The following is a 52,327-nucleotide window of genomic DNA, read 5'->3' as shown; positions in this document are numbered from 1 at the left end:
CGCAGCGCCGGCAGCGTTCGGGTCGGCAGCGGCGGTCGCGTCGGCAGCGGCCTGCGCGGTGGCGGCATCCTGCTGCGCGGTCGCGGCGGAGTCAGCAGCCTGGTCCTTGTTCGAGCAAGCCGTCAGAGCCAGGCCGAGGGCCAGGGCGAGCAGCGCCTTGTTGATGTTCATTGAATCGATTCCTCGTCGTGTGGTTTGGCAACGCGCAGTTGCGCGCCCTAAACATGATGACAAGCGGCTGCGGCATGTCAAGCGATGAATTGACGAGCGGCGCATCACGAATCTTTAACGTCAGATGATTTCGATTGCAACCGCCGTGGCTTCTCCGCCGCCGATGCACAGCGACGCGACCCCACGCTTGCCGCCGCGCGCCTGCAGCGCGTGGAGCAGCGTGACCACCAGGCGCGCGCCGCTGGCGCCGATCGGATGGCCCAGCGCGACCGCGCCGCCGTTGACGTTGAGCTTCTCGTGCGGGATGCCGAGGTCCTTCATGGGCGCCATGGCGACGCAGGCGAAGGCTTCGTTGATCTCGAACAGGTCGACGTCGTCGACCGACCAGCCCGCCTTCTCGAGCACGCGCCGCGTGGCCTCGATCGGGGCGGTGGTGAACCACTCCGGTTCCTGCGCATGCCCCGCCTGTGCGACGAGGCGTGCGATCGGCTTCGCGCCCAGGCGTTGCGCGGTCTCGGCCGACATCAGCACCGCGGCGGCGGCGCCGTCGGAGATCTTCGACGAGGTGGCCGCCGTCAGCAGGCCGTCCTTGCCGAACGCGGCGCGCAGCGACGGGATCTTCGCGGCGTCGATCTTGCCCGGCTCCTCGTCGGTGTCGACCACGACCTCGCCCTTGCGGCCCTTGACGGTCACCGGGACGATCTCGGCCTTGAAGGCGCCCGACTGCACCGCGCCCTGCGCGCGACGCACGCTCTCGGCCGCGAAGGCGTCGAGGGTCTCGCGCGTGTACGCGTAGCTCGCGCAGGTCGCGTCGCCGAACACGCCCATCGCCTTGCCGTCGTACGGATTGGTCAGGCCGTCGTGCGCCATGTGGTCGAGGAACTCGGCCGAGCCGTAGCGGATGCCCGTGCGCGAGCCGTTGAGCAGGTGCGGGGCATTGGTCATCGACTCCATGCCGCCGGCGACCACGACCTCCGCGCTGCCCGAACGGATCATGTCGGCGGCCAGCATCATCGCCTTCATGCCCGATCCGCAGACCTTGTTGATCGTGATGCAGGCGGCCGACGTCGGCACGCCCGCGGCGATGGCGGCCTGGCGTGCCGGTGCCTGGCCGAGGCCGGCGGGCAGCACGCAGCCCATCAGGACTTCCTGCACGGCGTCCGGCGCGATGCCGGCATGCTCGAGGGCGCCACGGATCGCGGACGCGCCGAGCTCGGGCGTCGGCACGCCGGTGTACTGGCCGAGGAAGGAACCGATGGCGGTGCGCTTGGCACCGACGATGACGACGTCGCTCATGGCGGACTCCGGGGAGGGGAGCCGGCGCGGGGCCGGAACCGCCCGATTATGCGGCGGTATGTTGCGCTGCCGCAAACGCCCGGATCCACGGCGTGAGCGACCCGTGAAAGGCGCGGCGAGGCCGTCGGCCGCCAACGAAAAAGGCCGCCCGGAGGCGGCCCATCGTCGCGGTCGGTGCGGCTCAGCTGTTGCCGGCGAACAGCTCGCGGCCGATCAGCATGCGGCGGATCTCGTTGGTGCCGGCGCCGATCGCGTAGAGCTTCGCGTCGCGCAGCAGGCGACCGGTCGGGTACTCGTTGATGTAGCCGTTGCCGCCGAGCGACTGGATCGCCTCGAGCGTCACCTGCACCGCGGCTTCCGACGCATGGAGCAGGCACGAGGCCGCGTCCACGCGCGACTTGTGCCCCGCGTCGTAATCCCGGGCGACCTGGTAGGCGAAGGCGCGGCTCGACTGCAGCGCGGTATACATGTCGGCGACCTTCGCCTGCATGATCCCGAACGTGCCGATCGCGGCGTCGAACTGCTTGCGCTCGCGGACGTAGGGCAGGGTGATGTCCATCGCCGCCTGCATCAGGCCGAGCGGGCCGCCGGTGAGCACGAGGCGCTCGGTGTTGAGGCCGCTCATCAGCACCTTGACGCCGTTGTGCACGTCGCCGAGCACGTTCTCCTGCGGAATCTCGCAGTCCTCGAAAACGAGCTCGCACGTATTCGAGCCCCGCATGCCGAGCTTGTCGAGCTTCTGGGCCGTGCTGAAGCCCTTCATGCCCTTCTCGACGAGGAAGGCGGTCATGCACTTGCTGCCCGCCTCCTTGCCGGCCGTGCGCATGTAGACGATGAGCACGTCCGCCTCGGGGCCGTTCGTGATCCACATCTTGTTGCCGTTGGCCACCCAGACGTCGCCGCGCAGCTCCGCGCGGCAGCTCATCGAGCCGACCACGTCGGAACCGGCGCCCGGCTCGCTCATCGCGAGCGCGCCCTTGAACTCGCCGGTGCACAGCTTCGGCAGGTACTTGGCCCGCTGCGCCTCGTTGGCGTTCGCGTAGAGGTTGCTGACGCACAGGTTCGAATGTGCGCCGTAGGACAGCCCCACCGAACCGGACGCGCGGGAGATCTCCTCCATCGCCACGAGGTGCGCGAGGTAGCCCATCTCGCTGCCGCCGTACTCGCCAGGCACGGTCAGGCCGAGCAGGCCCATCTCGCCGAGCTTCGGCCACAGGTCCTGCGGGAAGGCATTGTCGTGGTCGATCTGCGCGGCATGCGGCGCGATCTCCGACTCGGCGAAGCGGCGGACCGCATCGCGCAGCGCATCGATCTCTTCGCCCAGGGGGAACGGTCGCATCGTGGACAGCCTCGGTTCGGTCGTCGTGACGCTCGCCAGTACGGCCCGGGCGGACCGTCGGACGCAGCGCCGTTACGTGTCCCCCAGCCCCCCCCCTTGAGTCAAGGGGGGGCGCCCCGTCAGGGGCGGGGGTTGTGGATGGCACAGGCGGGGGCCCAAGTTTTTCGCGATGCGAAAAACTTGGGATTGATCGGTCGCGGACCGATCAATGCCCGCCGCGGATGCGCCCTTCGAAGCGCGCCTTCGAGCGGCCCAGCGGCAGCTTGAGCTTGCCGAGCATCGCGATGCGCTCCTCGGCCATGCGGTCGGCGGCCATGTAGGTCGGGATCTTGTCGCGGTCGGCGATCTCGTAGATGCGCGCGAGGTTGTGGTAGATCGTGCGCATCATGCGCATCGCCCGCTCGCGGTTGTAGCCGGTGATCTCGAGCGCGACGTTCATGACGCCGCCCGCGTTCACCGCGTAGTCCGGTGCGTAGACGATGCCGCGCTTCTCGACTTCGTCGCCGATCGCGTTGTTGGCGAGCTGGTTGTTCGCGGCGCCGCAGATGATCTTGGCCTTCAGGCGCGGCAGCGTCTTCTCGTTGACCGTGCCGCCCAGCGCGCACGGCGAGTAGACGTCGGCCGGCACGTCGTAGATCTCGTCGGTCGACACCGCCTCGGCACCGAAGTCGTCGACCGCACGCTCGACCAGCGACTTGTTGATGTCGGTGACGAAGACCTTCGCGCCGCGCTCGCGCAGCAGCTTCACGAATTCCATGCCGACGTGGCCGAGGCCCTGCACCGCGTAGCTGTACTGGCCGACTTCCTCGTTGCCGTACTTGCGGTTGAGCGTGGCCATCAGGCCCTGCAGCGTGCCGTAGGCGGTGAACGGCGACGGGTCGCCCGAGCCGCCGTGCACCTGGTGCACGCCGGTGACGTACTCGGTCTCGCGGTACACGTATTCCATGTCGTTGACGTCGATGCCGACGTCCTCGGCGGTGATGTAGCGCCCGCCCAGCGAGTCGACGAACTTGCCGAACGCGCGGAACAGCGCCTCGGACTTGTCCTTCGACGGGTCGCCGATGATCACCGCCTTGCCGCCGCCGATGTCCAGCCCCGCGACCGCGTTCTTGTACGTCATGCCGCGCGACAGGCGCAGCACGTCGTTGAGCGCTTCCTGTTCGCTAGCGTACGGCCACATGCGCGTGCCGCCGAGCGCCGGGCCGAGCACCGTGTTGTGGATCGCGATGATGGCCTTGAGGCCTGCGTCCTTGTTGTGGCAGAAGACGACCTGCTCGTGGCCGGTGGTGTCGAGGGTTTCGAAGATCATCAGCGGGCTCCGCGCCGGCACCGACGAACGCGCATCCACGCGATCCGGCCGACTGGGTTGGTTAAGTCGTTGATACGAAAGGATGGCGCGACGTGCCGTCGAAGGGACCGCCCGACACAGCAGCGGGATTTTAGTCCATTCCCGTTATGCGGGCCTCCACGCCGCAGCGCCGGCCCGGCGGGGACGTTCCGGGGCGCTGCCGGCCGGCTTGGATCCCGGTGGGCCACCGTCCGTCGCACGGTCCTGCACGCGCCGCGCCGCTGCGTAGAGTGGCCCCGACCCGCCCGCCGCGATGTCCGATCGCGGCCCCGGGGATTCCCATGGAGGGACCATGAAGAACCTGTTGGGCACAAGCCTGCTCTGCGCCGCACTCATCGTCGCGCTTCCTGCGCTCGCCGCACCCCCGGCCGCGCAACCGACCGCCGACACGGCGGCCGACCGCCCGTCCGCCACGCCGCGCGGCACCACGTTCGTCCTGCCCTCGGGCTGGACGCAGGCCGCCGCGTCGAACGGCGTCGTCCTGGCGCCGCCCGAAGCCGGCTCGCGCATCCTGCTGCTCGACGCGACTGGTGACGACCCGGACGCCGCCGTCGCGCAGGCGTGGAAGGTGCTCGGCACCGACCCGAAGTTCCTCGTCGCCACCGACAGCGCGCCGCGCGACGGCTGGGAACAGCGCCGCTTCTACAGCTACGACGTCGCCGAGAACGCGCACCGCGCCGTGCAGGCCGTGGCCCTGCGCCGCGGCACGGCATGGACGGTCGTCGCGATCGACCTCGACCAGTCGGTCGCGGAGAAGCGCGCCTCGCAGACCGGCAAGATCATGCAGCGCCTGCAGGCGGCGGGGTACACCCGCGAGACGTTCGCCGGCCGCACCGCGCATCCGCTCGACGCGGCGCGCCTCGCGAAGGTCGCCGAGTTCGTGGAGTCGATGCGCAAAGCCTACGACGTCCCGGGCGTTTCGATCGGCATCGTGCAGGACGGCAAGGTGGTGATGTCGCAGGGCTTCGGCGTGCGCGAACTCGGCAAGCCGGCGCCCGTCAACGGCGATACCCGCTTCATGATCGCGTCCAATACCAAGGCGCTGACCACGCTGATGCTGGCGAAGCTGGTCGACGCGAAGAAGCTCGACTGGAATGCGCCGGTGACCAGCGTCTACCCGGCGTTCAAGCTCGGCAGTGCCGACACCACGTCGAAGGTGCTGGTCAAGCACCTGATCTGCGCCTGCACCGGCGTGCCCCGGCAGGATTTCGAATGGCTGTTCGAGGGTGAGAAGCAGAGTCCCGCGACGGTGATGGCGACCCTGGGCACCATGCAGCCCACCAGCGGCTTCGGCGAGCTGTTCCAGTACTCCAATCCCATGGCGGCCGCGGCGGGCTTCATCGGCGGGCAGGTGGCGTATCCCGGCACCGAGCTCGGCGCCGGCTACGACCGTGCGATGCAGGCGCTGGTCTTCGACCCGCTCGGCATGAAGAATACGACGTTCGACTACGGGCGCGCGCAGACCGGCAACTTCTCGCGCCCGCACGGCTACGACGTCGACCACAACGTGCGGGTCATGGCGATGGGCCTCAACGACACGATCCGGTCGTCGCGCCCGGCGGGCGCCGCGTGGAGCTCCGTCAACGACCTGCTGAAGTACGTGCAGATGGAGATCGATCGCGGCGTGCTGCCCGACGGCCGCCGCTACATCGGCGAACCCGCGCTGATGCAGCGCCGCGAGCCGCAGATCGCGCTGGGCGTCGACCGGAACTACGCAATGGCACTGATGGTGGACCGCAGCGACGGCGTCACCGTGGTCGACCACGGCGGCGACATGGGCGGCTTCCACTCCAACATGATGTGGTGGCCGGACCAGAAGGTGGGCGCGGTGATCCTCACCAACTCCGATGCGGGCGTGATGCTGCGCGGGCCGTTCAAGCGCCGCCTGATGGAGCTGATGTTCGACGGCGAGCCGCAGGCCGAAGCGGCGGCCGCGGCCGGCGCGAAGGCGATGCACGCCGAGTACGAAGCGGGCCGCAAGCTGATCCAGTGGCCGGCCGATGCCGCCGCGCTCGCGGGCCTCGCGCCGCATTACCGCAACGCCGCGCTCGGCGACCTGATCGTCACCCGCAAGGGCAACGAGACCTGGTTCGACGTCGGCACGTTCTCCTCCGCGGTCGCGACGCTGCCGCAGCCCGACGGCAGCCTCGCCTTCCTGACCATCGATCCGCAGGCCGCAGGCTTCCCGTTCGTGCGGGCCGACGAGGACGGCGTGCGCCGCCTGATCGTGCGCGACGGGCAGCACGAGTACGTCTTCGATGAAGTGAAGTAACGACGGCCGGCATTCGCGGCCTCGGAAATGAAAGCGGGGCGCTCCGAGGGGGCGCCCCGTTTTCTTTGCGGCACTGCGACGGCGGCGCCACGGCCGCTTGCGGAGCGTCGCCTGCGTGGTCCCGAGGCGCTGGCGCGCGGTTTGCAACGGGGATGGGTCCTCGTCTGCACGCCAGCGCGCTGTCAACGTCCGAAGTCGACGAATCGCGGACACGAAGTGCTTCTGCTTGCGTTGCACGGCGACTGCGGCGAAGCGCGACACGCCGTCCCCTGGTCGGAGCGACGTCCGTGGTATCGCCCCCACGGGTCGATCGTCCGCCGGCATAGGACGGAGCACGGCGCGCAACGTGCCTGAGCAGGGCGCCCGGTCCGTTCCTGCGTCCGTCGTCGCGAACCGCGCGGTCATCGCAGCAGGACTGCATCCGGCCGTCGTCCGGCCGCGTAGAAGGCCTCCGAACACGCGCCCGAACCGGCGCCAGCAGGGGAACCCGCATGAGAGACATCCGATTCCGTCGCGCTCTGGCCGCCGCGGCGTTGCTTGCCCTGGCCTGCACATCCATCGCCGGCGCGGCGCCGGGAGAGACGCGGCGCGCGAAGGACTCCCGCGCGGTGACCGGCCGCATCACCCTCGAGGCCGCCCGTCGACAGCTCGTCGCGCCGGGCGAACTCGCCGAGACGGTCATCTACTTCCTGCCCGACGGGGGTGCGCCGCGGCCTACGCCGGTCCGTGCGACCGCGATGACCTACGCCAAGGGCTTCGACCCCACCGAGCTCGTCGTGCCGGTGGGCAGCACCGTGGCGTTTCCGAACCGCGACGGCATCATGCACAACGTGTTCTCCGCGACCCCGGGCCTGAGCTTCGACCTCGGCAACTTCGGGGCCGGCGAGACGCGCTCGCAGCGCTTCGATCGTCCGGGGCTGGCGGTGGTGGGCTGTCGCGTGCATCGCAACATGCGCACGAATGTCCTCGTGCTGGAAACCCCATACGTGACGCAGGCGCGGGCCGACGGTTCGTTCGAGCTCGAGGGGCTTCCGGCGCGTGCCGGCACGCTCGTGGTCTGGCATCCACGCGCGGCGGCACGCTCGTTCGCCTGGGACGGCCGTTCCACCGCGCCGATGCAGGTGAAGCTCGTCGCGCTGCGTCCGCGCATCGGTGATACCGCGGCGGTGCGGCCGTGACGCGCGCGCGATTCCGGCGCCTGCGCGTCCTGCTGACATTGACGCTCTGCGCGCTTCTGCTCGCGCTCGGCGCGTGGCACACCTTGGAGCGTCGCGCTTCCGACGAAGCCGTCGCGATCGACCGCGCACGCGCGGTGCAGCGCTTCATCGAATCGCGCCTGCGCGACGACCTGGCCAATCGCGCCGGCCTGGTGGCCGAGGATCCCGCCTTTGCCGGCTACGTCGAAGCCGCCGTGGGCGGCGCCCTGCCCGGGCAGCCCGTCGACACCGCGTCGGTGGTGGATCTCCTGCGCGAGCGCGAGTCGCGGCTCGGTTTCGAATCCAGCGCCGTCCTCGATGCGAACGGCCGCATCCTCGGCGGCACGTCGACGCTGCTCGCCCCCGGCCGGGTCGCAGCGGAGGACGTCGTGCGCGCCGCCCGCGATCGCGATGCGGCCACGACGGGCGTATGGGTCGAGCGCAATCAACTGCATCTGGTCGCGGTGCTGCCGCTCGCCGCGGTTGGCGTCAGCGACGGTTTCCTGCTGGTTTCGAGGTCGCTCGGCCCGGAGTACACGTCCGCGCTGGCCTCGGTCGGCGTCGACGGCGCACTCGTCCGCAATGGTGCGACAGACCTCGCCGTCACCACGCTGGCGCCGTCCGACGCCGCACCTCTCGCGGAGGCGCTGCGCGACGGTCGCCTGCCGGTTCGGCTCGGTGGTCGGGTGCTCGCGCGCGAGCGCGCGTTCGGCTCCTCCGCCGCGTCCGTCGTGCTCGTGCCGCGCATGGCGGCGCATCCGCTGCAGGACGCGTTGCCGTGGGGCATCGCAGTGCTCCTCGTCGGAGGTACCTGTGCCTGGGCGACCGGCTGGCTTGCACGGCGCGTGCTCCGTCCGGCCGAGGTGCTGGTCGACCGGGTCGCACGCGCGGGCACCGGCGATCTGCACGTCAAGGTCGCCGCGCGCGACGCGGGCGAACTCGTCGAACTCGCGGCCGCGTTCAATCGGCTCATGGCCCGCCTGCGAGGCGCGACGTCGCCGGGCTGAGCGCCTGCATCCCATGGCGGCACCGCTGCGTAAGCACTGCCGCGGACTTCCTCCATCCTCCCTCCTACGGACTCATCCCATGCGCAACCGTTCGACCTTGCGATGCGCGCCGCGCGCGCTCGTGCTGGCCCTGATGCTGCTCGCACCCGCTGTCCACGCGCAGGACCTCGCCGCGCTGGGCGTGCCCGACGAACCCGAGGACACCGCACGCGGCATCAGCGGCAAGCTGCTGCTCACGGCGGGCGTCAGCCAGATCGAAGGAGCGGCGGGCGGCGGGCTCACGCCGTGGGCCGTGATCGGCGGGCATGGCACCCGCGACCAGATCGGTGCGTCGGCGTTCTACACCCGCGTCGATACCGACGACTACGCGCTCGACAGCTACGGGGCCCTGGTCGGCCTGCGCGACCGTGTCGAGCTGAGCATCGCCCGAAATGCGTTCGATACGCGCGACGTCGGTGCGGCGCTCGGCCTCGGTCGCGGCTACGTCATCCGCCAGGACATCGTCGGGCTCAAAGTGCGCGTCGCCGGTGATGCCGTGCTCGAGCAGGATTCGTGGATGCCGCAGATCGCGGTGGGCCTGCAGTACAAGCGCAACGACCGGGGCAACCTCGTGCGCGCGATCGGCGCGAAGGACGACAGCGGCACCGACGTCTACGTCAGCGCGACCAAGCTGTTCCTCGACAAGAGCCTGCTGCTCAACGGAACGGTGCGCTTCACCGAGGCGAACCAGTTCGGCATCCTCGGCTTCGGCGGCGACCGCAAGTCCGGCTACAGCGCGCAGTTCGAGGCGTCCGCCGCGTACCTGGTGAGTCGCAACGTGGCCATCGGCGCCGAATACCGCACCAAGCCCGACAACCTCGGCATCGCGAAGGAGGAGGACGCGTTCGACGTCTTCGTCGCCTGGGCGCCGACCAAGAACGTCTCGCTGACTGTCGCCTACGTCGACCTCGGCAACATCGTCATCGCCGACCACCAGCGCGGCGCATATGCCTCGCTGCAGGTCGGCTTCTGAACCCCGGAGCGTCCATGAACCGCATTCTCTGCATCGCACTCCTTGCCGGCCTCGCGTTGGCTCCCGCCGCCCGGGCTGCCGACGCCGCCACCGCGGTGCCGAACCCCGCGCCGGTGCATCCCGAGCTGAAGGGCGTATTCGACGACTTCGGCGGGCAGGCGGGCCTCACCGCGCTCGTCGACGACTTCATGGCCGTGATGCTCGACGATCCGCGCATGCGTCCGTTCTTCGAGAACGCCGACCAGCCGCGCATCAAACGCGGCCTCGTCGAGCAGTTCTGCGCGATCCTCGGCGGCGGATGCACCTACGGCGGCCGCGACATGCGCGCCTCGCACGAGGGCCTGCGCATCGATCGCGCCGACTTCAACGCGCTCGTGGAGGACCTGCAGGTGGCGATGAACCGCCGCAAGATCCCGTTCCGCTCGCAGAACCGCCTGCTCGCGGTGCTGGCCCCCATGCACCGCGAGATCATCACCAAGTAAGCGGGGCCCGCGGCGTCAGTACGCGCGGTAGGGCCGCTCGCGCAGCCACAGCGTGGCCAGCCACTTCTCGCCGCGCGTCACCGGCAGGCCCGCGTGCAGCGAGGCCGGGATCGCCCGGCCTTCGGCGTCCAGGTTGTCGAACACCACCGCGCGACCCGCCTTGGGCTCGACGCGCACGTCGAGGTCCGGAAAGTCGGTCGCGCCGCCGTCGGGGGGCGTGTTGAGGTAGGCGCAGATCGTGCGACGACGGTTGCCGGCCTGCGGCCCGTCCTGCTCGATCGCCGACGAGGGCAGGTAGTCGCGATGCGGGCGGTATTCCTCGCCCGGCTGGTAGCGCAGCACGATGAGCTGTTCGGCCTCGACCAGCTCGGCGCCGGCGGCGGCCGCCATGCGCAACTGTACGAGGCGCAGCGCCAGGTCCTCGACCAGCGGGTCGAACGAGGCATCGCTGCTGGTGCGCAAGCCGGCCTCCAGCACGGCACCGGTCGCGGGGTCGCGCACCGCCGACCGCCGCAGCATCGGCTGCGCGCTCGCCACCAGCAGGCGGCATTCATCGACGGACAGCAGGCCGTCGAGCTGCGCGACCCGCGGCGCCTCGGCGAGCACCTCCGCGTCCGGCGGGTCCAGCACCTCGTCCAGCGCCAGCGTCGATGGCGGGCTCGGGCGCTTCGGCGCGGCCGGCACGGCGATGATCTCGGGCAGGTCGTCGAAGCCGCCCTCGCGCAGGCGCGCCTTCAGCTGCGCGGCAGCGTCCGGGTTGGCGGTGACGCCTTCGCCCCGGCGCAGGCGCTCGGCCAGCAGGTGCGCCGCGATCGGGTCGCCGCGGCCGGCCGCGTGGTCGAGCAGCTGCACGGCCAGCGCCTGGTCCTGCAGGTTCGGCTTGCGCCCGAAGTGGATCGCCGCCGCGCGCAGCGCCGGCGGATGCCCGGCCTGCACGGCCGCCAGCAGGCGCGCGCCGATCTTCTCGTCGCGGGGCAGGGCGCGGTTACCGACCGCGACCACCGCCAGCAGGTAGCCCGCGATCGGCTGGCCCGCGGCCTCGGCGCGCTCGAAGGCCTGCACCGCGCCGGCGACGTCGAGGTCGGTGCCGATGCCGTACATCCGCATCCGCCCGGACTCGATCAGAGCCCCGGCATGGCCGGCGGCCGCGGCCCGCGAATGCAGGTCGAAGGCCTCCTCCATCTGCAGGTCGGCCACCAGCGCGGTCGCCAGCCGGTAGAGGTCCTCGGCCGCGCCGGAGGCGGCCGCCGTGCGCAGCGCGCTCAGCTCATTCGAATCGTTCATGGCGCGCAGGGTACCCGACCCTACGCGCACCCCGGGCCGCGTACGGACGCCTTGTTACAATCGGGCCATCCTTAGAAATAGATGTGCGACCGCCATGAGCTCGCCTGCCGACCGCCTGCCCGAGACCACCGCCGAGACCGCCACGCCGCTGCGGTTTGTCACCGCCGCCAGCCTGTTCGACGGCCACGACGCGGCCATCAACATCATGCGCCGCCTGATCCAGGGGCAGGGCGCGGAAGTGGTGCACCTCGGCCACAACCGCTCGGTCGAGGACGTCGTCCGCGCCGCGCTTCAGGAGGACGCCGACGGCATCGCGCTGTCGTCCTACCAGGGCGGCCACGTCGAGTACTTCAAGTACATGGTCGACATGCTCAAGGAGCGCGGCGCCGGCCACATCAAGGTCTTCGGCGGCGGCGGCGGCACGATCACGCCCGAGGAGATCAAGGAGCTGCAGGCGTACGGGGTCGAGCGCATCTACCACCCGAACGACGGCATGCACATGGGCCTCGTCGCGATGATCGAGGACGTGGTGCGCCGCGCCTCGCAGGCCCGCATCGACATCGCCCCGGCCTCCACGCAGCCGTCGATCGACGACGAGATCGCGCTCGGCCGCATGCTGTCTTCGATCGAGGAAGGCAGCCTCGACGAGGCGCAGCTCCAGCACCTGCGCAAGCAGTGGCAGCTCGCGGGCAGCAAGACGCCGGTGGTCGGCATCACCGGCACCGGCGGCGCGGGCAAGTCGTCGGTCACCGACGAACTGCTGAACCGCTTCCTCGCCAATTTCCCGGAGATGCGCATCGCCGTCATCTCCGTCGACCCGACCCGCCGCCGCACCGGTGGCGCGCTGCTGGGCGACCGCATCCGCATGAACTCGCTGCGCTCGAGCCGCGTCTACATGCGCTCGATGGCCACGCGCCGCCAGCACGCGGCGACGAACGCCGTGCTGCGCGACTGCATCGCCTTCCTCAAGGGCACCGGCTACGACCTGGTCATCGTCGAGACCGCCGGCATCGGCCAGTCCGACTCGGAGATCGTCGACCTCGTCGACTTCCCGATGTACGTGATGACCAGCGATTTCGGCGCGCCGAGCCAGCTCGAGAAGATCGACATGCTCGACTTCGCCGACCTCGTGGTGCTCAACAAGTTCGACAAGCGCGGCGCCGAGGACGCCTTGCGCGACGTGCGCAAGCAGTGGAAGCGCAACCGCGTGGCGTTCCAGACCGCCGACGAGGACGTGCCGGTCTACCCGACCATCGCCAGCCAGTTCAACGACCCCGGCATCAGCTGGATGTTCGCCAACCTCTGCCGGCTGCTGCGCGACAAGCTGCAGCTGCCGCAGGAGAAGTGGACGCCCGACCTCGACACCGGTCTCCGCGAGCCGCGCGCCACCGTGCTGATCCCGGGCAGCCGCGTGCGCTACCTCGCCGAGATCGCCGAACAGGGCCGCGGCATCAACCGCCAGATCGAGACGCAGGCCGAAGTCGCCGACCGCGCGCAGTCGCTGTGGGAGGCGCTGAAGGAACTCGGCGACGAGAAGCTGCCGAAGGCGCTCGATCTCTTCGATAGCAACGACCTCACGGCCACCGCCGACATCGAGCCCGCGGCCACCAACGTGCCCGACAGCCCGTCGCCGGCCGTCACCGTGCCGAACGCGCGCCCGGTCGACCGCACACTGCTCACCCTGCGCCAGCGCTACAACGACGCGGTGCAGTCGCTCAGCGCCGAAGCGCTCAAGCTGCTGCGCGCCTGGCCCGCGCGCCTGAAGTCGATCACCGACGAGGTGACCGAGTACACCGTGCGCGACAAGGTGATCCGCGTCGAGAACTACCGCGAGTCGCTGAGCCACCAGAAGATCCCGAAGATCGCTGCGCCCACCTACAAGGGGTGGGGCGAGCTGCTGGTGTTCCTGCAGAAGGAGAACCTGCCGGGTGCCTACCCGTACACCGGCGGCGTCTACCCGTACCGTCGCACCGGCGAGGACCCGATCCGCATGTTCGCGGGCGAGGGCACGCCCGAGCGCACCAATCGCCGTTTCCACTACCTCAGCCTCGGCCAGCCGGCGGCGCGCCTGTCCACCGCCTTCGACAGCGTCACGCTGTACGGCGAAGACCCGGCGCCGCGCCCGGACATCTACGGCAAGATCGGCAACTCGGGCGTCAACATCCCCACGCTCGACGACATGAAGAAGCTGTACTCCGGCTTCGACCTGTGCGCGCCCAGCACGTCGGTGTCGATGACGATCAACGGCCCCGCGCCGATGATCCTCGCGATGTTCATGAACACCGCGATCGACCAGCAGGTGGAGAAGTACCTGCGCGAGGACGAGTCGCGCTGGCTCGCTGCGCGCCACAAGATCGACGGCATGTTCGAAGGTCGCGAGCGTCCGACCTACGCCGGCCCACTGCCCGAAGGCAACGACGGCCTCGGCCTCGGCCTGCTGGGCGTCACCGGCGACGAGGTCGTCGAGCCGGAGGTGTACGAACGCATCAAGGCCTACACCCTGCAGACCGTGCGCGGCACCGTGCAGGCCGACATCCTGAAAGAGGACCAGGCGCAGAACACCTGCATCTTCAGCACCGAGTTCGCCCTGCGCATGATGGGTGACATCCAGCAGTACTTCGTGGACCGCAAGGTCCGCAACTTCTACTCGGTGTCGATCTCGGGCTACCACATCGCCGAAGCCGGCGCGAACCCGATCAGCCAGCTCGCCTTCACCCTGAGCAACGGCTTCACCATCGTCGAGTACTACCTCGCCCGGGGTATGAACATCGACGACTTCGCGCCCAACCTGTCGTTCTTCTTCTCGAACGGCATGGACCCGGAGTACACCGTCATCGGCCGCGTCGCCCGCCGCATCTGGGCCCGCGCCATGCGCGAGCGCTACGGCGCCAGCGCGCGTAGCCAGATGATGAAGTACCACATCCAGACCAGCGGCCGGTCCCTGCACGCGCAGGAGATCCAGTTCAACGACATCCGCACCACGCTGCAGGCGCTGTACGCGCTGTTCGACAACTGCAACAGCCTGCACACCAACGCCTACGACGAAGCCATCACCACGCCGACGGAAGAAAGCGTGCGCCGCGCCGTGGCGATCCAGATGATCATCAACAAGGAGCTGGGGCTCAACTTCAACGAGAACCCCTGGCAGGGCAGCTTCATCGTCGACAAGCTCACCGACATCGTCGAAGAAGCCGTCTACAAGGAGTTCGAAGCCATCAGCGAGCGCGGCGGCGTGCTGGGCGCCATGGACACCATGTACCAGCGCGGCAAGATCCAGGAAGAGTCGCTCTACTACGAGCACAAGAAGCACGACGGCTCGCTGCCCCTGATCGGCGTCAACACCTTCCTCGGCAAGGACGGCCACTCCGACGTCGCCACGGAGATCGAATTGATTCGCTCGACCGAGGAAGAGAAGGGCCAGCAGATCACCAATGTGGCCGGCTACCAGCAGAACCGGAACGCGCGGGCCGGGGAGGGCCTACGCTTCCTGCAGAAGACCGCCCGCGAGCGCCGAAACGTGTTCGAGGCGCTGATGGAGGCGGTGAAGACGCACAGCCTCGGGCAGATTAGCCATGCGTTGTATGAGGTGGGTGGGGAGTATCGGCGGAATATGTGATTGTCGGCAGTTCCTTTTCTTGGGCGTTCGAACCAGAGGGATAAACAATGATTGCTGATGACACGCAAACCGCACCTGGGGTAGAGGACGACTCGGACGACGCTCCATACGAGCCGACAAATCAGCGGAAGGTCCTAATTCAACCGTATGACTATGCGGTCCGAACGCTGATGGAGATGGTGATCGAAGGCGATCTGATTCTGGACCCGGATTACCAGCGAAAGTACAGATGGTCTGATCAAAAGGCTTCGCGGTTCATCGAGTCAATCGCCCTCAATATTCCGGTTCCGGTCTTCTATTTCGCGGAAGAGCCCGATGGCACCTTCAGTGTCATCGATGGACAGCAACGTTTGACGTCGCTTTTCCGTTACCTAAAGCCTCAAGAACTTTCGTCCGTCTTTGGGGATGACATCACGGAACTGACGCTCGCTGATTTGAAGGTTAGGTCCGACTTAAATGGCAAAAAGTACGCCGATTTGGAGCGAGCCGAACGAGCCCTTCTTTCCAAGCGGCCGCTTCGTTGCATCGTAGTTTTGAATGAGTCCGATGAGACATTGAAGTTTGAGGTCTTTGAGAGACTCAATTCGGGTAGCGCGTCCCTAACCGATCAGGAGGTCAGGAACTGTCTGTATCGCGGCCCATTGAATGAGCTGCTTAAGGAGCTGGCGGACAATACGCAGTTCAAGGAGCTTGTTTCGCTCCCGGACGCCGCGCAGAAAAACATGAAGGACGTTGAGCTCGTGCTGCGATTCTTCGCGTACCGCGAGCTTAACGAATCGTCTAAATATTCCGACAGCTATACAGAGCATCTGAATACTTTCATGGAAGAGAACCGCGAGATAAGTGACAAGCGGCGTGCCCAGATGAGAGCGCTTTTCGAAGAAACCGTCGGCGCACTCCATTCCTCGTTAGGGCCATCGGTCGCCTTTCGAAAGCCGCTGGATATGGGGAATCCCCAGAGTTCGGCGTTCGCGAATAACCTGATCAACGGTTCGATTTACGAATCTCAGATGGTGTCCGTGTCAAAGCTGATCGAGGCGGGCGATCAGCTCCCCGCCGACCTGCGCGGTCGACTGTTGTCAGCATTTACGGATCCGAATTACACCGGTGCAGTCCTGCAGGGCGGGACGGCAAAGAAGTCGAAGGTACTGGCTAGGACCAGGGTCTTAGACGCTCTCTTGGTGTAGTGCGGTGATGGAAGCCCTCACCGGATTTACTGCCAGCCTTGTCGAGATTCGTAAAATCGCTGATCACGCTGATGTGTTGCTCGGCGACCGTACGTCGGGCGAAACAGAATTAGCGAATGAGATCGCGCGGTCGGCGTTAGTGCTGCTTTGCGGCTACTTTGAAGGCTTCGTGCGCGAGTTGACACAGGAAGCGGTGGACCGAATCAATGATGAGGAAGTGGATGTGAATTCGCTTCCGAAGACCTTACTTGTGAGCCTTGTGGAAACGGCTCTCAAATCAACTGGAGACAAGCGGACAGAAGCACTTTCAGTGCTCCGCGACCGCATCAAGTCAGGTGAGCCCTGCGCCTTGGATCGCAAGGGGCTATCGACTACCGGCGGCAACCCGACCGTCGACGTCATCGAGGGGCTCTTAGGCACTTTCGGCATAGCTTCGATTATTGATTCGCTTTCGATAAGGGATTACGAGCTAGACAGCACCTATACCGTTGAGCCGCAGTCCAAAGCTATCGAAGCCGCAATCGCAAACGCGCTTGGTGACGAGGCAAGAGACTCGGTCAGTAGAGTCTTGGAGATTGTGGATGCCAAGTGGCTGCCAAAGAAGCGTAGGCGTTCGGTGGGCTATGTTTCGGCGATTGAGGAACTGCTGAAGCGAAGGAATCGCATCGCGCATGGCGAAGGAAGAGAAATTGTTACTCCTTCAGAACTGCGAGAGCATGCAGCCGTGATCGGGAAGCTAGCGGCTGGCATGTCTGAGGCGATGGATGCGCTAATAGATGACTTGGTGCCCGCTCCAAGCGAGGGGTTGGGCGCGTAGCCGACAGATCGTGAGTGCCTCGCCCTTCAAGGTACGCCGCCGAATTTGCACAAGGACCAAGGTCCCGCGACTTGGACGGACCGTTCCTTCGAGTCGTTTTCACCCAGCGGTTCTGCTTAGGTCGACCTCTTCGAAACGCTCATATAGCGCCGCGAGGCGTTTGCGAGGCATCCGAAACTGGCTGCGCGCTTTAACTTTCGGGCGTGCCGTTGCGACGCCGTCGATCTTTGATCCGGGGTCGAACACCACATCTCCTGCGACGAGCGCGCTCAGATACTTCGCAAAGTCTGTCCGTTCCCCTAGGAGGACGGGATTCCGGTACCTGTAGGACGGGTCGATGCCGCCTTGGGACTGGTAAGGCACGTACGCGGCCGATGCGTGCTTGCGGTTCCAGTGGGTCAGCAGGTTGCTGTACGTCCACGTCGCGGCTTCGTCACCGTCGCGATCCAGCAGCACGATGCGGCCACCCGCATCCGTGATGACACCTTTCGTATTGTCGAAGCCGGTCAGACCGAGCGTCATGTCGGTTGTGGCGTCGGGTTTGCCGTAGTGGTGTCGGCCGGTGAAGTACATCTGATCTTTGCCGGACACGTGCCGACCATACCGTCGGACGAAAGCGCCCACGCCGTGGGCGCCGTAGAACCCGCCGTTCGGCTCGGGGGTCATCAGCGTGATGTAGCTTCCGCTGTACGCCTTGATCTCCCATCCCAAGTAATCAGGGGCGGCATCGCCATTCGGCTTTACGCCTAGAAGCGCTTCCAGCGTGTAGCCCCCACCATTGCGCGCCTTGTAAGGAGTCCGCTCGCCGTTCTTGTTGAGTCGCATTGACGGGACGGGCCCGAGGTCCTGGATCTCGCGTAGGCGCATAAGCACCAGTGACCTCGAATCGCCTGCTGGCGTACCCGTGACGGCCAGTTCCTTGAAGAGCCCCGCATCGACCTGGGGCGCCAGCGCTGCTTCGAACGCCAGCGGTGACCCGGCCGGCGCCAGGTGGGCGAGGGTGCGGCCATCAGCTGTAGTCCCGAAGAAAAGCACCCGCCCGTCAACGCCGCGTCGCAGGTCTTTCGGAATGGGGCGCAGGTACTCGTTGGGCGCGGTTCTGCAGCCGCGCAGAAAGCCCGAGAGCCTCACTTCGGGGTAGCGCGAGTAGAGGATGAGCTGCGCGTTTGGAGCCTTCTCTTGGCCCGTCGGGCCGACCCAGAAGAACTCGAGGGGCGCCTTGAAGGTCGGGTCCTTCAGTCCCGGCTCGGCGTGGACCTCGCCGTAAGGGAAGTAGGTCAGAACCTCGAAACTGCCGCCGAGGTACACCTGCTGCTTGCTGTTGTCGTTCTCGCTCAGGGGCTTGAAGAAGATGCGTGTGGCGCCGACGTCGCGGAAGCGGGCGACAAGGGCCGTAAGTTCTTCGAAGGAATCCACAGGGTGCTCGCGGGGCCGGATACGGCGAGATTACCTGCCGTTGCCACGCATCAGTGCTGCCGAGTGGAGGCGTGGGCCGCGATCCGGTCGCCCAGTTCACTGATGGCCCGGAACCTGTCGCCGGCCGATGCGCCGCGGAGCTCGCACTCCCAGATGGTTTCGACGTTCCAGCCGAGGGCGCGCAATTCGGCTTCCTTACCGGCGTCGCGCGCCTGGTTGGCCTCGATCTTGGCCTCCCAGAACTCCATGCGCGTCTTCGGCAGGCGGAACAGATGGCAGTGATGCCTGTGCCAGAAGCAGCCGTGAACGAAGACGACTGTCCGGTACCTCGGCAGGACGACGTCGGGTCGTCCCGGCAGCTTCGATCCTTCGACCTGATAGCTGTCGCCCAGCCGGAAGCGGAAGCCCAGCGCGTGCAGGCCGCGCCGGACTTCCAGCTCGATCTTCGTGTCCTTTCCCTTGACACGCGACATCAGCGCGGAGCGCTGCTCCGGACTGATGATGTCCACGACTTCAGGCGACCTTACGGTCAGTGGCTTCCGCATCGCCGATGCGGTCGAGCAGAGGGACGATCAGATCGGCCACGGCACCAATCACCGGAACCACCACCGAGTTGCCGAACTGCTTGTAGGCGCGCGTATCGGAAACCGGAATCCGGAAGGTGTCCGGGTAGCCCATCAGGCGCGCGCACTCGCGCGGTGTCAGACGCCGCGGGTTCTTCTTCTTGCCCTGATCGACGAGGATTTCCGAGCCATCCTTGTAATACCGGGCCGACAGCGTGCGCGCCGTGTCCTTCTTCGTGACGAGGCCGAAGCCAAAGCCATTGCCCTTCTCGCGATGTTTGGTCGCGTAGTTCTGCAGGTATTCCCAGAGCTTGTCCGACAGCGTGTAGCAGTCGCGGACCTTGCCCTTCGGGCCGTCGAGGTAGTTGGGGTCGACGAACTCGCTACCGTCCTGCCTGTGGAGAATCGTCGCGAGCTTCGGGCCGGCCTCGATGGGCGGAAGGTGCAGATCGTCCCAGCTGAAAGGCACGGGCTCGCGGAAGCCGACGATGATGATTCGCTCGCGATGCTGCGGCACGAAGTGCTTGCCGTTGATGACTTTCGTGTGGACCGCGTAACCCAGTTCGTTCTGCAGCACGTCGATGATCGTGGAGAACGTGCGGCCCTTGTCGTGGCTCACCAGGTTCTTGACGTTCTCCAGCAGGAACGCCTTGGGTCGCTTGGCAGCGATGATGCGCGCCACATCGAAGAACAGCGTCCCCTGGGTCTTGTCCGCGAAACCGTGCGGGCGGCCTAGAGCATTCTTCTTCGACACGCCCGCGATCGAGAATGGCTGACAGGGGAAGCCCGCCAGCAAGACGTCGTGGTCGGGCACGTCATTCTCGTGGACACCGGTGATATCGCCAGCGAAAACGTGGCCGGGGCCATCGTGGAAGTTGGCCGCGTAGGTCTTCTGCGCGTAGCTGTCCCATTCGCTGGTGAACACACAGCGGCCGCCCAGCTTCTCGAACGGGATGCGCAGGCCACCGATGCCGGCGAACAGGTCGATGAAACGGAACGCACCCGTATCGGTCGGTACTTCACCAAGCGGGAGCAGACGTTGCCGGATCGCGTCCGCCACGTAGGCCGGCGGCTCGGTTTCCCGGATCTTCCATCGACGGACCGTCTTGGGATCCACCCCCAGCTCCCGCGCGATTTCCTTCGGGGAGTAGCGCTTCAGCGCGAGATCGATCAGTTCGTACGCGTCCATGTGGGCTCCGGGAAGAATGGGGACATTATGTCCATAAGCGTCCCAGCGGTGAAGTGGCCATTTCGATAAGTGGACCGACGAACTACCGCGGGTCCGTACAAGTCTCGGCGCGTACGTCGCAACCGATGAGATCCCTTCAGCGACAACGGCTTAGCGGAGCGCGCAGACGGCTTTCGCAATCGCAACGCGGTCTGCCAAACTCGACCCCGCTCCGTCGCCCCAGCACGGACCCACGCCACGGACCCGGCGGAGCAAGGACGCGCGGACATGAGTCCGCGTTTGCACACACGGAGTCATAAGGAGATGGATGTGTCGCAGAACCTCATTACCCTCAACGTCACCGACGCGCAGCTGCAGACGGTGCGCACCGCGCTCGACCAGATCGAGGCCGCGCTGCCGGGGCTGATCTCGATGGAGTCCGGCGATCGCCGCGGGCTGATGCTGATGGGCCCGAAGTCCGAGGCCTTCGCGCGGCAGACGCTGCGCGTGCTGGAGCAGAACCCGAAGATCGTGCCGCCCAGCTTCGACCTGGCCGCGGCCCGTGCCGACCTGGCCGCGTTCGAGCGCCTGCAGCCGCTGCTGGAGCGCGTGGAGCGCCTGCAGCGCCGCCTGGACGACACCGTCGCCGCGCTCGGCAGCGACGTGATGGACGCCTCGCTGGAGGGCTATGCGCAGATCAAGCTGTCCGGCGGCGCGCAGGGCCTGGACGACCTGCGCCGCGAGCTGGGCGGGCGGTTCGCCAAGCAGCGACGCAAGGCGGCGTCGGTGGCCGAACCGGCCTGATCGTCGCAGCTTCGAAATACCCTCAGGCCGCCTCCGGGCGGCCTGTTTTCTTAGGGCCCCGCTGCCTCGAATAGCGTCGGGGCGCCCCGCGAGAGGTCGGCCGCCTCACCCGTGGCGTCGCCGACCTCATCGTCCACGTGGCATGCGCCATCGATGAGATCGCCGACCCCTTGCGTGACGCCCGCGACCTCGTCGATCAGGTCGCCGACGCCGCCGTCGGGATCGGGGACGTCAAGTCCGAGGTCGCCGACGCCTGCCATGAGGTCGGCGACGTCATCGATGACGTCGCGGACGCCTTCGGTGAGGTCGATGACGGCATCGTCGAGGTTATTGTCGTCATGGATGGAACACCGGCGACGCCCGGCGGCCGCGGCAGGGCGGGAAGCACGTGCAGCCCAAGAGCGCGCCTGCGTCCGGTGGGTCGGCCGCCGGGGCCGTCGGGCCCGAGCGGGTCGGGCGGCGGGGCGCGAACCGCACGGCGAGCCGTCGGATCGCGCAGGCGGAACCGCCCCTGCGCCTCCCTGGTGCGGCCTAACGGTTCACCCATTCCCCGCGCACGTTGTCCCAGGCGATGAAGATGCGCTTGGCGTCGTCCAGCGGTTCCTCGAGCGAGGGGTCGCAGTCGCCCAGGCACGAGCGCACCTTCAGCGTCGTGCTGCATTCGTACTGGTCGGGAAACTGCGGGGGCAGGCGTTCGCAGCCGTCGGAACGCACGTTGGCGAGCTGCTGGTGGACGATCGCGCTGGCGCCCGTCGCGGTCAGCGTGAGCCGCGTGCCGCCGGCGGCTTCGATCGCCTCGAACTCCTCGCGCTCGAGTCGCTCCACCACCGACGCCGGCGGCGGGCCGGGCGGCGCCGGGCGGGCCCCGGGACCGATCGCGCGGGCGATGTCCGGATCGGCCAGCGCGATGTTGGCGAAGGCGGGTTCGGTGGAGAGCGCCTGGTGCCACTGGGCTTCGAAGCCCTCCGGCACCACCACCTGGAGCACGCCGGCCGGGTCGCCTTCCGACGAGAGACCCAGTGCTTTCAGCCGTGCCAGCGCGGCGTCGCGCCGGTGCGGAAGCAATCGCACCTGCAGGCGCCCGGGGACGCGCACCGCGGTCGTGGCATTGCGGGCGTAGGCCCGGCCGTCCACCTGCAACACGGTGCCGCGGTACTGCACCGGCGGCGGCTCAGGCGCTTCGCCACGGCATCCGGTGAGCGCGCCGCCGAGCGCGGCCGCGATGCCCAGGGCCTGCAACGTCCTGTGGAACGTGGTCATGCGTCGATCCTCTCGTGCCGCGCCCCCGCGCGTCCGCGCAGTGTCGCAGTCGAGGCGGACGCGTGGAAACGGTCGCGCCCGCCGCGCCTCGCCCGCGGCGTCGCTGCCGCGATGCTGCAGCGCGCATCAGCCGACGGGTGGCATGCGCGGCGAGCGGGCGCCGTCTGGAAGTCCGCGGGATGCGGCACTACGATCGACCGGCGCATGAGCGCATCGGGGACATCGAAATGATCAAGTCGACGACGTCGCGGCGACTGGCCGCGATCGCGGTATGCGTCATGCTGCTGGCCGGCTGCGGCGCGTCGGATCCGCCCGGCAACGACGCGGTCGAATACGACGGCGGCGTGCTGCGCGTGGACGGCCGCGAGTTCCGCGCCGAGCCGAATCCCGACGAGAAGGTCTACCCGACGCTGCGCGGCCGGATCGTCGTGCAGCCGCGTCCGCAACATGACCCGGAGGCCGTCGCGCTCGCGCTGGAGTGGGTGCAGCGCTACGGCCTCACCGTCGAAGGGCGGAGCAAGGAGGGCTGGATCCTCGTCAAGGTGCCCGACGGCTACGAACAGCAGTGGGCCGCCGCGTTCTCGATGACGAATCCCGCGCAGGTGTCGGCGACGACGGATGGCAAGTTGAGCCCGACGCCCATCGCGCCTTATGTCGCGCCACCCGACGGTGCGTCCGGCGCCGTTCCCGCTGAGGATGACGGCATCAAAGGCCCGGGGGCGCACGCATGACGCGGGTCGGGGCGCGCGTCGGTGGGCGGCCGCTGCGCGTCGGCGCGACGGCGGCCACGCTCGTTGCCGTGACCGCAGGCGTCGTGCTGCTGGCAGGCTGCGCCCGCGGCGGCCGCAACGACGCGGACTGCGAGCAGGCGGCGCGCGCGCTCGCCGACGCCGGCTACCGCGCCACGCTCAAGGCGGCGGTGGAGCGCCAGTTCGATGCGGGCGAGTTCGGGCCTGCGGGCAAGTTCAGCGTGCCCGACGACATGCCGGGCGCCCTGGCGGTGAAGCTCGCCCCGGAATTCACCGCCATCGCGTCGCGACCCCTGCAGGAACGACTGATCGTCGACGCGCGTGGCGACATCGACGCCGTCTTCGTCGGCTGGCCGCCGGGGCAGGGCGTGCTCGTCGACGTGCGTCCCCACACGAGGATCCCCGTGACGAAGGACTATGGGGATGGCGTGGCGCTGGTCTGCGAAGCGCGCGACTGAGGGCAACGGCGCGGGATACGGGTGCGGGAGGCGTGCAGGCCTCGGTGGCGAACGCGTCGAACCGCCTGCGCGGGCTGCAGTGCAGTGCATCGCCGCGGGTGGTGAGCAGGCCGAGGCGACGCGTCGACCCCGCGGGGAAGGGGCGCGCAGTGGACGCGCCAAGACGGGTCGGCGCGCGCCGTGCACGTTCGCGCCGGCGCGCAGTCGGGGCATCACGTGCAGGGATGCGTCCTGGGCACGTGGCCGCGGAGGTCGTCGCAGCGCGTTGACCACGGCAGGGCGCGGACGTCGTCGATGCGTATCGAGGTCCAGACGCGCGGGGTCGCATCGCGCCGCGCCCATTCGATCAGGTAGTGATGGTTGATGCCGAGCTGCGGCCCCTGCATCGGCACTGTCTGCTCGCCGACCGGGTCGATGCGCCCGGCGTCGTTCGGGCACGCGTTGCCGGCGTCGCTGCGACCCTTGACGCCGTCGGAGACGCCGAGCGGCAGCGTGTCGCGACGGGTTCCGAATGGCGTGGTCACGCTGGAGAGCAGGCGCATGCACAGTGGCGCATCGATGTAGCTGCGGACCGTCGCGATTTCGGTCGGGCCCTTCCAGAATGGCCTGCGGTCGATGGCGATTCCGGTCTGGAGCGCGCGCACCTGCGCGGCATCGTCCGCCGTGCGCGGCGGGAGCCGTCGCCAAGTTGTTTCCTGCGTCGAACCGAGGTCGATGCCCGGGCTCTCGGCCCAGACGCTGAAGGAGCGCCGCGATTCCGTCGTGCTGCCGATGACCAGGCCGCCGCCGAGGTCGCGTCGCATGCGGACATCGACGTAGTGCGTGCCATCGACGCGGGCATCGTGCCGGGCGACGCTGTAGAGCCAGCCGCCGCGGCATTCGAAGTGCGCGCCTTCGCGCAGCTCGACATCGGCGGCCCGACCCCGGTAGCGCGCGCCTCGCTCCAGTGGCATCGGGATCTCACCGCGCCGGGCGCGCATGCCGACGGTGTCGAGGCCGAACTTCACGCGGAGCGTGGCGCCGTCGTCGGCCTGCTCGATTCGCGCGTAGTGGTCGCGCCACGCCGCACGCGGCGGGCGGTCGACGAACCCCTCGAGGGACCATGCGTCGACGCCGGCATATTCGCCATCCAGATGCGGGCAGCCGTTCGGAAAGCGCGCGAACGCGGGCCGGGGCCACGGCCATCCGCCCGGGTAATCCTCCGGGCGGACCACGAAACGCAGGGCGGCGAAGGCAAGCACCACCAGCAGCGCGATCCGCATCACGCGCCACAGTGCACGTAACCGGCCAAATCCGCGCCCGTGCGGACGCGGCGGAACGGGCGGGCTCGGCGCGGACTGCGCGGGATCGAAGCGCTGCGTCACGCGGCGCGTGCGTTTCCACTGCACGTGGTCGTTCGCGATGCGCGCCACCGCGATGAGCAGGACGACTCCGAACAGCAGGAACACCGTCGCCACGAGGATCCGACCCGTGGACGGCGCGGCGAACGACGTCAGGGGCAGCAGGGCGATGGATGCGCCGATCGCGACGCGACAGGACCTCGGAACCACGGGTGTCTCCGGTCACGCGCCCCTCCCCGGGCGCAGGCGGAGCATAGCGGGGCGCTGCGGGTGGATCGACATCGCGCGTAGCGACGCGGGCGTCGGCGTCACTGGAGCGGCTTGCCCGGAATGCACAGCTGGCGATGGCCGCGACGACGCGTGTCGAACCACGCGGCGCGCGGTCGGCCGGGCGAGAGACCGCGACCACATGTCGGCGGCCACGGCGCCGCACAGCCGTGGACGGGTGCGCGGTGCGCGGCACACAGGCGCGGGTTCCGGGCAGGAAAGGCCCGGGCTCATCGCGGGAGACGATCAAGAAGCGGCGGGCTCGATTGCTTTTCCGGTGCTGGTCGTCGTCGCGGCGGGGCGGGGCGACGTGGTCTCGACGGCGTCCCGCGTGGACCATCCTGCCCGCGTGCCCAGGGCACGCTTGGACGGGCGAGCGGCCCGGTCGCGGTCGCGACGTGCGATACGCAACACGGGTTAGTGCCGAATGGCCTCGGCAACGGCACTTAAAGCCGAAATCGGAAACAGGGGCAGACTGAAGTTCGGCGCGATGATGATCGTCGCTTCAACACATCGATCGCTTCGCGTCAGCGCGCGGCGCCGAGTCTGCCGCTGCACCTGTCACACATGTTGCCCAAGGCATGTGGCGCAAGCGATGTCTCTCCGCGTCCCATCGTTTTCCACCCCTGTCGCCACGGCCGTTCTGGGCATCGCCCTGGTCCTGCCGGCGTCGGCCGACTGTGCGTGTCGCCGGGTGGCGACCGCTGGCTCACCGGCGACCGCCCACCGCGTGCAGCGCCTGCGATCGCCACCTCGTCGTGGGTGCCGGCGACTGCGGGAACGACGCGCAGCCGTCGGTGACGGTGGCGCGGTATCGCCGGACATCGCCGCAGGCGTGCCTCGTGCACCTCGACGCGACCCGCTGTTGATGGCACGCCGGCGCGACACCGCGTGCGGCCGCGCTCGAAAGACGAGTGCAGGGGCGGAGCTTGATCGCGTCAGCCTGACTCACCGCGCGGTACGGACGAGCCCTTCGGCCGACGAGCCGCGCGGCCGCCGGCGAGGGCTTGGGTCCTGGCTTCGACGATGGCCGGCACGGAAAATCCCGCGCTGCGCCGGGCTTCAGTCCTCGACACGCGGGAACGTTGCGATCTGCGGGCCCAGTCGCGTGACGGCGCTGACGCGGCCCGCGGCGTCGCGGTTGAACAGGAACCGCAGCACGCCGCTGGCGGACTGCGGCAGCTCCAGTTCGAAGATGTCCGGGGCCACGGGATCGAGCCTGCGTTCGCGCCCTTCCGGCTCGACGAGCAGCAGGTGGTCGGCCATGGGCTTCACCTCCAGCACCAGCCCCTTGGGCGTGCGGAAGCGCCCCGCGTAGGACGGCAGCGGACCGGCATCCGCGATGGGGAGGCGAGGAGTGGGCGACAGCACCCGCGTGCTCTGGGCGACGGCCACCCGCCACTCGGCGCCCTGCCGTTCCAGGACGGTCAGGTAGCGGAACACGGTGCGCATGTTGCCGAACCCTTCGGTGGCCGTGCTGGTGACGACCGCGGCGCCGGGGCCGACGATCCGCACGCGGTCGTCGCTCCATGCCGTTCCCGCGTAGGCGCTGCCAGCGTGGCTTCGCGCAGCGGACAACGCGCCATCGCGATCGAAGGCAGTGCCGACGCTGAGCGTCAGCGTCAACTCCGCCGTCGACAAGGCGCTGAACGTGGGCGCATCGCCCTTCGCGAACGCATCCCACCAGGCATGGGCCGCGGTGATGGCGGTCGACTCGCCCGCGGGCGGGGTCGCTGCACCGGCCCGCAGTGCGAGACCGCCGGCAAGCAGCAGGGGATAGAGCAACGTTTTCCGGATCATCGGTGCGCCTCGCTCGTGGGACTCCCGGAGACTAGTCGAAAACGACCGCGCGGCCCGGCGACCGCGGCCGCGCGAGCGACATCGGCCGGGCATCGGCATGGCATCACGCGCGTCACGTCGATCACGGCGCGCTGCGACGGGGCGGAGTGGGACGCCGCGGCCCGACGGGCCTGCACCGGGCTGCGCGTGGCGCGAAGCGGGTCCGCATTCGTGCAGGCGACCGCAACGGGGCTCAGGGCGCGTGCCCGGGCGTTATCCGCTTCGAGCCCCGAGGGGGGGCGGCGCGCAGACGCCGACGGTTCCTCGGACACGGCAGCGCAGGGCGCCGCTATCGCGAGGGCGTGCCGCCGCCGGTCCGCAGCCGTGGCGCAAGGTTACGACGGGGCAGGGCGCGGCGACGTCGAAGCTGCCGTGTCGGGGCGTGGCACATCCACGCGATGCGCCATCGAGGGTGGCCGTGGACGCCGTGATCGCCGGTTGCGACGGTGTCGCCAGCCGGCTGTCAGGCCGCGCCGATGGAGGCAGGCGTTGCGCGACCCCGCTTCATCGCGAACATCGCAGCGTCGGCGTGCGCGACGAGGGTGTCCGCATCGCGAGCGTCGGCGGGATAGATGGCGGCGCCGATGCTGGCCCGGAGCATCACGGTCGTGCCCTCGATCGTCAGCGGCCGCGCGAGCTGCGTGCAGATGGCCGCTGCAACCTTCCGCCCGCCCGTCGCGTCGCAGCCGGGCAGCAGCGCGACGAATTCATCGCCGCCGACGCGCGCGACGGTGTCGCCCTCGCGCAGTCCGGCGCCGAGCCGGCGCGCGGCCTCCGCGAGCACGCGATCCCCCGCGCTGTGCCCGAACGCGTCGTTGATCGCCTTGAAGCCGTCGAGGTCGATGTAGAGCACCGCCAGCGACGCGCCACTGCGTTCCGCAGCGGCCAGCCCGGCGTCGAGGAGCTCGTGCAAGCGACGCCGGTTGGGCAGCGCCGTGAGCACGTCGTGGTTGGCCCGGTGTTCGAGTTCCTGCTCCACCCGCCGCAGCTCGCGGACATCGCGCGCCACGCCGACGCGTACCCCGAATTGCGGTAGCCACTGCGCCGACCAGAGCAGGTCGACGTGGCTCCCGTCGTGGTGGCGGTAGCGGTTGCGGAAGTGGCGCTCGCCGCGGCCGTCCATCAGGTCGGCCGCCTGCGCGCGCGTCGCTTCACGGTCGTCCGGGTGCACCAGCTCGAACATCCGCTGCCCGACGAGCGCCGCGCGCGGATGACCGAGCATGCGTTCGAACGCCGCGCTGGCATACAGCAGCGTGCCGTCGGGGTGCACCACGCACACCGCATCGGGCATCAGGTCGAGCAGGTCGGCAGGGGACGGGGGCTCGATTGCCATGCTCGGATTATCGGCCGCGGATCCCTGGAGTGTAGGTCAACGATCCCCAAGCGCCCCGGCGCCACCGGAAACACGGGTCGGAGCCGCTTTTTGACGCTGCTTGCCGCGCGTGAACAGGCGTGGTTCGTGTCATTCCCCCGACCAGGTCACTTGCTGCGGATCACCTTCGTGCGGGCAATCGAGTCATGCCAGCCCATCGCTTCGCCGTCCGTCGCGAACAGCACCGAGAGCGGCTCGAACGGGATGAAGCGCGACAGCGTGCGACCGACGACCTGGCTGAACGAAGCGTCGCCGCCCGCCGCGTTCACGACGCGCGTGCCGAAGACCAGCTTGCCCGGCGTGCGTCCGATCGCGCCTTCGAAGGTGGCGTAATAGACGAGGAACATGGGAATCGAGATGAGGTATCCCCGATTGCCGTCGAGCGCGTGATCGCCCATCACGAGGATCACGACGATGGCCACGACCGCGCACAGCAGGTAATAGACCGCGTAGTCCACCAGGAAGGTGCCGAGACGGCGCTTCTTGCTGGCGAGTTCGCCGGCGTACTGCACCGGCGGCGATGCGGGAATCGCCTCGCCGGCGGCGTACGGATTCTGCGTTTGCATGGTTCGACCCCTGTTCGACATCGCGCAAGGCGTTCGCCTTCGGCGCACGAGCCAGCGTAACGGATCGGACCCAGCTGAATAGCGGCGCGAATGGCGCTCGGGCGTGACATCGGTCCGCGTTCTCACGCAGAGGCCGAACGGTGTGCCACGGGTACGGAACCGGCAGCGCATCGCGCGGGCTTCGCACCTTGTCGACGCCAGCCCCGAAATCCTGCCCGCACTCCGCGCCCCCCAGCGGAGGAGGAGACGTGATGAACAACAACCTCGACAGCCTGACCCGCCAGCTCTCGACGCATGGCAATGCGCCCCTGCCGCCGGAGACGCGTGAGCAGGTCGACCAGATCGTGCAGCAGGCGCCGCCGCAGGCATTGAGCGCGGGCCTGCAGGACGCCTTCAATTCCGACCAGACGCCGCCGTTCGCGCAGATGGTTGGCCAGCTGTTCGGCCATGCCGACGAGCGGCAGAAGGGCGGCATCCTTGGCACGCTGCTCGGCGGGCTCGGCGGTGCGAACCCGCGCGTCGTGCAGCAGGCGGGCATCGACCCGAACGCACCCGCGCAGGCGACGCCGCAGCAGGTCGAGCAGATCGCGCGGCAGGCTGAGCAGGCCGATCCGGGCATCGTCGGCCAGATGAGCGAGTTCTACGCGCAGCATCCGACGCTGGTGAAGTCGCTCGGCGGCATGGCGCTGGCGCTGGTGCTGGGCCGCATGCACGGCACGCGGCATTGAAGGCGTAAGGGCACCGCGCCGCCGCCGCGCGGGTCGTCGCCTGTCGCGTTACGCGTGCGCGATGCAACGGACGGCCGCTATGACGCGCTGCGGCAACTCGCCGGACCATCACGGGCCGCCTTCGGGCGGCCTTTTCCGTGCTGCGCGCCGCGAGCGCTGCCGCCAAGTCCTTCCGACCGTCGGCGGGAAGAAATCCGACACCTCGGGGTGGGGTATCCCGATAACGCGTGGCACGGGCGAGCGCGATCTTGTGGGGGCTGTAAAAGCGCTCCGTCCGCAGGCTGCGGCGGGGCACCCACTCTGCAAGACCCCGCAACGGAAGGAATCGAAGCCATGAACACCCAGATGCTGAGCGGTGCCGTCAATCCCTACGCACTCACCGAGGCCGTGCTGAACAAGCGCATCGATTGGAGCCGCGTCGAGCGCCCGGTCGAGCTCGTTTCGCGCACGCTCGAGACTCCCGCCGACGCGCTGTTCAACGGCGGCCGCGGCTCGCCGACGTTCGCACTCCAGGCGCCGCTGAAGGCCGCCGCGCCCGCCGCCGTCGCGGCCCCGCGCCTGCGCGAGATGCACGCCGACCTGCACCAGAACATCTCGCCGGCGCTGCGCGCGCGCCTGTCGGAGCTGCTCACGCCCAAGCTGGCGCCGGAGCTGCAGGAGACGCAGTACGACGGCGCCACCTGGACTGACCCGGGCGACTTCTTCGAGGAAGGCTCGGAGTTCGCGGACCCCGTGCAGGGCGCGGTGGGCGACTGCTGGCTGATCTCGGCGCTGGCCTCGGTCGCGATGAGCCGCCCGTACACGATCGTGCAGCGCAACCGCACCACGGGCACGGCGCAGGACGCGTTCGTCAACGCCATCGACGTCATCGACGCCGGCACGCCGAAGCGCTTCGAGGTGACCGAGCGCGTGCCCGTCAACAGCGGCAGCGGCCAGCCGCGCTTCGCGCGCTCGGCGGAAGGCGGCGAAGTGTGGCCGGGCGTGTACGAGAAGGCGTTCGCCAAGCTGCGCTCGGGCAACCTCACCGACCAGCCGGACATCCTCGTGCTGCACGGCGGCGACTGCGTCGATGCAAGCGCGCGGCTCGTGCCGGGCACCACCGCGCACTACACGGCCACCAACGGCACCACCGCCGACGCGCTGTGGACGCAGCTGCGCGACAACTCCATCGCTACGCCGCAGGCCTCCGGGCCGCTGGTGCCGATCTTCAATCGCGTGCGCAGCGGTCGCACGGTGAATCCGATGACGGCCTGGACCTACGCCAAGGCGGAGGACGCGCCCGACACCATCGCGTACGACGCGAACACCGGCATCGTCGGCTGGCACGCGTACTCCGTACTCGGCTGGATCACGCGCTCGTCAGGGCTGTCGGTCGTCGGCCAGGCGCCGGCCGTCGAGCGTTACATCGTGCTGCGCAACCCGTGGGGCACGCACGAGGGCCGCGTCGACACGTTCACCGGAAGCTTCGCGTCGCACGAGACCAGCTGGGTGCGCAACACCCCGCTCGGCACCGGCGGCGTGTTCGCCATGCGGATCGAATCGTTCAAGAAGTACTACGCGGGCCTCGGCGTCGCGCGCTGACAGCCTACGCGTAGGCGCACCTCGCTCGACTGCGACGGGCCGGCACCCCAGGGTGTCGGCCCCTTCTTTTTGGGGTGGATCAGGCGCGTCGCGGCGGTGCGTACCGCGCGGCGCGAAGAACCGTCCGTGACGGTGCGGGGCAGGGCGCTCACCTTTCGCGTAATCGTCCGACCGGAACCGGGTGAAAGCGCCAGCGTGAGCGCGTGCCCGAGTCGACGACGAGCGGTGCAAGCGTGACAAGTGCGTCGCTGCATTCGATGGCGCGGCATCCGGTGGAATCCCTCTGCACGTCGCGGCGTGGAGTGTGTTGCGAACGATCAAGAGGCATTCGATGCGGTTTCGCATTTGGAACGACGTGCGCTTTTCGGCCGCAATCGTCGCAGGCGAACGCGTTTTGATCGCCTTCAACAACTGACGAGCGGACGTACGATTTCACAGGCTGCTGACATCCGCCAACGCCACCTGTACGCGTTTCATGAACACGACACCAAGGCCGCTATATTCCGGCCACCCCCACGCAAGAGAAGGAGGTTTGGCATGTTCGTCACCAAGCAGCATTGGGCCATGGCGCGTACGCTCGGCGTCGCGATCGTCATTTCCGCTGGCCTGTCGGCCTGCGCCACCTACGACGACGACTTCGCGCGCATCAACACGCGTCTCGACACGCTCGATTCGCGCGTGCAGGGCGCGGCGCAGAGCGCCGAGGCGGCGAACCAGTCCGCGCAGCGCGCGAACCAGCGCCTCGACCAGATCGAAGGCCGCGTGCAGCGGCTCGAGTCGTCGCCGGGCCGTCGTCCGCGCGGCTGATCGCATGAGCCGGGACCGATGGCCGACGCCGGCCATCGGTCCCGGTTCCGTCGCTGTCATCGGTTCGAAGGAGTCACCTCATTCGTATGCGCAACGCACCTGTGATCACGGGCCTCGCCCTGGCGCTGTCGCTGGCCTTCGCATCGCCGGCCATGGCGCGGAAGCCGTCTGCGGCACCCGTCGCGGCCGACCAGCTTCCCGAAGGGCAGGAGGTCGCCGACACGGTGATCGAACTCGCCGGGTGGATCGTCGCCAGCAATGACAACCAGGGTTATCCGTTCGCGGTGATCGACAAGGCCGCGGCGCAGGTGCTGGTATTCGGCGGCGACGGACGCCTTCGCGGCGCCGCACCCGCGCTGTTGGGTTCGGCGATCGGCGACCACTCGGCGCCGGGTGTCGCGGGCCTCGCGCTGCGCGAAATCCCCGGGCGCGATCGCACAACGCCCGCGGGCCGCTTCGTCGGCGGATTCGGCCCCTCGGTCGACGCCGGCCGCGTGCTGTGGGTCGACTACGATTCCGCCGTCTCGATGCATCCCACCGCGACGGGTGTTCCCGCGGAACGGCGCGAGGAGCGCCTGGCCTCGCCGACGCCGGACGACAACCGGGTCACGCACGGCTGCATCAACGTGGCGCCGGCGTTCTACGAGCGCATCGTGAGCCCGGCATTCAAGCGGGGCGGCGTCTTCTACATCCTTCCCGACAAAGCCTCGATCGAGGAAACGTTTCCCGAGTTCGCACAGGGCCGCGCGAACACGAAGGACGAGGGCAAGCGGGGCTCGCGCTCCGCGCGCCGCTGAGGGCACGCGGACGTAATGCGAAGCGGCCGTCGTGTCTCGGCGCCGCGCATTCACGCAACCCGCGACGCGCCACGTCTCGCTGACGCAATGCCGCGTAGCGTGCCGATGCCCCTGCACGAGTGCCCACCGTGACTCCACGCACCATCGCGACGTTCGCGCTGCTGATCGCCGCCGTCATCGTCGCCGCCACGGTCGTGCACCTTCGGCGCGGCGACCCGATGCGCGCGACGCCGGGCGTCGATTCGCCTGCTGCGGCGCAGGGCGCGCTTGCTCTAAAGGTGCCGCCCTCGCAACCGGCAGAGCCTGCCGATGGCGCATCGACGATGGCGCTGCCGCCGCGACGCGCATCCTCCAGCACGTTCCTCCCGGAGCTGCGCGGGGCTGCCGATTCCGGCGACGCCGTCGCGGCCTGCAGTCTCGCCGTCGCGCTGGCGCGATGCAGCGAGCTGAAGCGCATTGCCCTGGGCGCCGCGATGGGCGAGGGCGCCCCGGCGGCTCCCGAGGCGGCGGCGCCCGAGTGCCGCGGTGCGTCCGTCGCCGATCTCGACGACCGCTACCGCTACCAGGCGCAAGCCTTCGCGTCGGGCGATCCGGCGGCGGAACGCTGGTTCGTGACGCAGCCGATGCTGGGCGACGACGACTTCCGCATGAACACGCCGAACGCGATCGACTTCCGCCGCCGCGCGCCGGCCTACGTCGCACACGCGCTGCAGCGCCGGCAGCGGGAGGATCTGACGGTGCTGCTGCAGGTATACATGCCACCCGGCTACTTCGAGAGCAGCTCGCCCCTGCGCATGCGCGACGATGCGATGTTCCTCGCGCTCGCGGACATCGCCGAGCGCGGGGGCGTCGCGCCGGACTACATCCGCTCGACCGCGGCGCACGTGCGCGCCGCCGCCGGCAGCGACGTGCTCGCACGCAGTCGGGAACGCGCGGCGCAGCTCGGTGGAGCGTGGCCACCGTCCACGGTACGTGCTCCGTCGACGGGCACGCCGGAGGCTTTTCCCGCCTGCGATGCGCTGAGCCGCTGAGTGCATGCAGCGCGTCGACACGGGGACGGCATTCAGCCCCGCGTTCAGCCGATGTCGACCGCCGACTCACGAACGGACGTCTAGCCTGCGCGCTCCCCCACGCGAAAAAGGACGACCCGTGCAGAAGACATTGACCCGGACCCGCCGCACGATCGCGGGCGCGCTGCTCGGCGCGGCCATGGCACTTCCGGTCGTGGCGCAGGCCGCCTGTCCGGAGGTCGGCTCCTCGTGGCTGCAGGGCGATTGCTCCCAGCAGTCGAGCTACTGCGAGAAGGTCGTGGTCACCGGACTGGGCTGGCTCGACGGGCGTCGCGCCTACAAGTTCGACTCGTATTTCCGCCGCTACTACGGCTGGCAATACCGCTACAGCGGAAAGGCGATCTGCGGTTACTGACGCCGGAATCGTGTTGCGGAGAGGGCCGCCTTCGGGCGGCCTTTTTCATGTCGGTGCGTGTAGTCGCTCGGCTCGGCCGATGCGACATCGGGTAGATGTGGTCCGCTCGAGCGTCGCGAGGTCTGCGCGGCGTGTGGCCGTGGCGAAACGGGTGGTGCTGCGCCGGTGCGAAAGCTGCGCTCGTCGCGCTCGGGGGACTGGCCCACACGTCGGTGCCGTGGTCCCGACCTCATCGGCGTCATTCAGGGCGCTGGACTCGAGAAGTCCGCGCGCTGGCGCAACCGGCCGTCGTGACCTTCGGCACTCCGTCTAGGTGTGCTACATCACTACGCTACCAGTACGATTTGCAGGGGAGCAGGGATGAGCGTCGAACTGGTGATGGAGCAGGTGGGGTTCGCGTACCGGGGTGGGCATCGGGCGGTGGACGGCGTGGACCTTCGCCTCGGCGCGGGCGTGCTCGGGCTGCTCGGACCGAACGGGGCAGGCAAGTCGAGCCTGATGCGCCTGCTGGCCACGCTCACCCGCGCCACGAGCGGCCGCGTCACCTGGCGTGGCGACGATATCGCCAAGCGGCCCGATGCCTTGCGCGCGGAGCTCGGCTACCTGCCTCAGGACTTCGGCGTGTACGACGCGCTGGATGCGCGCGAGTTCCTCGGCTTCCTCGCCGCGGTGAAGGGCCTCGGCGGCAAGGCGGCGCGCAGCCGCGTCGACGAATGCCTCGAGATGGTCGGGCTGGCCGATACGGGCGGTCGACGCCTCGGCGAGTTCTCCGGCGGCATGCGCCAGCGGGTGGGCATCGCGCAGGCCCTGCTCAACGAGCCTGCGCTGCTGATCTTCGACGAGCCCACCGTCGGGCTCGACCCCGACGAGCGCATGCGCTTCCAGCACCTCATCACCGACCTCGCGGGCCAGCGGCTGGTGATCCTGTCGACGCACATCGTCTCCGACGTGGAGGCGAGCGCGACCGGGATCGCGGTGCTGGCCGCGGGACAACTGCGCTTCCACGGCACGCCGGGGCAGCTCATCGCGCAGGCGGTCGGGCACGTCTGGGAATGGACGGTGCCCGAGGCCCAGCTGGCGTCGGTGCGCGCCGCGCACACGCTGGTCGGCTCGCTGCGCCTGCCGGAGGGCATCCGTGTGCGGGTGGTGAGCGACGTCGTGCCCGATCCGCTGGCGCGTGCGGCGACGCCCGGCCTGCAGGACGCCTACACGTGGCTGCTCAAGGGAGCGCACTGACATGGGCGCGCTGCAGCGGTTCGCGGCCATCCTCGGCGCCGACCTGCGCGCACGCACGCGGACGCCCCGGTTCTGGGTGGTGCTGGTCGGGATGATGGTCGTCGCGTGGTACTGCGTGCCCGGGCCCGACGCATCCATCACCGTCCTGCTTCTGCATGGCGGCGAGCGCGGCTTCTACTCCAGCGCCTGGGTGGGCATGGTGCTCGCGCTCGCCTTCAACCTGCTGCTGAACCTCGGCGGTTTCTACATGGTGCGCGGCACGCTGGTGCGCGACATCGAGACCCGGGTCTGGCAACTGCTGGTGGCCACGCCGATGACGCGCGCCGGCTACCTGCTGGCGAAGTGGGCCAGCCACATGCTGGTGTTCCTCGTGATCGTCGTCGCCTGCCTGGGCGTCGGACTCGTCGCGCAGTGGGTGCGCGCGGAGGACCGCACCATCGACCTCGTCGAACTGGTGAAACCCGTCGTGCTGCTGACCCTGCCGGGGCTTGCGATGACGGCCGCCGTCGCGATCTGGTTCGACCTGCTGCCGCCGCTGCGGCGCACCGCGGGCAACGTGCTGTTCTTCCTGCTGTGGACGACGTCGCTGTCGGTGGGCGTCGCAGGCTTCGAAGCGCGGAGCCCGGTGGTGCGCGAGGGCTGGATCAGCGACGCGGGCGGCATGCTCGTGGCCGGTCGTGACTTCCACCGCGTACGCGAGGCGCAGACCGGCGCGCCGCAGGCCTACGGCTTCAGCCTCGCGTCGCCGGTGCCGAAGAAGGGCGTGGTCAAGTTCGACTGGCTCTCGTGGGCCGTGCGGCCCATGGATGTCGTCGGGCGGCTGCTGTGGCTCGTGCTCGGCGTCGGAACCGTGCTGCTCGCCGCACCGTGGCTCGACCGCTTCGCGGCGCGCACGCCCGCGTCGGACGGCCGCGCGCGGTCGCCGGGCCTGCGGTTGCGGTGGCTCGATCCGCTGCTGCGCCCGTTCGCGCGTGGGGCGTTCGGCACCCTCGCGGTCGCCGAACTGACGGCGACCCTCCGCGAACGCCCGCGGTGGTGGTGGCTGGCCCTGCTGGTCCTGCTCGCCCTGCAGGCGTTCGGCAATGCCGCCGTCATGCGTACCGGCCTGTTGCTGGCGTGGCTGCTCCCGCTCGACGTCCTGGCGCGCGGCATCCTGCGCGAGCGCGACCATCGCACCGGCGCGCTCGTGTTCGCGAGCCCCGGCGCCGTGCGTCGCGTTCTCGCCTCGCGCGCGTTCGTCGCCATCGCGCTGATGCTCGGCGTCACGGCACCCACGCTGGTACGTCTTGCGACGAGCACGCCGGTCGGTGCGCTCGCCGCCGCAGCGGTCGCCGTCTCGATCGCCAGTTGCGGCATTGCGTTCGGCGCCGTGTTCCGCAACTCGCGTCCGTTCGAGCTCGCCTTGGTCGCACTGGTCTACGTCGCGCTGCAGGGCGCGACGCTGTTCGATGTCGGCGCGGTCGCGAGCACCACGATCGCGACGCATGTCGCCGCCATCGCACTGGCCTGGATCGCGATCGCAGGGGCGTGGCCGCGCCTCGCGCGTGTAACGGGGTGAGAGCGCGAACCTCGGGCTCGCACGCCGGTAAACCGAGCACGCGACGGCCGTGGCAGCGAGCATCAGACAAGGGCGAGGCGTGCCGGGGCCGACGTGGACCACGACGCCGCCACGATGCCGGCGCCGTTACGGCAGATCGGCCCTGTTTCCGCCGCAGGGCCGGAAACAAGGCAGGAGGACGGGACGTGAATGCCAAGGACAGCCGTCGTCAAGCTTTCCCGCGGGGTGCGAGCGGCGATGCTGTCGGCGCGCGGTCGTCACGCCTGTTGGACATGCTTCAATGCCACGCCCGTCTTCCGACCCCGGAGCCCGCATGACGCTCGTCCTCCATGGCCATCCGTTCTCGTCGTACGTGCAGAAGGTGCTGGTGGCGCTCTACGAGAACGCGGTTCCGTTCGAGCACCGCGAGCTGCAGCCCGACGACGCGGCCGGTGCCGCCGAGTGGATGGCGCTCTGGCCGTTCCGGAAGATGCCGGTAGTCGTCGACGCCGGCCGCACGGTGGTCGAGTCGAGCATCATCATCGAGCACCTCCACCTGACCCATCGCGGGCCCGTGGCGCTCCTGCCGGACGATCCGGTCGCGGCGCTCGAGGTGCGCTTCATGGACCGTTTCTTCGACCATCACGTGATGAGCCCGATGCAGGCGCCGGTCGCCGAGGCGCTTCGGGCCGACGGACGCGTCGCCATCGCGCGCGCGGAGTCGGCGGAGCGCCTCGACATCGCCTACGCGTGGCTCGAGCAGCGCCTACAGGGCCGCACGTGGGCCGCGGGCGGCGACTTCAGCATGGCGGACTGTGCGGCGGCGCCCTCGCTGTTCTATGCCGACTGGGTGCATCCCATCGCCGATGCGTTCCCGACCGTGCGAGCGTACCGCTCGCGCCTGCTCGCGCGTCCGTCGTTCGCGCGCGCCGTCGAGGAAGCCCGACCGTATCGGGCGTGGTTCCCGCTCGGCGCACCGGACCGCGATTAGGCGAGCCGCGGTCGGCGCGCGCATGCCGCCGGCCGCGCGTGGCCGCGGCCCGGCATCGCCCGTGTCTCGCACCGTCACCGTCGACGGCCTCGGGCGTTTCAGCCCGTCAGTGCCAGTCGCGTCGCGCCAGCCAACGGCAGCCGAGGATCATCACGACGATGCCGCCGAGCGCGCCCGTCAGGATCGCCTGCGTCGCACGCGCGCCATCGGAGGCGAGGATGTTGACCGGCAGCAGCCACGGGAAATAGATGCCGGCCTTGGCCGACGTCGCCGCGACCGCGAAGAACGTTCCGCCGATACCGACGATGATCGGCGCCGCGAAGTTCGGCGTCGCGGTCGCGACGATGAACTGGATCGCCACCACCAGCAGGCCGGCGAGCCACATGCGGGCGAGCACCTCGGCAAGCATCGCGACCGGCGGCGGGCCGGGCAGCACCGTGGCCGGGTCGATCGTGCCCGCGAGCAGTCCGCTTCCGAGGATCACGCACCACAGCAGCGCGGGAATCACCGCCATCAGTGCGACCGCCAGCAGCGCCTTCGCAGCGAAGACGCGTCCCTTCGGACACGGCAGCGTCAGCACCGACGACCAGGCGCGTGGCGCGTGCTCCACCTGCGCGAGCAGCGCGGTGAGCGCCGTCGCGGTGAGCGGCAGCAGCAGGTAGGCCCAGATCGCCGCGCCGCTCATCGCGTGCATGCGCCAGTCGGATGCGCCGTGGCCGGTCAGCCGCATCGCCATCTGCATCACGAACACCATGGCCGGGATCGCGAGCACGATGACAAGGCTCAGCGAGCGCCGGAGCTTCAGCGTTTCGGCGTGGAAAAGTCGGAGCAGGCTCATGCGGCGACTCCCGCGGGGCGCGTCATCTGCAGGAACAGGGCTTCCAGCCCGGGCCGCTCGACGCTGAGCCCGCTCACCCCGACGTTCGCCTGCACCAGCGCCGCGGTGAGCGCGGCACGATCCGCGGCATCGAGATCGGCCGTCGCCTGCACCGTGTCCCCGTCCGCCACCGCCTCGAAGCCGCGCTGCCGGAACCAGTCCAGCGCAGTGTGCGGTGCATCGGTCTCCACGCGGATGCGCGGCGTCGCGCGTTGCAGCAGTTCGCGCAGCGGACCCTGGTAGAGCAGCCGGCCGCGGTCGATGAGCGCGCAGTGGTCGGCGGTCTGCTCGATCTCCGACAGCAGGTGGCTCGACAGCATCACCGTGGTGCCAAAGCGCGTCGGGAGCTCGCGGATCAGCGCACGCATCTGGGTGATGCCCGCGGGGTCGAGCCCGTTGGTGGGCTCGTCGAGGATGAGCAGGCGCGGCTGGCCGATCAGCGCGCGCGCGAGCGCGAGCCGCTGGCGCATGCCGAGCGAGTAGCCGCGCACGGTCCTTTTCGCGGCGTCCGTGAGGTCGACGACCGCGAGCAGCTCGTCGACGGCCGATGCGGGGCGACCCAGCAGATTCGCGCTCAGCCTCAGGTTTTCCGCGCCGGTGAGGTTCGGATACAGCGCGGGCGATTCGACGATGGCACCGATGCTCGACAGCGCGGCGGCGCGATCGCGCACCAGGTCGTGCCCGGCGAGCTCGATCCGCCCTGCATCCGGCTTCACGAGGCCGAGCAGCAGGCGGATCGTCGTGGTCTTGCCCGCACCGTTCGGGCCGAGGAAGCCGTACACGGCGCCGTCGGGCACCTCGAGGTCGAGACCGTGGACCGCGGCGACGGCGCCGAAGGACTTGGACAGCGCGACGGTTCGGACGGCGGGGACGGGCGTGGGCGACATGGGGCCTCCGGCGGAAGCGACGTTGTAGAGGCGAACGCCGCCGCGAAGAAGCGCCGGAAGTCAGTGTGCCGCTGGTCACGCCGGCCGCTGCGGCGTCGCAGGGTGCGCGCACGCGGCGCGCTCCGTTCGATCGTTCAGGTGCACCGCGGCCGCGGGCCGGAATGCATCCGGCGAGGCGGCGCATCCACGTCAGCGTGCACGTGCACCACGCATCGCGCTAGCCTTGCCGCTGGCCGCCCCCCAGGTTGAAGCGGATGAATCCCACCGTCGTCGGTCTCGTCACGCCGCACCTGTTGCGCGTCATCGACCTCGCGAACGAAGCCGAGAAGGGCGTCAACGTCGACTGGCACGTGCGCAGCGCGGTGACTGCGACGCTCAGCGACCTGCGCCAGCAGTACAACGCGCCCGCCTTGAGCGCGGCGTATCTCGACGGTCTGGAAAGCGCCGCCGCGCAGGCGCCGCGGAATCGGCCTGCGTACGCCCGCACGCTGGAACGCGCGCTGGCCGAAGCGCGAGGCTCGGGGCGCGGCTGACGGGCAGGGCGTAACGCTGGGTCGGGTCGCCGCCGCGCATGCGATTTCGATGCGGCGCCATGCATTCGGAACCGCGCGCGGTGCGAGCCGGCGACGGACGACCGGATCAAGCTCCATGCCGCGCAGGTAGGACGGCCGCGCTATCGCGGCGTCGAAGTCCCGGTCGGTTTCGGTCGGACGCCGCCGGAGCGGGTCCGCGTCCATCCGTCGGCCGCGGCGCAACGCGCGCGGCCGACGTGTCGTGGGTCAGCCGCCGTACCTCGCCCCGACCAGCGACAGGAAGGCCGCGATGGCGAGCAGGCCGTGCACCGTCACCAGCCATTTCGGCAGCAGGCGGTCGTGCCACTTGTAGACGAGGCTCATCACCGCGCCGCCTGCCGCCGCGGCGACGAACAGCACGAGCGCGACGGTCGCGAGCGACGGTACGTCTTCGGTGAACACCGCATACGCCAGCAGGGTCAGGCCAGCGGCCGCGAGCAGGCCGTGGCCCATCGCGAGCCACGCGGGTGGATTGCGCTTGCCGGCGAAGCGGATACCCGCCATGACGAGGCCGCCGAGCGCGGCGAGCAGGAACAGGAGCGTCGAGGTCTGCAGCACGGCCGTTCTCCGGGACAGGGGAGGCGAGTGTCGCTGGTGAGGCGTCAGTGCCGCGCGTCGGTGCCGTCGTTGTCGAGCCGCACGCTGGCCACCTTGTCGCGGTAGTCGCGCTTGGGATCGATCCCCAGCACGGCCTTCACGCCCGCGACCAGGCTGGAGCCGTTGAGCCACAGCTGCGCGTCGTCCACGTCGAAGCGCAGCAGCGCGAGCTTGGGGTCGTCCTTTCCGTCCTTGTACCAGGCGGCGACGAACGGGTTCCACAGGCGATCGACCATGTCGGGATCGCGATCGTGGCTGATGCGCCCGTGCACGGTCGCGAACAGCTCGTGGTTCTTCGAGGCGAGCGTGAAGAACGCTGCGCGCGGCGCACGGATCGATTCGGCGAGGTCGGTGTCGGTCGCGGTGAAGAACCACACCGGGCCGTCCTCGTCGCCCTCGATCAACGCCGTCATGGGGCGCGGATGCACCTCGCGGTCGGTCGCGAGGCCGAGCATCACGGTGCGGTCGGACTTGAGCGACTTCCAGAACGCGGCGGTCATCTCGGTGGGCGTGGCCATGGCGGTCTCCTCGGGAATCGAGGCTCCGTTCTACGACCTCGCGGGTCGCCGTCGCGTGGAAACCCGCCGTGCGGGCTGTGCGGCATTCGCCGACATGGCCGCGGGTCGCGGTGCGCAGGCCGCGGTCCACGCCGATGATTCCTTTTTGCACGCGCGATGGCCGTGGTGAGCGTCGTGCGAAGTTCTTCGCGGCCAACAAAAAAGCCCCGCTTTCGCGGGGCTTCTCCGTCCATCGGATGTCTCTCAGCAGCAGCCCATCGGGCAACCCGCGGCGGCCCAGGTGGCGAATGCAGCGGAGAACAGCGCGACACCGACCAGAATCTTGCCAAGCTTCACGGATCACCTCCTTTCGAGTGGACGTCGAGGCGATCCTATCGCCCTCGGCGGACCGGCGCACGCGGGGAACCGTCCGGTCGATGAACCGCCGCGGGAAGTGCGGGCGGCGTCACGCGGCGGCGCGCGCCCGGGCGACGGAGCGTAGAGGCCGCGCCCGGTACGCTCCGGCCCGGTACCCCGCGGAGCCCGCCATGCGCGCGTCGATGATGTCCCTCGTCCTGCTTGCCGGTTGCGCACGTTCCGAGGCTCCGAACACGGCGGGGCTCGCAACCCCTAAGTCCGTGCCGGCGCCGCATCCGGCGGTCGTCGCAGACCCCGTGTGGCGCCTGCGGACGGACGCGGCGGGCGCCGCGCTGGTCCACGACGGCGCGGGCGTCGCGGCGCTGCGGATCCTGTGTCCCGTACCGGGCGGCACGGTGGTGGTGCATGTGCCCGGCTTCGGCGCGATCGGCAGCGAGGAGCGCCTGTCGTTCGGGCAGGGCGGTGCGGTGGAGACGCTGGTGGTGGCCCCGTCCGGCAATGCGACGGGCGGCGTGACCGGGCGCGGACCGGTCCCGACGAACCTGCACGCCTTGCTGTCGGGCGCGGTGTCGGTGACGTACGGCGCGCAGGTGAGCGGGCCGCACGCGCCGCCGCCGCCGGCGCTGGTCTCGGCCTTCGTGGCGGCCTGTGAAGCGGGCGGCGCGAGCCGGGCGCCGCAATCCACGATCGGATCGACTGCCGTTGGCGCCTGCCGCACGCAGGACGGCCATGCGATCGCGGCGAACCGCATGCGTGCCGTCGGCACCGAGCCGTTCTGGGGCGCGAGCGTCGAAGGACGCTGCGTGACGTATTCGCACCCCGGGGATGCCACCGGAACGCGCGTCTGGACGCGGTTCGAAGGCACCGTGGAGCAGGGCGCATGGTCCGGCGCGCTGCACGGGGCGCCGTTCGTCATGCGGACGCGGCCCGCCCCGGGATGTTCGGACGGCATGTCGGACCGGCGGTATCCGATCGCGGTGTCGCTGACCGTCGGGGACGAGGAACGACGCGGCTGCGCAGAGGCGCGGTAAGCGTCCTTCGACGCCGTCGGCAGCATTCGCGCCCGGCTGATCCCGCTGTCACGGCACGCGGCACACGATCCGCCCTTTGCGGGAGCACGGCATGCGCGCGATCGCCCTCAACTGCACGCTCAAGCGCGGCGACGCGCCGTCGTCCACCGACCGCATGATCGGGCTGCTCGGCAAGCACCTCACCGCAGCGGGCGTCGAGGCGATGGAGACGATCCGCGTCGCCAACCACGACGTGCTGCCCGGGGTGTCCTCGGACGAAGGCGACGGCGATGCCTGGCCGGCGATCCGGAAGCAGGTGCTCGCGGCGGACATCCTCGTGCTGGGGACGCCGATCTGGATGGGGCAACCGGGAAGCGTGTCCAAGCGCGTCCTCGAACGGATGGATGCCTTCCTGTCGGAGACGGACGATCGCGGCCGCACGCCGGCGTTCGGAAAGGTCGCGCTGGTAGCGGTGGTGGGCAACGAGGACGGCGCGCACCACGTCTGCGCCGAGCTCTACCAGGCCCTCGCCGACGTGGGCTGGACGCTCCCGCCGCAGGGCGGGTGCTACTGGGTCGGCGAAGCCATGCAGCACCGCGATTTCAAGGATCTCGAGGCGGTTCCCGACAAGGTCGACCTCACCGCACGCATGGCCGCCGCGAACGCGGTGCATCTCGCGCGGTTGCTCGGGCAGTCGCGCTTTCCGGGCATCGGGAAGGACGCGGACTGAGGCTCCCTCGGGCGTTCCTGGCGTTGCGGGAGCGGCACGGTCTGCCGCGGCCCATCGTGCGAGGATGCCTGCTCATGCCCCGAGGTCAGCCCATGCCCCGCCACGTTCTCGCCACCGCGCTCCTCCTCACCGCGACGACGGCGAACGCCGCGGGCGCGCGTGCCGCCGATGCCTCGGAACCCGCGTTCCGGGCGCTGTACAAGGAACTCGTCGAGATCAACACGACGCAGTCGGTCGGCAGTTGCACGCAGGCCGCCGAAGCGATGCGCGCGCACCTGCTCGCGGCCGGGCTCCCCGCGGCGGACACGCAGATCCTCGCGCCGACGGATCGGCCGAAGGACGGCGCGCTGGTCGCCGTGCTGCGCGGTCGCGAAGCGTCGCTCAAGCCGCTGCTCCTGCTCGCGCACATCGACGTGGTCGAGGCGCGCCGCGAGGACTGGGTGCGTGACCCGTTCAAGCTCACCGAAGAGAAGGGCTGGTTCTACGCGCGCGGCGTCGCGGACGACAAGGCCATGGCGGCGGTGTTCACCGACACGCTGGTCCGCCTGAAGAAGGAAGGCCATGTGCCGCGCCGCGGCATCAAGCTCGCGCTCACCTGTGGAGAGGAGACGGCCGACGTCTTCAACAGCGTGCGCTGGCTCACCAAGCAACATCCCGAGGCGCTGGATGCAGCGTTCGCCCTGAACGAGGGCGCGGGCGGCGAACTGGATGCGCAGGGTCGCCCCGTTGCGCTGCAGGTGCAGGCCGGCGAGAAGGTGTACCAGGACTTCACGCTGTCGCTCACGGACAGCGGCGGGCACAGCTCGCGGCCGAAGAAGGTCAATCCGATCAGCCGCATGGGCGCCGCCCTCGCGCGCCTCGGCGACTACCGCTTCCCGATCCTCGTCAACGACGCCACGCGTGCCTACTTCGAGGCGCAGTCTCGTCTGGTCGCGCCCGCGGTCGCATCGGACATGCGCGCGGCCATCGGTGCCACGCCCGACGAGGCGGCGGTTTCGCGCCTGTGGGACATCAATCCCAGCTGGAACGGCATGCTGCGCACGACGTGCATCGCCACCCTGATCAATGGCGGGCATGCGCCGAACGCGCAGCCGCAGGCGGTGAGCGCGAACGTCAACTGCCGGGTCCTGCCGGCGACGCCCATTGCCGAGGTGCAGGCCACGCTGTCCCGCGTTGTGGCCGACGACGGCATCCGTATCGCCCCGGTGGGCGAGGCCGCGGTCACCGCGCCGGTGCCCCCGCTCGGTGCCGACATCCTGCGTCCGGTGCGCGACGTCGCCGCGACCCTCTGGCCCGGCGTGGCGGTCGTGCCCACGATGTCGACCGGCGCGACCGATGGCCGCTTCCTCAACGCCGCCGGTATTCCCACGTACGGCATCTCCGGCATGTTCCACGACGCCGAGGGCAGCCATGCCCATGGGCTGGACGAGCGCATCCGGGTCAAGTCGCTGCTGGACGGCCGCCGTTTCCTGCATGCGCTGGTGAAGCGCTATGCGGATGCGCCCTGAATCCAGAAGGCATGCATAGGTTGTGAGCGCGATCGATCGGTCCCGACACACCGGGTTCGCTTGATGCGTGCGCCTGGCGCCCCGATCGACGCCCTACCGCGGTAGCGCCGTCGACGTCGCGCGTTAGTCGCGCGACGCGACGTCCGCGCCGATCCGATCGAGCGCGATGCCCGCCGCCTCGCGCCAGGCCGGGCTGAAGCGCTGGCCCGAGGCCGCACGCGCCAGCGCATTGCGCACCGAGTCCTTCCGCGTCGAATAGCGGTAGCCCTTCAGCACGGCGTCGACCGCGACGTCGCGCTGGCCGAGTTCGGCGTACGTCTGACCGAGGTTGAGCCAGGTCGCCGAGCGCGTGGGCGAGAGATCGAGCGCCGCGCGCAGGCGTGCACGAGCCCTCTCGTTCTCCCCGACCAGTATGTAGGCGTAGCCGAGGTTGCCGAGCATCTCGGCATCGCGCGGCTGCGCGGCGATGGCGCGTTCGAGCAGCGGGATGGCCTGCTCGGGACGGCCGGCATTGATCAGGCCGATCGCGCGCTGGTTGAGCGTGCGTGCATCGCCGTCGATCCGCACCGGGGCGCGCACTTCACTGGCGGGGCTCGGCGACGCGGGCGGCGCAGGCCTCGGGGCGACCGCAACGCGCACTGCGGGCTCGCGCGCGGCGGTCGACGGCGCCGGTGTCGGGGCGGCTGCGACGCGACGCGTCGGCGGGGCCGGGGCGACGCGCGTCGTCGGTGGTGCGTCCGCCTCGCTGTCCGCCGTTTGATCGACCGTGCGCTGCGGTGGATCGGCACGGGGCGCGACCGGGGGCGCCACGCCATCGCGCGCGGCCATGTAGCGGCGCGCCGCCTCGGACCCGCTGCTCGGCTCGCCCTCGTCCTCGGAGGTTGCGAACGCATTGTCGTCCTCGACCGTCGAGTCCATGGGTGCTTCGACGACGACCGTCGGCGCGATGTTCGGCCGGTCACCGGAGCGTGCGCGCGCGGTGTCGTCGGACGTCGCGCGCGATGCACTCGCGTCCTTTCTCGATTCCGAACGACCGCAGGCGGCCAGCGTGAGGACGAGCGCGAGCGCCGCGGCGAGATGCGTCTTGGAGAGGGTCTGATTCATGGCTCGACGCTAGGCACGCGCCGGTTCACGGGAAGTGGAGGCGCAGCCCCGCTACCGTCGCCCGGTTTTCGGTGGTTCACGCGGGCCGGCTCCCGCCATCAGACGGGCCGGTGCTGCTGCAGTCCGACGTGCGCAGCCGGCCCGCAGTAGGGTCTTCGCGAGCGGACCGGCACAATGCACGTCCCCGACCGCTCCCGCGACCCGATGGCATCCCTCCGCGCCGCCCTCGTCTTCCTGCTCATCGCGACTAATACCGTGGTGCACGTGCTGCCCCTGCTGCTGGTGGCACTCGTCAAGGCGCTGCTGCCTTCGACACGCCTGCGACGGTCGAGCGATCCGCTGCTCACCGGGATCGCCGCGAGCTGGATCGCGGTCAACAGCTCGGCCGTCGACCGGTTCACGGGCACGCGCGTGGCGGTCGAGATGGACGCGGACCTGCGCGCCGACGGGCACTACCTGATGCTCGCGAACCACCAGAGCTGGGTGGACATCGTGGTGATGCAGAAGGTGTTCAACCGCCGCATCCCCCTGATGCGCTTCTTCCTCAAGCGCCAGCTGATCTGGGTGCCGCTGCTCGGGCTCGCCTGGTGGGCGCTCGACTTCCCGTTCATGGGTCGCTACACGCCCAAGCAGATCAAGAAGCGCCCGGAGCTGGCCGGACGCGACATCGAGGCCACGCGCCGTGCCTGCGAGAAGTTCCGCGCGATCCCCGTGACGATCGTCAATTTCGTCGAGGGCACGCGTTTCACGCCCGCCAAGCACGCGCGGCAGGGCGAGGGCTATCGCAACCTGCTGCGTCCGAAGTCGGGCGGCGTGGCATTCGTACTCGACGCGATGGGGCAGGGGCTCCACGCGATCCTCGACGTCACCCTCGCGTATCCGGGCGGACGACCGACGCTCATGGACCTGCTCGCCGGGCGCGTCGCCGAAGTGCGGATGCACGTGCGCCAGCGCGCCATTCCCGCCGAGCTCCTCGGTGGCGACTACCAGAACGACCGCGCGTTCCGCGTGCGGTTCCAGCACTGGATGAACGGCCTGTGGCACGAGAAGGACGCGGACATCGAGCGTCTCCTGGGTCGCTGATGCGCCTCTCTGCACAGGTGAGTCGGTGCATGAACGCTCCGCATCACGTGTTCGTTCGTGCGCGGCGATAACGCTGCGGTCACCCTCCGGTAACCGGCTGCCTGAGAGGATGCACGTGTCGCACTCCTGCGGCAGTTTCATAGGAGAAGACACATGGACAACAAGCGCACCGATGGCATGGGCCACGAAGTGAAGGGCTCCATCAAGGAAGCCGCCGGCAAGCTCACGGGCGACCGCTCGCAGCAGCTCGCAGGCAACGTCGAGAAGAACGCAGGCAAGGTCGAGCGCAGCGTGGGACGCGCGCAGGACGACCTCCGCTCGGCCGAGCGCGATACGCGCCGCTGACGGCACCGGTTGATCGAGGGAAGGGGCGCGCTTCGGCGCGCCCTTTTTTTTGCGCGTGATCAGCGCGGTTCGATCCGCGCCCGAGCACGGTTGCCGCGTTGGCGAGACCGACGTCCCTCGGCGGACGTGCCAGCAGTCGCAGCCGGGCATCTGCGACGCGCGGATTGCGCCGCTCGTCAGGCGCTTTAGCACGGACTGGACCGCGTGCGTGCGGGGCGAACGCGGACACGAAGTCGGCTTCGAAGCGCACGGTACTCGCGTCGTTCGCCCCGGACAGGCCGGGAATCAGGGTGGGTTGCGAACGGCCCATTCCACGGCGGCGAGGGCGCGCGCGAGCGCCGGAACGGAGCATGGGTTCGCGCGCCTGCCAAGGGCGAAGTGGCCTCGCGGCTGAAGTCCGTCGCGTCGGCCACCCGGCCGCGACCGTATACCGGCGTTCGAATCCGACCCCGGCGCGACCGCGTCCGCGATGTGGATCCGCCGTTCGAAGCGCTATGGCGTAGGACAGGAACGTGGCCGCTTGTTGCGCAGCGTGTCCATGACCGACGGCAAATCCGCGTGGCTGTCGCGCGGGGTAGGGCACGTCCGGGTGCACGCACGCAACCGGCGCATGCCGGCCGGTGGCGATGAATCCAGGAGGCCCGCGCGGACGTAAGGTGCGGTCATGGCTCCCGATACCGAAGCGCGCCTCGTTCCCGGCCTGACCGGCCCCGCCACCGCGCTCGTCACGGGTGCGAGCAGCGGCATCGGACTCGCCCTCGTGCACACGTTGTTGGATCACCGCGGCATCGCGGAGGTCGTCGCGGTGTCGCGCCGCGCGACGGGCAACCCCGGCCTGGCGGCCCTCCGCGATCGTCACGGCGATCGGCTCCGATGCATCGATGCCGACCTCACCCGCGACGACGACCTGGCGTCGCTCGCGGTCGAGCTGCAGGCGGTCGGCGCACTTCACGTGGTGGTGAACGCGGCAGGCCTGCTCCACGACGCCACGGTCGCGCCCGAGAAGGCGCTCGAACAGCTGAGCCGCGCCTCGCTCGAACGCGTCTTCGCGCTCAACGCCTTTGCGCCGATCCTGTTGGCGCAGGCGTTGATGCCCCTGCTGTGCCGGGGCCAGCCGGCGGTGTTCGCGTCGTTGTCGGCACGGGTCGGGTCGATCGGCGACAACCGGGCCGGCGGCTGGTACGCCTATCGCGCGTCCAAGGCGGCACAGAACCAGCTGATGCGCACGTTCGCGATCGAGTGGAAGCGTCGCAACCGGCAGGGCATCGCACTCTCGCTGCATCCGGGAACCGTCGACACCCCGCTTTCCGCGCCGTTCCGGGCGCGCGTGCCGCCCGATCGTCTGTTCGATCCCCGCACGGCCGCGCACCGGCTGCTGGAGGTGATCGCTGCCCGTACGCCCGCGGACAGCGGCCACTTCTTCGCCTGGGACGGCACCGAAATCCCGTGGTGATCGGCAGGCGTCTTCGTCCATAACGAATACCTATCGCTGCCATTGAAACAATCGTCGTGACATCGGCGACGTCCACGCCCATCGTCGTCGCTGGAGACCGGCCGATACGCGCGCAGCCACCGACGCCGCGCGAGGCCGGTCACCGCATCCTGCGACCGCGTCCTCGTCGGACGCCGCGCACCGACCGTCCCACAGGAGCCCGCACCGATGAACGCCGAATCGAAGTGCCCCGTCGCGCACGGCGCGAAGAGCCGACAGACACGCACCAATGCCCACTGGTGGCCCGACCAGCTCAACCTCGGGATGCTTCACCAGCACGCGGGGCTGGGCGATCCGATGGTCGAGGACTTCGACTACCGCGCCGAGTTCCGCTCGCTCGACCTCGGCGCGGTCATCGCCGACCTGCGCGCGCTGATGACTGACTCGCAGGACTGGTGGCCGGCGGACTACGGCCACTACGGGCCGTTCTTCATCCGCATGGCGTGGCATTCGGCCGGCACCTACCGCATCTTCGACGGCCGTGGCGGCGCACGCTCGGGCGAGCAGCGCTTCGCACCGCTCAACAGCTGGCCCGACAACGGCAACCTCGACAAGGCACGCCGGCTGCTGTGGCCGATCAAGCAGAAGTACGGCCGCAAGCTGTCGTGGGCCGACCTGATGATCCTCGCCGGCAACGTCGCGATCGAGTCGATGGGTGGGCCCGTGTTCGGCTTCGGCGGCGGCCGCGAGGACATCTGGGAGCCGCTGCCGATCGACTGGGGCCCCGAGTCGACGTGGCTCGGCGACGAGCGCTACAGCGGCGAACGCGAGCTCGCGCATCCGCTCGCCGCGGTGCAGATGGGCCTGATCTACGTGAACCCCGAGGGTCCGAACGGCACGCCCGATCCGCTGGGCTCGGCGCGTGACATCCGCGACACGTTCGGCCGCATGGCGATGAACGACGAGGAGACCGTCGCCCTGATCGCTGGCGGACACACCTTCGGCAAGAGCCATGGCGCGGGCCCCGCGCATCACGTCAGCCACGAACCCGAGGGCTCCAACATCGAGGAGCTCGGCTTCGGCTGGAAGAACGCCTACGAGAGCGGCATCGGCGAACACACGATCACCAGCGGCATCGAAGGCGCGTGGACGCCCACGCCGACGCAGTGGGACATGAGCTATTTCGAGACGCTGTTCGGCTTCGAGTGGGAGCTCACGACGAGCCCGGCCGGTGCGCACCAGTGGAAGCCGGTTGGCGACGCCGGGCACGTGGTGCCCGACGCGCACGTGCCCGGTCGCGTGCACCAGCCGATGATGACGACGGCCGACCTCGCACTGCGCGCCGACCCGGCCTACGAGCGCATCTCGCGCGATTTCATGGCGAATCCGCAGAGGTTCGCCGACGCGTTTGGGCGGGCCTGGTTCAAACTCACGCATCGCGACATGGGGCCCAAGACACGCTACCTCGGTCCCCTGGTACCCGCCGAAGACCTGATCTGGCAGGACCCGATCCCCGCGGTGGACCACCCGCTCATCGATGCGGCCGACATCGCGGCGCTGAAGTCGCGCCTGCTCGAGTCCGGCCTCTCCACGGCGCAACTGGTGAAGACCGCCTGGGCGTCCGCGTCGACGTTCCGCGGCAGCGACCTGCGCGGCGGCGCCAACGGTGCGCGCATCCGGCTGGCGCCGCAGCGGGATTTCGAGGCCAACGAGCCGGCGGAGCTCGCGGCCGTGCTGTCGACGCTCGAAGGGATCCAGCAGGCGTTCAACGCCGCGCAGTCAGGCGGCAAGCGTGTCTCGCTCGCCGACCTCATCGTGCTCGGCGGCTGCGCCGCGGTGGAGTCGGCGGCGCGTGCCGCGGGCCACGCCATCGAGGTGCCGTTCCACGCGGGTCGAATGGACGCCAGCGCCGAGCAGACCGACGCGGATTCGTTCCTCGTGCTCGAGCCCGCGGCCGATGGCTTCCGCAACTTCGTCAAGGCAGGGGCGGAGGACACGGTCGCGACCGCGCTCATCGACCGCGCGAACCTGCTCATGCTCACGGCACCTGAGATGACGGCGCTCGTCGGCGGCCTGCGCGCACTCGATGCGAACTCGGGACAGTCGCCGCACGGCGTGTTTACCGAGCGTCCCGGCACGCTCACGCCCGATTTCTTCCGCAACCTGCTCGACATGCGCACGGCCTGGCAGAAGTCGGAGACCCGGCGCGGTGTCTTCGAGGGACGCGACCGCCGCACGGGCGAAGTGCGGTGGACGGCGACGCTCGTCGACCTGATCTTCGGCTCGAACGCGCAGCTGCGTGCGCTGTCGGAGGTCTACGCCGCTGCGGACGGCGAGGCGCACTTCGTGCAGGACTTCGTCCGCGCATGGGTCAAGGTGATGGAGCTCGACCGTTTCGACCTGCGACTCTCGCAGGCGGAGTGAACGGGGCGGTCGGCGGCACCGGCAGGCAAGGCGCCGGTGCCGCGCGCATCGCGAGCGCGTTCCGCCCGCCTGCGCGGCGCTAGACGGGCTGGCGCAGGAAGAAATCCACCATCGCGGCGGACGCATCGACGCCCGCCGGATCCGTGTAGCTGCCGGCCGCATCGCCACCGCTCCAGGCATGGCCGGCACCATGCAGCGTCCAGCGTTCGAAGCGCGGCGCGCCGGTGTCGTCGACTGCGATGCGGCGCGACCAGGCCTGGCCTGCGGCCGAGCGGCCCTGCTCGTCGGTGACGCGCCAGTCGGCGCGGCGCGCCTGCGCTTCGAGCGCGTCCGCGTTCGATGGCGCGACGGTGCGGTCCGCATCGCCGTGGAAGACGATCATCGGCACGTCCGCGCCGTTGGACGCGGCGCCCGGTGCGGCGCGGCCCTGCATCGTCGCGAATGCCGACGCCACGTCGTGCGCGCTGGCGAAGGGGAGCCCGGAATGGACGCCGATCGCGCGGATCAGGTCCGGATGCGTGCGGCCCAGAATCACCGCCATCGCGGCGCCGGCGGAGAGCCCGGCGGCGAAGATGCGGCGCGGGTCGACGCGGTGGTCCTGCGCGACCTGTAGCGCGATGCCGGCGAGGACCGACGGCTCGCCGGCATCGCCGCGCTGGTCCTCGGGGCGGAACCAGTTCCAGCACTTCGCATGGTTGGCCTTGCCGATCTGCTGCGGGTACGCCACGAGGAAACCGTGGCGGTCGGCGAGGGCGTTCATGCGCGTGCCGATCGCGAAGTCCTCCGCGCTCTGGGTGCAGCCGTGCAGCATCAGGACGAGCGCACGGCGCTCGCCGTCCGGGTCGTAGCCGACCGGCAGGTAGAGGCGGTAGTCGCGACGGCCGTGCGCATTGGCGAACGACGCATGGAGGAACCGGCCGGCGCCGGTGCCGGTGTCGTTGTCGTCGTCGGT

The 52,327-nt window shown here is 69.5% G+C and carries 47 protein-coding genes; 28 read left to right on the top strand and 19 right to left on the bottom strand.

The features are described from left to right. Positions 1–291: 291 nt before the first annotated feature. The 3 genes from ACY35P_RS05580 to ACY35P_RS05570 form a co-directional block, all read right to left on the bottom strand. Complete coding sequence (locus ACY35P_RS05580) at positions 292–1,467, bottom strand: thiolase family protein (RefSeq protein WP_462114842.1); 1,176 nt, start codon at positions 1,465–1,467, stop codon at positions 292–294. Between the two features lie 181 nt (positions 1,468–1,648). Beyond that, positions 1,649–2,806: an isovaleryl-CoA dehydrogenase gene (locus ACY35P_RS05575; protein WP_462114841.1), complete on the bottom strand. Its 1,158-nt coding sequence runs from the start codon at positions 2,804–2,806 to the stop codon at positions 1,649–1,651. Positions 2,807–3,011: 205 nt separating this feature from the next. Continuing rightward, positions 3,012–4,115: a Glu/Leu/Phe/Val dehydrogenase dimerization domain-containing protein gene (locus ACY35P_RS05570; RefSeq protein WP_462114840.1), complete on the bottom strand. Its 1,104-nt coding sequence runs from the start codon at positions 4,113–4,115 to the stop codon at positions 3,012–3,014. Between the two features lie 331 nt (positions 4,116–4,446). On the opposite strand from ACY35P_RS05570, the gene ACY35P_RS05565 reads away from it, so the two are divergent. The 5 genes from ACY35P_RS05565 (at position 4,447) to ACY35P_RS05545 (ending at position 10,123) form a co-directional block, all read left to right on the top strand. After that, on the top strand, positions 4,447–6,426 hold the full coding sequence (locus ACY35P_RS05565) for a serine hydrolase domain-containing protein (protein WP_462114839.1): 1,980 nt from the start codon (positions 4,447–4,449) through the stop codon (positions 6,424–6,426). Between the two features lie 491 nt (positions 6,427–6,917). Next, positions 6,918–7,604, top strand: a complete 687-nt coding sequence (locus tag ACY35P_RS05560) for a cupredoxin domain-containing protein (protein WP_462114838.1) — start codon at positions 6,918–6,920, stop codon at positions 7,602–7,604. After that, positions 7,601–8,629 carry a HAMP domain-containing protein gene (locus ACY35P_RS05555; protein ID WP_462114837.1) on the top strand — a complete coding sequence of 343 codons (1,029 nt, stop codon included), beginning with the start codon at positions 7,601–7,603 and terminating at the stop codon, positions 8,627–8,629. The genes ACY35P_RS05560 and ACY35P_RS05555 overlap by 4 nt, the downstream gene beginning before the upstream one ends. A 79-nt stretch (positions 8,630–8,708) precedes the next feature. Beyond that, positions 8,709–9,641: a DUF3034 family protein gene (locus tag ACY35P_RS05550; protein ID WP_462114836.1), complete on the top strand. Its 933-nt coding sequence runs from the start codon at positions 8,709–8,711 to the stop codon at positions 9,639–9,641. 14 nt (positions 9,642–9,655) lie between these two features. Then, positions 9,656–10,123, top strand: coding sequence for a group I truncated hemoglobin (locus ACY35P_RS05545; RefSeq protein WP_462114835.1), 468 nt, complete (start codon positions 9,656–9,658; stop codon positions 10,121–10,123). A 15-nt stretch (positions 10,124–10,138) separates the two neighbouring features. Here the strand turns inward: ACY35P_RS05545 and ACY35P_RS05540 are convergent, their stop codons facing one another. After that, positions 10,139–11,407, bottom strand: a complete 1,269-nt coding sequence (locus ACY35P_RS05540; protein WP_462114834.1) for a 2OG-Fe(II) oxygenase — start codon at positions 11,405–11,407, stop codon at positions 10,139–10,141. 94 nt (positions 11,408–11,501) lie between these two features. On the opposite strand from ACY35P_RS05540, the gene ACY35P_RS05535 reads away from it, so the two are divergent. From ACY35P_RS05535 to ACY35P_RS05525, 3 genes are all read left to right on the top strand, one after another. Beyond that, positions 11,502–15,023 (top strand): methylmalonyl-CoA mutase family protein, encoded by a 3,522-nt coding sequence (locus ACY35P_RS05535; RefSeq protein ID WP_462114833.1) that lies wholly within the window; start codon positions 11,502–11,504, stop codon positions 15,021–15,023. 170 nt (positions 15,024–15,193) lie between these two features. After that, the gene (locus tag ACY35P_RS05530) at positions 15,194–16,210 is read left to right on the top strand and encodes a GmrSD restriction endonuclease domain-containing protein (RefSeq protein ID WP_462114832.1); all 1,017 of its coding nucleotides are present in this window, start codon (positions 15,194–15,196) and stop codon (positions 16,208–16,210) included. A 7-nt stretch (positions 16,211–16,217) separates the two neighbouring features. Then, positions 16,218–17,027, top strand: coding sequence for an MAE_28990/MAE_18760 family HEPN-like nuclease (locus tag ACY35P_RS05525; protein ID WP_462114831.1), 810 nt, complete (start codon positions 16,218–16,220; stop codon positions 17,025–17,027). A 99-nt stretch (positions 17,028–17,126) separates the two neighbouring features. Here the strand turns inward: ACY35P_RS05525 and ACY35P_RS05520 are convergent, their stop codons facing one another. The 3 genes from ACY35P_RS05520 to dcm are packed head-to-tail and all read right to left on the bottom strand — an operon-like array spanning position 17,127 to position 20,195. Further along, the gene (locus ACY35P_RS05520; RefSeq protein ID WP_462114830.1) at positions 17,127–18,443 is read right to left on the bottom strand and encodes an MvaI/BcnI family restriction endonuclease; all 1,317 of its coding nucleotides are present in this window, start codon (positions 18,441–18,443) and stop codon (positions 17,127–17,129) included. A gap of 50 nt (positions 18,444–18,493) precedes the next feature. Further along, positions 18,494–18,952, bottom strand: coding sequence for a very short patch repair endonuclease (locus ACY35P_RS05515; RefSeq protein ID WP_462114829.1), 459 nt, complete (start codon positions 18,950–18,952; stop codon positions 18,494–18,496). 4 nt (positions 18,953–18,956) lie between these two features. Continuing rightward, on the bottom strand, positions 18,957–20,195 hold the full coding sequence (dcm, locus tag ACY35P_RS05510; protein WP_462114828.1) for a DNA (cytosine-5-)-methyltransferase: 1,239 nt from the start codon (positions 20,193–20,195) through the stop codon (positions 18,957–18,959). A gap of 309 nt (positions 20,196–20,504) precedes the next feature. Here dcm and ACY35P_RS05505 point away from each other — a divergent pair, with 309 nt between their 5' ends. Beyond that, a complete protein-coding gene (locus tag ACY35P_RS05505) occupies positions 20,505–20,978 on the top strand; it encodes a hypothetical protein (RefSeq protein ID WP_462114827.1) in 474 nt (157 codons plus the stop codon). Positions 20,979–21,028: 50 nt separating this feature from the next. On the opposite strand, the gene ACY35P_RS05500 is transcribed toward ACY35P_RS05505, so the two are convergent. Together ACY35P_RS05500 and ACY35P_RS05495 are read right to left on the bottom strand one after the other, a co-directional pair. Next, positions 21,029–21,238 carry a hypothetical protein gene (locus ACY35P_RS05500; protein WP_462114826.1) on the bottom strand — a complete coding sequence of 70 codons (210 nt, stop codon included), beginning with the start codon at positions 21,236–21,238 and terminating at the stop codon, positions 21,029–21,031. A 271-nt stretch (positions 21,239–21,509) separates the two neighbouring features. Continuing rightward, positions 21,510–22,238: a hypothetical protein gene (locus ACY35P_RS05495; RefSeq protein ID WP_462114825.1), complete on the bottom strand. Its 729-nt coding sequence runs from the start codon at positions 22,236–22,238 to the stop codon at positions 21,510–21,512. 227 nt (positions 22,239–22,465) lie between these two features. Here ACY35P_RS05495 and ACY35P_RS05490 point away from each other — a divergent pair, with 227 nt between their 5' ends. Then, entirely contained in the window at positions 22,466–22,969 is a 504-nt protein-coding gene (locus ACY35P_RS05490; protein WP_462114824.1) for a hypothetical protein, read from the top strand. After that, complete coding sequence (locus tag ACY35P_RS05485) at positions 22,966–23,445, top strand: hypothetical protein (protein ID WP_462114823.1); 480 nt, start codon at positions 22,966–22,968, stop codon at positions 23,443–23,445. The genes ACY35P_RS05490 and ACY35P_RS05485 overlap by 4 nt, the downstream gene beginning before the upstream one ends. 212 nt (positions 23,446–23,657) lie before the next feature. Here ACY35P_RS05485 and ACY35P_RS05480 read toward each other — a convergent pair whose 3' ends face one another. From ACY35P_RS05480 to ACY35P_RS05465, 4 genes are all read right to left on the bottom strand, one after another. Continuing rightward, positions 23,658–24,995, bottom strand: coding sequence for a hypothetical protein (locus ACY35P_RS05480; RefSeq protein WP_462114822.1), 1,338 nt, complete (start codon positions 24,993–24,995; stop codon positions 23,658–23,660). 1,119 nt (positions 24,996–26,114) lie between these two features. Beyond that, positions 26,115–26,852 (bottom strand): nuclear transport factor 2 family protein, encoded by a 738-nt coding sequence (locus ACY35P_RS05475; protein ID WP_462114821.1) that lies wholly within the window; start codon positions 26,850–26,852, stop codon positions 26,115–26,117. Positions 26,853–27,354: 502 nt separating this feature from the next. After that, complete coding sequence (locus tag ACY35P_RS05470) at positions 27,355–28,224, bottom strand: diguanylate cyclase domain-containing protein (protein ID WP_462114820.1); 870 nt, start codon at positions 28,222–28,224, stop codon at positions 27,355–27,357. Positions 28,225–28,370: 146 nt separating this feature from the next. Then, entirely contained in the window at positions 28,371–28,829 is a 459-nt protein-coding gene (locus tag ACY35P_RS05465; protein ID WP_462114819.1) for an RDD family protein, read from the bottom strand. A 251-nt stretch (positions 28,830–29,080) separates the two neighbouring features. Between ACY35P_RS05465 and ACY35P_RS05460 the strand changes: the two genes are divergently transcribed. The 9 genes from ACY35P_RS05460 to ACY35P_RS05420 all read left to right on the top strand — a co-directional run bounded on the left by ACY35P_RS05460 (position 29,081) and on the right by ACY35P_RS05420 (position 37,931). After that, a complete protein-coding gene (locus ACY35P_RS05460; protein WP_462114818.1) occupies positions 29,081–29,557 on the top strand; it encodes a hypothetical protein in 477 nt (158 codons plus the stop codon). A 333-nt stretch (positions 29,558–29,890) separates the two neighbouring features. After that, positions 29,891–31,138 (top strand): C2 family cysteine protease, encoded by a 1,248-nt coding sequence (locus ACY35P_RS05455; protein ID WP_462114817.1) that lies wholly within the window; start codon positions 29,891–29,893, stop codon positions 31,136–31,138. Between the two features lie 537 nt (positions 31,139–31,675). Further along, on the top strand, positions 31,676–31,945 hold the full coding sequence (locus ACY35P_RS05450) for a hypothetical protein (RefSeq protein ID WP_462114816.1): 270 nt from the start codon (positions 31,676–31,678) through the stop codon (positions 31,943–31,945). Between the two features lie 152 nt (positions 31,946–32,097). Continuing rightward, on the top strand, positions 32,098–32,742 hold the full coding sequence (locus tag ACY35P_RS05445) for a hypothetical protein (protein ID WP_462114843.1): 645 nt from the start codon (positions 32,098–32,100) through the stop codon (positions 32,740–32,742). A 128-nt stretch (positions 32,743–32,870) separates the two neighbouring features. Then, positions 32,871–33,773: a hypothetical protein gene (locus tag ACY35P_RS05440; RefSeq protein ID WP_462114815.1), complete on the top strand. Its 903-nt coding sequence runs from the start codon at positions 32,871–32,873 to the stop codon at positions 33,771–33,773. Between the two features lie 118 nt (positions 33,774–33,891). Beyond that, complete coding sequence (locus tag ACY35P_RS05435; RefSeq protein ID WP_462114814.1) at positions 33,892–34,167, top strand: hypothetical protein; 276 nt, start codon at positions 33,892–33,894, stop codon at positions 34,165–34,167. 360 nt (positions 34,168–34,527) lie between these two features. Beyond that, positions 34,528–35,403: an ATP-binding cassette domain-containing protein gene (locus tag ACY35P_RS05430; protein WP_462114813.1), complete on the top strand. Its 876-nt coding sequence runs from the start codon at positions 34,528–34,530 to the stop codon at positions 35,401–35,403. A 1-nt stretch (position 35,404) separates the two neighbouring features. Beyond that, complete coding sequence (locus ACY35P_RS05425) at positions 35,405–36,961, top strand: ABC transporter permease (RefSeq protein WP_462114812.1); 1,557 nt, start codon at positions 35,405–35,407, stop codon at positions 36,959–36,961. A gap of 313 nt (positions 36,962–37,274) precedes the next feature. Further along, positions 37,275–37,931, top strand: coding sequence for a glutathione S-transferase family protein (locus ACY35P_RS05420; protein WP_462114811.1), 657 nt, complete (start codon positions 37,275–37,277; stop codon positions 37,929–37,931). A gap of 106 nt (positions 37,932–38,037) precedes the next feature. On the opposite strand, the gene ACY35P_RS05415 is transcribed toward ACY35P_RS05420, so the two are convergent. Together ACY35P_RS05415 and ACY35P_RS05410 are read right to left on the bottom strand one after the other, a co-directional pair. Continuing rightward, a complete protein-coding gene (locus ACY35P_RS05415; protein ID WP_462114810.1) occupies positions 38,038–38,769 on the bottom strand; it encodes an ABC transporter permease in 732 nt (243 codons plus the stop codon). After that, the gene (locus tag ACY35P_RS05410; protein ID WP_462114809.1) at positions 38,766–39,695 is read right to left on the bottom strand and encodes an ABC transporter ATP-binding protein; all 930 of its coding nucleotides are present in this window, start codon (positions 39,693–39,695) and stop codon (positions 38,766–38,768) included. Before ACY35P_RS05410 ends, ACY35P_RS05415 begins: the two co-directional genes overlap by 4 nt. 254 nt (positions 39,696–39,949) lie before the next feature. Here ACY35P_RS05410 and ACY35P_RS05405 point away from each other — a divergent pair, with 254 nt between their 5' ends. Then, positions 39,950–40,228, top strand: a complete 279-nt coding sequence (locus tag ACY35P_RS05405) for a hypothetical protein (RefSeq protein WP_462114808.1) — start codon at positions 39,950–39,952, stop codon at positions 40,226–40,228. A 246-nt stretch (positions 40,229–40,474) separates the two neighbouring features. On the opposite strand, the gene ACY35P_RS05400 is transcribed toward ACY35P_RS05405, so the two are convergent. After that, positions 40,475–40,825: a hypothetical protein gene (locus tag ACY35P_RS05400; protein ID WP_462114807.1), complete on the bottom strand. Its 351-nt coding sequence runs from the start codon at positions 40,823–40,825 to the stop codon at positions 40,475–40,477. A 44-nt stretch (positions 40,826–40,869) separates the two neighbouring features. Continuing rightward, positions 40,870–41,382: a pyridoxamine 5'-phosphate oxidase family protein gene (locus ACY35P_RS05395; protein ID WP_462114806.1), complete on the bottom strand. Its 513-nt coding sequence runs from the start codon at positions 41,380–41,382 to the stop codon at positions 40,870–40,872. Between the two features lie 353 nt (positions 41,383–41,735). Between ACY35P_RS05395 and ACY35P_RS05390 the strand changes: the two genes are divergently transcribed. From ACY35P_RS05390 to ACY35P_RS05380, 3 genes are all read left to right on the top strand, one after another. Then, positions 41,736–42,770: a hypothetical protein gene (locus ACY35P_RS05390; protein ID WP_462114805.1), complete on the top strand. Its 1,035-nt coding sequence runs from the start codon at positions 41,736–41,738 to the stop codon at positions 42,768–42,770. 91 nt (positions 42,771–42,861) lie between these two features. Then, positions 42,862–43,479, top strand: a complete 618-nt coding sequence (locus tag ACY35P_RS05385; protein WP_462114804.1) for a flavodoxin family protein — start codon at positions 42,862–42,864, stop codon at positions 43,477–43,479. Between the two features lie 92 nt (positions 43,480–43,571). Next, on the top strand, positions 43,572–44,987 hold the full coding sequence (locus ACY35P_RS05380; RefSeq protein WP_462114803.1) for a M20/M25/M40 family metallo-hydrolase: 1,416 nt from the start codon (positions 43,572–43,574) through the stop codon (positions 44,985–44,987). Positions 44,988–45,110: 123 nt separating this feature from the next. Here ACY35P_RS05380 and ACY35P_RS05375 read toward each other — a convergent pair whose 3' ends face one another. After that, positions 45,111–46,091, bottom strand: coding sequence for a tetratricopeptide repeat protein (locus tag ACY35P_RS05375; protein ID WP_462114802.1), 981 nt, complete (start codon positions 46,089–46,091; stop codon positions 45,111–45,113). Between the two features lie 204 nt (positions 46,092–46,295). On the opposite strand from ACY35P_RS05375, the gene ACY35P_RS05370 reads away from it, so the two are divergent. The 4 genes from ACY35P_RS05370 (at position 46,296) to katG (ending at position 51,375) form a co-directional block, all read left to right on the top strand. Next, positions 46,296–47,174 carry an acyltransferase gene (locus ACY35P_RS05370; protein WP_462114801.1) on the top strand — a complete coding sequence of 293 codons (879 nt, stop codon included), beginning with the start codon at positions 46,296–46,298 and terminating at the stop codon, positions 47,172–47,174. A 153-nt stretch (positions 47,175–47,327) separates the two neighbouring features. Further along, positions 47,328–47,519 (top strand): CsbD family protein, encoded by a 192-nt coding sequence (locus ACY35P_RS05365; RefSeq protein WP_462114800.1) that lies wholly within the window; start codon positions 47,328–47,330, stop codon positions 47,517–47,519. Between the two features lie 664 nt (positions 47,520–48,183). Next, positions 48,184–48,972: an SDR family NAD(P)-dependent oxidoreductase gene (locus ACY35P_RS05360; RefSeq protein WP_462114799.1), complete on the top strand. Its 789-nt coding sequence runs from the start codon at positions 48,184–48,186 to the stop codon at positions 48,970–48,972. A gap of 207 nt (positions 48,973–49,179) precedes the next feature. Next, positions 49,180–51,375, top strand: a complete 2,196-nt coding sequence (katG, locus tag ACY35P_RS05355) for a catalase/peroxidase HPI (protein WP_462114798.1) — start codon at positions 49,180–49,182, stop codon at positions 51,373–51,375. A 79-nt stretch (positions 51,376–51,454) separates the two neighbouring features. Here the strand turns inward: katG and ACY35P_RS05350 are convergent. Further along, the coding region (locus ACY35P_RS05350) for an extracellular catalytic domain type 1 short-chain-length polyhydroxyalkanoate depolymerase (protein ID WP_462114797.1) at positions 51,455–52,327 on the bottom strand (873 nt) is incomplete at its 5' end.

It is taken from the genome of Lysobacter xanthus, from assembly GCF_047159895.1.
This window is presented reverse-complemented; position numbering and strand designations above follow the sequence as displayed.

Coding starts and splice junctions, on each gene's coding strand:
- ACY35P_RS05560 (WP_462114838.1), top strand. CDS start 6,918: ATGAGAGACATCCGATTCCGTCGCGCTCTGGCCGCCGCGGCGTTGCTT.
- ACY35P_RS05405 (WP_462114808.1), top strand. CDS start 39,950: ATGAATCCCACCGTCGTCGGTCTCGTCACGCCGCACCTGTTGCGCGTC.
- ACY35P_RS05570 (WP_462114840.1), bottom strand. CDS start 4,115: ATGATCTTCGAAACCCTCGACACCACCGGCCACGAGCAGGTCGTCTTC.
- ACY35P_RS05535 (WP_462114833.1), top strand. CDS start 11,502: ATGAGCTCGCCTGCCGACCGCCTGCCCGAGACCACCGCCGAGACCGCC.
- ACY35P_RS05425 (WP_462114812.1), top strand. CDS start 35,405: ATGGGCGCGCTGCAGCGGTTCGCGGCCATCCTCGGCGCCGACCTGCGC.
- ACY35P_RS05455 (WP_462114817.1), top strand. CDS start 29,891: ATGAACACCCAGATGCTGAGCGGTGCCGTCAATCCCTACGCACTCACC.
- ACY35P_RS05385 (WP_462114804.1), top strand. CDS start 42,862: ATGCGCGCGATCGCCCTCAACTGCACGCTCAAGCGCGGCGACGCGCCG.
- ACY35P_RS05460 (WP_462114818.1), top strand. CDS start 29,081: ATGAACAACAACCTCGACAGCCTGACCCGCCAGCTCTCGACGCATGGC.
- ACY35P_RS05380 (WP_462114803.1), top strand. CDS start 43,572: ATGCCCCGCCACGTTCTCGCCACCGCGCTCCTCCTCACCGCGACGACG.
- ACY35P_RS05545 (WP_462114835.1), top strand. CDS start 9,656: ATGAACCGCATTCTCTGCATCGCACTCCTTGCCGGCCTCGCGTTGGCT.
- ACY35P_RS05360 (WP_462114799.1), top strand. CDS start 48,184: ATGGCTCCCGATACCGAAGCGCGCCTCGTTCCCGGCCTGACCGGCCCC.
- ACY35P_RS05445 (WP_462114843.1), top strand. CDS start 32,098: ATGGCGCGGAAGCCGTCTGCGGCACCCGTCGCGGCCGACCAGCTTCCC.
- ACY35P_RS05395 (WP_462114806.1), bottom strand. CDS start 41,382: ATGGCCACGCCCACCGAGATGACCGCCGCGTTCTGGAAGTCGCTCAAG.
- ACY35P_RS05525 (WP_462114831.1), top strand. CDS start 16,218: ATGGAAGCCCTCACCGGATTTACTGCCAGCCTTGTCGAGATTCGTAAA.
- ACY35P_RS05470 (WP_462114820.1), bottom strand. CDS start 28,224: ATGGCAATCGAGCCCCCGTCCCCTGCCGACCTGCTCGACCTGATGCCC.
- ACY35P_RS05375 (WP_462114802.1), bottom strand. CDS start 46,091: ATGAATCAGACCCTCTCCAAGACGCATCTCGCCGCGGCGCTCGCGCTC.
- ACY35P_RS05530 (WP_462114832.1), top strand. CDS start 15,194: ATGGAGATGGTGATCGAAGGCGATCTGATTCTGGACCCGGATTACCAG.
- katG (WP_462114798.1), top strand. CDS start 49,180: ATGAACGCCGAATCGAAGTGCCCCGTCGCGCACGGCGCGAAGAGCCGA.
- ACY35P_RS05565 (WP_462114839.1), top strand. CDS start 4,447: ATGAAGAACCTGTTGGGCACAAGCCTGCTCTGCGCCGCACTCATCGTC.
- ACY35P_RS05580 (WP_462114842.1), bottom strand. CDS start 1,467: ATGAGCGACGTCGTCATCGTCGGTGCCAAGCGCACCGCCATCGGTTCC.
- ACY35P_RS05430 (WP_462114813.1), top strand. CDS start 34,528: ATGAGCGTCGAACTGGTGATGGAGCAGGTGGGGTTCGCGTACCGGGGT.
- ACY35P_RS05550 (WP_462114836.1), top strand. CDS start 8,709: ATGCGCAACCGTTCGACCTTGCGATGCGCGCCGCGCGCGCTCGTGCTG.
- ACY35P_RS05415 (WP_462114810.1), bottom strand. CDS start 38,769: ATGAGCCTGCTCCGACTTTTCCACGCCGAAACGCTGAAGCTCCGGCGC.
- ACY35P_RS05450 (WP_462114816.1), top strand. CDS start 31,676: ATGTTCGTCACCAAGCAGCATTGGGCCATGGCGCGTACGCTCGGCGTC.
- ACY35P_RS05365 (WP_462114800.1), top strand. CDS start 47,328: ATGGACAACAAGCGCACCGATGGCATGGGCCACGAAGTGAAGGGCTCC.
- ACY35P_RS05420 (WP_462114811.1), top strand. CDS start 37,275: ATGACGCTCGTCCTCCATGGCCATCCGTTCTCGTCGTACGTGCAGAAG.
- ACY35P_RS05485 (WP_462114823.1), top strand. CDS start 22,966: ATGACGCGGGTCGGGGCGCGCGTCGGTGGGCGGCCGCTGCGCGTCGGC.
- ACY35P_RS05495 (WP_462114825.1), bottom strand. CDS start 22,238: ATGACCACGTTCCACAGGACGTTGCAGGCCCTGGGCATCGCGGCCGCG.
- dcm (WP_462114828.1), bottom strand. CDS start 20,195: ATGGACGCGTACGAACTGATCGATCTCGCGCTGAAGCGCTACTCCCCG.
- ACY35P_RS05575 (WP_462114841.1), bottom strand. CDS start 2,806: ATGCGACCGTTCCCCCTGGGCGAAGAGATCGATGCGCTGCGCGATGCG.
- ACY35P_RS05475 (WP_462114821.1), bottom strand. CDS start 26,852: ATGATCCGGAAAACGTTGCTCTATCCCCTGCTGCTTGCCGGCGGTCTC.
- ACY35P_RS05500 (WP_462114826.1), bottom strand. CDS start 21,238: ATGGCAGGCGTCGGCGACCTCGGACTTGACGTCCCCGATCCCGACGGC.
- ACY35P_RS05540 (WP_462114834.1), bottom strand. CDS start 11,407: ATGAACGATTCGAATGAGCTGAGCGCGCTGCGCACGGCGGCCGCCTCC.
- ACY35P_RS05370 (WP_462114801.1), top strand. CDS start 46,296: ATGGCATCCCTCCGCGCCGCCCTCGTCTTCCTGCTCATCGCGACTAAT.
- ACY35P_RS05410 (WP_462114809.1), bottom strand. CDS start 39,695: ATGTCGCCCACGCCCGTCCCCGCCGTCCGAACCGTCGCGCTGTCCAAG.
- ACY35P_RS05490 (WP_462114824.1), top strand. CDS start 22,466: ATGATCAAGTCGACGACGTCGCGGCGACTGGCCGCGATCGCGGTATGC.
- ACY35P_RS05465 (WP_462114819.1), bottom strand. CDS start 28,829: ATGCAAACGCAGAATCCGTACGCCGCCGGCGAGGCGATTCCCGCATCG.